The organism is Pseudomonas sp. BF-R-30, from assembly GCF_019956175.1.
GTDB lineage: Bacteria > Pseudomonadota > Gammaproteobacteria > Pseudomonadales > Pseudomonadaceae > Aquipseudomonas > Aquipseudomonas jessenii.
Map to the genome: position 1 here is coordinate 230687 of NZ_JAHBDE010000033.1, position 57210 is coordinate 287896.

Here is a 57210-nt window from a genome sequence, read left to right on the forward strand (position 1 = left end):
GCACCCACCGCCATCACCAACGGTGGACGCACTGCCAAGGCAACCGCCAGCCCCAAAGCCAACACGGAAGCGGCAATCCCGCTCTCCAGTGCCGGCAGGTTCAATCCTTCAAAACCCAACAGCCCGCCAATCAACATAGTGCCGACAAAGGCGCACGGCAGCGCCCAGCGTGCGGCGCCTTGCTGCTGTGCTGCCCACAGGCCGACCGCGAGCATTGCCAGCAAGTGATCGAGACCGCCAAGTGGGTGGCTGATACCGGCGATCAAGCCGTTGTCGCCGTGTCCCGGATGGGCGAAGGCGAGGGCCGGAGTCAGCAGCAGGGCCAGGGCGGCGAGAATGCGTTTGAGTGTCATGGATAAGCTTCCTTGTTGATAAGTCGTGATCAGGCCGCGGTCAGCAAACCCTGGCGTTCGATGAAGGCAATGATCTCTTCCAGGCCCAGGCCGGTTTTCTGATTGCTGAAGACAAAGGGTTTGCCGTTGCGCATGCGTTGGGTGTCGCTGTTCATCATCTCCAGCGAGGCGCCGACCAGAGGTGCCAGGTCGATCTTGTTGATCACTAGCAGGTCGGATTTGCAGATTCCCGGCCCGCCCTTGCGTGGCAGCTTGTCGCCGGCCGAGACGTCGATCACGTAGATGGTCAGGTCGGACAGTTCCGGGCTGAAGGTCGCGGAGAGGTTGTCGCCACCGGACTCCACGAGAATCAGGTCCAGCCCCGGAAAACGGCGGTTGAGCTGATCCACGGCTTCGAGGTTGATCGAGGCGTCTTCGCGGATGGCCGTGTGCGGGCAGCCGCCGGTTTCCACGCCGATGATGCGCTCCGGTGCCAGGGCTTCGTTGCGCACCAGAAAATCTGCGTCTTCGCGGGTGTAGATGTCGTTGGTCACGACGGCCAGGTTGTAACGCTCGCGCAGGGCCAGGCACAGGGCCAGGGTCAGGGCGGTTTTGCCGGAGCCGACCGGGCCGCCGATACCGACGCGCAGGGGTTGTGCGTTCATGTGATTCTCCAAAATAAATGGCCCTAGGAACGGAACAGACGGCTGTACTGGCGCTCGTGGCCCATACACGCCAGGGACAGGCCGAAAGCGGCGCTGCCGTAATGATAGGGATCGATTTGAGTGGCGTTCTGTTGAGCTTGTTGAAGCAGCGGCAACAGTTCGCTGGTCAGGCGTTGGGCGGCTTGCTGACCCAGGGGCAGGGTCTTCATCAGCACCGCCAACTGGTTTTCCAGCCAGCTCCAGAGCCATGCGGCCAGGGCGTCCTGCGGGCTGATCTGCCAGGCGCGCGCGGCCAGCGCCCAACCCAGGGCCAGATGTGGCTCGCTGCGCTGTTCGAGGAAGGCGCGGGCGGGGGCGTCGAGCTCCGGCAAGCCATTGAGCAATTGCTGCAACGAGTAGCCCATCTGCCGGCTCTCCTGATGCAGCTCGCGGGTTTCGCGGCTGGTGCGGTGTTCCTCGCAGCGTTGCAGCAATTCGTCCCAGTTTTCCTCGCTGGCGGCCACGCAATGGGCGAGCAGCAAGGGTGCTTCGAAGCGTGCCAGATTCAGCAGCAACTGATCGCTGATCCAGCGTCGCGCACTGTCGGGGTCGTGAACACGGCCGTTGTCCACAGCCATTTCCAGCCCCTGGGAGTAGCTGTAGCCGCCAATCGGCAATTGCGGACTGGCCAGGCGCAACAGCGCCCAGGCCGGGTTCATGTGCGTACGCCGAACTGGTGCAGTTTCGGCGCGTAGTTGAAGTCTTCATCGCCGTGACGCGAATGATGATGGCCACCACCGTAGGCGCCATGTTCCGGCTGGAATGGCGCCTCGATGTTCACGGCAACGGCACCGAGTTGTTCGAGCATGGCCTTGAGCACGTAATCGTCGAGCAGGCGCAACCAGCCGTCGCCGACCTGCAGGGCGACATGGCGATTGCCCAGGTGATAGGCCGCGCGAGTCAGTTCGAAGGCATTGGCGCAGGTGACGTGCAGCAATTGTTCGGGGCGGGCGCAGACACGCACGATTCGCCCGTCTTCGGCTTGCAGGCATTCGCCGTCACGCAACGGCGGCTGGCCGCGCTCCAAAAACAACCCGACGTCTTCGCCCTCGGCACTGAAACAGCGCAATCGGCTTTTGCTGCGGGCTTCGAACGTCAGGTGCAGTTCGGCGGCCCAAACGGGTTGAGGGTCGACTCTGCGATGAATCACCAGCATCGGAAGGCTTCCAGCAATGGACAATGCTCAGGCTAGAGCAAGGGGCTTGCCAATCGACATGATGTGTAGGAAATGGCTGAAGGAGACGTGAGATTTGTATCGATGGAGTGAGTTTTTTGGTTGAAGTTGGTGCGTTGTTTTTGGTTTGCGCACCAAGTTGAGGCGATACACATCATTGTGGGAGCGGGCTTGCTCGCGAATGCGGCGCCACGGTCTTTCAGGCACACCGCGTTATCGTTCTTCGCGAGCAAGCCCGCTCCCACAGGTTTATTCGGTACTTCCAAGCCCTTGCCAATGCTTGAGGCCGATAAAGATAAACCGCAGCTGCTGGGTGATTTTCGCCTGGGGCGTCAGGTGCTCTGGCAAGGCTTCGGCTGGCGGATCGATGATGTCCGGCAGGGTGGCGAACACGCTCTTGACGATCAGATCCGCCATGACGCTCAGGTCGGCGATGTCCAGATGCTGCAGTTTCGGCATCAGTGACAAATCCGCCGCCAGGTCCGAGCTGATGTTTTCACGCAAACGGCCGATGGCCTGGCGCACCGGCACTGAACCGCCGTACTGCTCACGGGCAAGAAACAGGAACTGCGAACGGTTGGCGCTAACCACGTCGAGAAAGATCCGCACCGAGGCATCGATGATGCCGCCCATCACGAATTCGTTGTGTCGTACCAGACGAATGGTTTCGCGGAATGTCTGGCCGACTTCGCTGACCAGTACCAGGCCTAATTCATCCATGTCGGCAAAATGGCGGTAGAAACCAGTCGGTACGATGCCGGCGGTTTTCGCGACTTCGCGCAGGCTCAGGCTGCCGAATCCTCGGCCGCCATCCATCAGGCGCCGGGCAGCGTCCATCAGGGCGTTACGGGTTTGTTGTTTCTGTTCGGCGCGGGGCAGCATCGCAAGGGCGTTTTCTGGACAGGGACGCGGCGCACTCTAGCAAATCGGCTTTGCTGGCGTCGAACGACTGTGGGGGGATCACGCGGGGAAGTGTGGCATCTATCAAGCGGGCCTATGAAAATTCAAAAGCCCAATCCGGGGATTGGGCTTTTTTTCAAGGCGGCCATGAAGCTTAGCTCACGGCGCTGTTGCGTTCGATCACGCGGTCACCACCGCCTTCAGCAAGGGTTTGACCTTGTGGAGTGCGATCCGAACCGTCGGCGGCAAGGGTCTGGCCTTGTGGAGTACGGTCGGAACCATCAGCAGCCAGGGTTTGACCTTGTGGAGTACGGTCGGAACCATCAGCGGCAAGGGTCTGGCCTTGTGGGGTACGATCGGAACCATCGGCAGCCAGGGTTTGGCCCTGTGGAGTACGGTCCGAGCCATCCTGAGTGATCAGGCCTTTTTCTTTCAGGCGATCATTACCGCCTTCGGCAAGGGTCTGGCCTTGTGGGGTGCGGTCGGAACCATCGGCGGCGACGGTCTGGCTGAACACCGAGTGGTCTTGTTTCACTTGTGGGGTGGCCTGGTCAGCCGCTGGCAGGGCAAAGGCAGTGCTGGCCAGCATCGAAAGTGTAAGGCTAAGCAGTAGTTGGCGTTTCATGATTGTTTTGCTCCGTGGGGGTGCGAATAAGTGGGCACGAGAGCAATGCTACTCTCGATAAATCGATATGAAAGTTCATAAACGCAATGGTAATAATCAACGGAATTGATTGTTTGCTGCGGAGGCCCTAGGCCGGGCGTTTCCGGCGAGTTGTCTTGCACTTTTGTGGGTGTTTTCGACCCACCTGTGTTGTGCAAAAGTGCAGGTCCGGTAACGCAGATCGACCAGCTGGTCAGTATTGGACTGGACGAAATCGGCGAAATCGGTCTTTCGATTAAACCTGCCGGGTTTTTATCAGTCGTAGTTTGCATGGCGAGCCGTTTGCGGCTCACCGTTTCACATGTGCGTCGCAGTCGGGGCGCTCGGTCGTATCAGGAGCCCTGTGCAATGACGCGCACTCAAAAGACGTTGGTCTGGACCCTTTCCACTTTCCTTACCTTGTTGGTGATGCTGGTGCTGATCATCGTGTTCTTCGACTGGAACCGGATCAAAGCGCCGCTCAACGCCAAAGTTTCCGAAGAGCTGCACCGCGCTTTCGCCATCAACGGCAATCTGTCGGTGGTCTGGCAACCCGAGTCCGATGAAGGCGGCTGGCGCGCCTGGGTACCGTGGCCTCATGTGGTGGCCGAAGACTTGAGCCTGGGCAATCCCGACTGGTCGAAACAGCCGCAGATGATCACCCTCAAACGGGTGGAACTGCGTATTTCACCCCTGGCATTGCTGGCGCAGCGGGTGGTGATCCCGCGTATCGATCTCACCGAGCCCAATGCCCACCTGCAACGCCTGGCTGACGGGCGCGCCAACTGGACCTTCAAATTCGACCCAAAGGATCCGGACGCCGAGCCTGCGAGCTGGGTGGTGGATATCGGAGCGATCGGCTTTGACAAGGGGCATGTCACCCTCGACGACCAGAACCTGAAGACCCAACTCGACGTACTGATCGATCCATTGGGCAAGCCGATTCCGTTCAGCGATATCGTCGGCGACAAAGCGGCGAAAGCCGCGCAGGAGAAGGGTTCGTCACCCCAGGACTATGCATTCGCCCTCAAGGTCAACGGCCAGTACCACGGCCAGAAGCTCGCGGGCCAGGGTAAGATTGGCGGGCTGTTGGCGTTGCAGGACGCGGCACGGCCGTTTCCGCTTCAGGCACAGGTAAAAATCGCCGATTCCAGCGTCGAACTGGCCGGCACCCTGACCGATCCGCTGAACCTCGGCGCCCTGGACCTGCGCCTGAAACTGGCCGGTACCAGCCTGGGCAATCTCTACCCGCTGACCGGTGTGATCCTGCCGGATACGCCACCCTATGCCACCGACGGCCATCTGATCGCCAAGTTACACGAGCCGGGTGGCGCGGTATTCCACTATGAAGCATTCAACGGCAAGATCGGTGAAAGTGACATCCATGGCAACCTGACCTACGTGGCCAGCCAGCCACGACCGAAGCTCAGCGGTTCGCTGTTGTCCAATCAATTGCTGTTCGCTGACCTGGCACCGCTGATTGGTGCCGACTCCAACGCCGAGCAGAAGGCCCGAGGCGGTGACAGCAAACAACCGGCGGACAAAGTGCTGCCGGTCGAAGAGTTCAAGACCGATCGCTGGCGCGATATGGACGCCGATGTCGAGTTCACCGGCAAGCGCATCGTGCACAGCGAAAAACTGCCGTTCAACGATCTCTATACCCATCTGGTACTCACCGATGGCGTGCTCAGCCTCGAGCCGCTGCGTTTCGGTGTGGCCGGCGGCAAGCTGGATGCGCAGATTCGCCTGAACGGCCACACCGATCCACTGGAGGGCCATGCCAGACTCACGGCGCGAGGCTTCAAGCTCAAGCAGTTGTTCCCCGGCTTTGAACCGATGAAAACCAGTTTCGGCGAACTCAACGGCGACGGTGATATCAGCGGGCGCGGCAATTCGGTGGCTAAACTGCTGGGCAGCGCCAATGGCAATCTGAAAATGCTGATCAACGATGGCGCTATCAGTCGCGAGTTGATGGAGTTGGCCGGGCTGAACGTCGGCAACTACGTGGTCGGCAAGATCTTTGGCGACAAGGAAGTGAAGATCAACTGCGCCGCCGCCGACTTCGGCATCCAGTCCGGCCTGGCGAGTACCCGCTTGTTTGTGTTCGACACAGAGAATGCCATTGTTTACATCGATGGCACGGCGAACATGGCGACCGAACAACTGGACCTGACCATCACCCCGGAATCAAAGGGCTGGCGTTTGATTTCGTTGCGTTCGCCGCTGTACGTGCGGGGCAAGTTCATCAAGCCCGATGCCGGGGTCAAGGCCGTGCCGTTGATGTTGCGTGGAGCCGGGATGGTCGCGTTGGGCGTGATCGCCGCACCGGCGGCAGGGTTGTTGGCGCTGATAGCGCCGAGTGGCGGCGAGCCGAACCAGTGCGCGCCGTTGCTGGAGCAGATGAAGGCGGGCAAGGCGCCGAAGACGGTGAAAAACTGAAGACCTGCGGCTAGGACCTCTTGAATGCCGGAAAGCGGCATGCCGCAGGCTTTTCAAGGTGGGCTCAGTATGCTGGAGCTGGTTCAAGGATTTGGAACAAGTGAGTCTGAGGCTTGCTGCCAAGTTTGCCGACAACCTGATTTCTGATTTTGGCGTACTTGTCTTCGGACAAATAGGTGGTCCATAAGCTGGTTTCAATATCGCCCTGCATGACCGTTTCAGGGAGCGGCTGCCTAAGAAAGGTGATGTCCACGGGGCGAGTTGTTTCGAAGGACATTTGAAGGGAGATGTTTTTTTTGTTTTCGCAGACGATCGTCAACAATGTGCTCACAGTAAGCGATCCTTCTCCGTGGCTGGTCGCGATTTCTTTTTGAATTCTGTTCAGGAGTGCCTTGCGGGCAGGTGCTTCGCTGGGTAGTTGCGCAATGTTTGAAAGTGCGTTGCCTAGTTGTTGCAGTTGCTCTTTTTGTAATGCGTCAGCCAATGCGGTGGAGGCAATGCTGAAGAGACTGGCCGATTTTTTTGGAAGAGCGTAATTCTTGAAGCCATTAAGTGCCCAGTAGAACTTGTCCAGTACGGTTCTGTACGATGTAAACCACTTGCCTGGAGTGCTGTCAGCGAGTAAATTTCCCAGTAGACTGGAATGCAACACGTCTTTTTTAAATTGCTCGGAGTGCTCGCCTAAAAAAAGTGTGATGTTGCCGTCGACGATGTAAGTCTCGGATGATAATGATTTCATGTTGATCTCAATCGAATAAAGTAAGGTAAGTGTGGCGCTGAGACCGTCAGTAGTGATCGGTCCCAGTTCTAGTATGAAGTTTAGGTGTTACTGAAAACCCGGGATCGTGTCGAGGTAGTCGTCAGCAGCTTTACCCAGTTTCTCAAGCACTTTGTTGCGCACTCGCGCATAGATTTGAGTGTTGAGGTAAACCGGAGTTGCCTGTGATTTTACGGCGGTGGATTTAGTTGTCGATTTCCACCAAAGAATACCGCGAGTACTTTCCCTGACATCCACACTTGTACAGCTAAGGATCATCATCGGAGAGCCTTCCCGGGTTTGCCAGACCGGGGAAATATCAAATGTCGCCTCATAGCCTTTTTGAGCGTTACGATTGTAGATCTGGATCAGACCGTCCTCACCTTTCACTCCCTCCACGGCTTTGCCAGCCAGCGCTGCCAAGCGTGGAGCGTTTGCTCCGACCAGACTCTGAAGTATGTCAAAGGCGACGGCGTCCATCGTAAGGCCGGTTCTTTTAATGATTTTGTCCTGAGCGTGAATCTTGTTGATCGTCCATCCGAGGCTGCGCAGGCCTTCTGTGTAAAAGTTGTACCACTGATGTAACTCTTTAACCATGTCGTATTTTTGTGATGCTGCGTTTTGCATCAGTAGCTTGCAGCTGTCGACATCTTCGCGATTTTGCACTGACACGCCGGCTACATAGATATTCATCATGTCCGGGCCGACGGTGCCGCTTTCCTTATTGGGATCGAGTGGAACGTCTGCGGAGAAGTTTCGAATGGTCGGTAGTACTTGAGAGTCGGTAACACGTCGAGCAGGCAGGGCGGGCAGGCTGTCCAGAAATTCAAGTTGTTGTTCAATGTGCATGGTTGTTCAGTCCTTAATATGTTTTGCAGACCTCTTGTCTGTCAGTTGAATATAAGGTTTTGGAGGGGTTAGTCCATGGTGTAGTTGTAACTTGATGAGTGTCATGCGTTGTTGTTTGGGCGGTGGAGGTTAGTCTGATTTATTTCGTGGTCAGTATGTTGGGTGTCTGGTAACTATTGTTACTGTCGTTATTTACATCGACAGTCGATGAGGGTTCATCGCAACGAATGACCGGATGCCAACGCCTCCTCACGCAACCACCCAAAGAATGCCCGCACCGGTGGATGTCGCTCACGCCCCGGCACGCACAGTGCGCTGTAGCCGGCTCCATCGACCTGGATTTCCCCCCGGTACGGCAACAACAGACCACTGGCCACGCTTTCCGACACCAGAATATTGCTTGCCAGCACCAGGCCTTGGCCGGCAATCGCCGCTTGCAGGGCGTAATGCTCTTCGTCGTATTCGCGCACGGCGGGCCGACCGCTCAGCCAGGTTTCGCCGGAGCGAGCGCACCAGGCCTCCCAGCCGTGGGCATAGAGTTTGGAGTTGTGCCAACGCACGCTGATCAGTGTCGGGGTGCGACTCGACGCCAGGGCCACTTGTTCAGGCGAACCGTAGACACCAAAGGACTCATCGAACAGGCACTGGCCGTACAGGTTGGGGTAATCATCGAGGCTGTAGCGCAGCACCAGGTCGACACTGGCGTCCTGATGCAGATCGATGACTTCGCAGTGGGTATCGAGGCGCACGTTGACATTCGGGTGTCGGGCGTAGAAACGTCCCAACCGTGGCACCAGCCACAGGGCGGCGAAGGCGGCGGTGGTGGAAACCGTCAGGCTGGCGCCACTGCGTTGCGGACGCAGTGTATCGACACTTTGCGCCACTTCCAGAAAAGCCCCATGCAGGCTCTGGAACAGCCGTTCGCCGCATTCGGTCAGGCGCACCTGGCGTGGCAGGCGCTCGAACAACGGCACGCCGAGCCAGCTCTCCAGGGAGCGGATCTGATGGGACACCGCCGTCGGCGTCACCGAGAGTTCTTCGGCAGCAGCCTTGAAGCTCAGCAGGCGTGAGGCGGATTCAAACGCGCGCAGGGCGGTCAGCGGCAACGAGGCGAACATTGAACACTCCATGGATGAAATGGATTCATCCAGACTGATTTCTGCTCATTTGAGCTAGGACGGTAGTGAGCTTCAAGCTGCAAACCACAAGCCGTTTGAGTTTAGCCCTGAGGAGAGACAGATGAGTAAAATTCTTGCCGTTCATGCCAGCCCCCGTGGTGATCGTTCGCACTCCCGGCGTTTGGCCGAAGTGTTTCTGGCGGCCTGGCAGGCCCGTCATCCACACGCGCAGTTGACCCGGCGCGAAGTCGGTCGGGCGCTGATACCGCCGGTCAACGAGGCATTCGTGGCCGCCGCGTTTTACCCCGAGCCCGATGCCCGGCCACTGTCGATGCAGGCCGACCTGGCGTTCAGCGACGAGCTGGTCGGCGAACTGCTGGGCCACGATGTGTTGCTGATTTCCACGCCGATGCACAACTTCAGCGTCCCCAGCGGCTTGAAAGCCTGGATCGATCAGATCGTGCGGGTGGGGGTGACCTTCGATCACACCCTGGACAATGGCGTGGCCCAGTACCAACCTTTGGTGCAGGGCAAAAAAGCCCTGATCATCACCAGCCGTGGCGGCTTCGGTTTTGGCCCGGGCGGCGAGCTGGAAGCCATGAACCATGCCGACACGCTACTGCGTACGGTGCTTGGATTCATTGGCATCACGGACGTCACCGTAGTGGCTGCCGAGGGCGAGGAGTCCGCCGAGCGCAGCTTTCAAATCTCTGCCGCCGAGGCTGAGCAGTGCTTGTTGGCGCTGGCCGGAGAGTTCTAGATGGCCTGGCTGTTTCTGCTGGTCGCCGCCGGGTTCGAAGTCACCTTCGCCATGGGCATGAAGTACGCCGAGGGCTTCACCCGGCTCTGGCCTTCGCTGGTCACCGTAGTGGCCGCTGTGGGCGGGATCTATTTTCTGACCCTGGCCATGCGCGAGCTGCCGGTGAGCATTGCGTACCCGATCTGGACCGCCATCGGTTCGCTGGGCACGGTGTTTCTCGGTTTCGCGCTGCTGGGTGAAAGCCTGACCGTGATCAAGCTGGTCTCGGTCGGGCTGATCGTGGCGGGCGTGGTAGGGTTGAAGTAGGGCGGATGACATAGACTTGTCATCTTCGCTGGTGATGCTTGGCGGATGTCTTGCATCCAGCCTTGCGTCACCGCCCGACTACAAGGATGTCCGCCCATGTCGCAAGGTTCTGCCCCGCGCTACCCGCTGGTGTTGGTCCCGGGAATGCTCGGGTTCATCCGGTTGGTGCTTTATCCGTATTGGTACGGGATCGTCGAGGCGTTGCGCCACGGCGGAGCGGTGGTGTTCGCGGTGCAGGTCTCGCCGCTTCATTCGAACGAAGTGCGCGGCGAGCAATTGCTGGCGCGTATCGAAGAAATCCTGCGGGAAACCGGGGCCGACAAGGTCAACCTGATCGGCCATAGCCAGGGCTCGCTGACCGCCCGTTATGCAGCGGCCAAGCGCCCGGACCTGGTGGCATCGGTGACCTCGGTGGCGGGGCCGAACCACGGTTCGGAGCTCGCCGATTACCTGCACGAACATTATCCCCACGAGAGCGTCCGTGGTCGTCTGCTGTGCTTTTTGCTACGGATCGTCGGCGCGCTGATGGGGTTGTTGGATACCGGTTACCGGGGGCCGAAGCTGCCGGTGGATATCCGTGCGTCCCATCACTCCCTCACCAGCGCTGGCGTCGCGCTGTTCAACCAGCGTTATCCACAGGGGCTGCCCGACACCTGGGGCGGTCATGGGCCGGAGGAGGTCAACGGCGTGCGCTATTACTCCTGGTCCGGCACCTTGCAACCGGGCATTACCGATCGCGGGCGCAACCTGCTGGATGGCACCAACCGCAGCTGTCGGTTATTCGCTAAAACCTTCGTCCGCGAAGCCGGGCATTGCGACGGCATGGTCGGGCGCTACAGCTCGCACCTGGGCACGGTGATTGGCGATGAGTATCCGCTGGATCACTTCGATATCGTCAACCAGTCGCTGGGGCTGGTGGGCAAGGGGGCTGAGCCGATCCGGTTGTTTGTCGAGCATGCGGCGCGGTTAGCTGCGGCCGGGCTCTAGTCCGCATTATCGTTCATCGCGGGCAAGCCACGCTCCCACAGGTTTTCGGTCGTTCGCAACAGACGGGTTCGACACAACACCTGTGGGAGCGAGCTTGCTCGCGATGGCGTCAGATCAGGCAACACTGACCTTGCGCCCCAACACCGTCGTCCAACGCTCGGAAACGATCACCCCACCCAAGGTCAACACCCCGCCCACCAGGTGATACATCGCCAGTTGCTCATGCAGCACCACCGCCGCAATCAATGCGGTAATCAGCGGCAGCAAATTGAAAAACTGCGTGGTCCGGCTCGGTCCCAAACGCACCACGGCCTGCATCCACGCCAGCGGCGCGACCATCGAAGCCAGCAGGCAGGCGTACAGCACCAGTGGAATGTTCTGCAGGGTCGGGCCGACTTTCGGTGAGACGATGAACAGCGGGAACAGCACCACCACGGCCACCAGTACCTGCAGGTACAGAAGCACCAGCGGCGGCAGTTTCAGTTGCCACTTTTTCAACAGGGTGCTGTAGACCGCGTAGGCCAGGGTGGCGATCAGCATCATCGCGTCGCCCAGGTTGACCCCGTGTTCGAGCAATGTGCCAAGGCTGCCGGCCGACACCACCACCAGGACACCTGCAAACGACAGCACCGCACCGGCCAGGGCACCCATGGTCAGGCGCTGGCCGAGGCTGATGATCGCCATGGCGAGCGACATCAGTGGCATCAGCGACAGGATGATGCCCATGTTGGTAGCCGAGGTCAGGCTCGCGGCGAAGTACGCCAGGCTTTGATAGACCGCCATGCCGAGAACACCGAGGACAAAGATCTTGCCTAGTTTCGGGCGGATCTGCGACCAATGGGCGAGCACCGGTTTGAGCATGAAGGGCGTGAACAGCAACCCGGCCAGCAGCCAGCGGTAGAAGCCGATCTCGGCGGGGAAGATCGCCCCGGCCGACATTTTGGTGATCACGGTGTTGCCGGCCCAGATAAAAATGGCCAGCAGGGGATAAGCGTATTGCATCGGGAAAAACCAGAACGTTAATGAAGGGCAATTATCCGCTTGTCTGGATGCAAGCCTATACTTCGATCCAGACAACCGGCCCCTGATGACGGACAGCATGAGCAGTAAACACATCGATCTGCTGGATTTCAGCGAATTGCCTTCGGCGGTGTACTTCCGCTACGCCGATTTCAATACCCACGAATTCGCCGCTGCGCACCGTCATCCCTGGGGCACTCTGGAGTATGCGGCCCACGGGGTGTTGCACATGGACGTCGACGGCAGCCGTTTCCTCTCGCCGCCGCAATACGCGGTGTGGGTGCCCCCCGAAATCGAGCACAGCTTCTACAGCCACCAGCCGATCAACTACCGTGCCGTTTGCCTGGCGCCGGCGGTCTGCGAGGATCTGCCACAACAGGCCTGCACGCTCGCCATCAGTGACATCCTCAAGGCGATCCTCAAGGACTTCGCCGTCCGTGACGTCAAGATTCCCGAGCAGGCCGCGGATAAACGCCTGGCTCAGGTTCTGGTGGATCAGTTGCAACAGGCGCCGGTGCATGAGTGTTACCTGCCCTATGCCAGCACACCGGGACTGCTGGGCATATGCGAGGCCCTGCAAGCCGAACCCGGTGACAACCGGCCCTTGGCGCATTGGGCGGCGCAGGTTCACGTCAGTGAACGGACCCTGGCGCGGCAGTTTGTCCGCGAGTTGGGCATGAGTTTTGGTGAGTGGCGCCAGCGTCTGCGATTCCTGGCCGCGATTGAAGCACTGGACAACCATCGCAGCATTCAGGAAATCGCCTTCGACATGGGCTACAGCACCGGTTCGGCGTTTATCGCGATGTTCCAGCGTCAGGCCGGGTGCACGCCCGACTACTATCGACGCAACAAGAAGTTTTAACGCACTCGTTAAGAATTTTCATACGGCATTATCCGAAACAAACTTCATGGGAACAGAATTGGGACACTGTAGGCTTTGAACCTCTCTCTCTAAGTTTGCGAGTAATAATTGTGAAAGATTTGTTGTTGAAGTCTGCGAGTGGGCCAGACTATCCCGATGTAGAACAAGAGCACAGTATTCACTACAACTTTATCAAAAACGCCATTCCCGACTGGATTGTCGACTCATCTCTTCAGCGGATGGGTGATTTACGCAACACACCCAAAGTTATTCCCGCCTGGAGCAAAACGGCGTCCCACACGCAACATGTGGCAGCGAAAGAAGCCACAAAGCTCAGTTGGCAGGCGCAGAGCAAGGTCGACCGGATGCTCGGGAAGCTGCAAGATGCCGAGTCCTTTGCCCAGCCACTGCTGACCAACGCCCTCAAGAAGCAATTCGGTGTAGTGGTCGATGTTCGTGAAATTTTTCTGCGTTTGTATTTTCCGGCTAAAACATCCGCCTGGGCATTCAATGTCACCGGCGGTGTCGGCAGTCGAACTGTCTCGTTACTTAACGCGTCGCTGCAAAATTTTGCCGAGGGCGAAGTATTTACCAGCGACTCTGCATTTATTACTAAGCCCGACGAAATCGGGCGGTTTGAAATAAAGAAGTTGGGAATAACGATCGAGCAGTTCAAGACACTGTGCCGAACTCTGGATATCGGGTCCCAATATAAAAAATATCTGGAAAGTTATCTGGCTCCCGAAGGTGCCATGGCTCGGGAGGCGGTGCAGCACCGGATCGTCGCCAGTCAGAAAAGCGCCATGAAAGCTGCAGCACATCTGGCATTGATGAAGAAGGACATCGGGGCACCGGCCTACCTGACCGTGTTGAACATGGTCCTGGGTAAAAAGGGACTGGTGTGGGATGGCGCTCCCGTGCGTTTCTACCACTTGAGCATGCTCGACACCCGTCTGACCGGGATTGTACTGATCGCCGCCGATCTCGATATCCCCGGTGCGAATGTCCGGCGCGTCATTGCCTACGTACCGCACGATCCCGAGCATCCGCTGAAAGAGTATGCCTCGACGGCCGAGTTCGCGCTCGAACTGACTCGCCAGTTACGGGGTAACGATCAGGCATCCGGCGCTTCCCGGCGCAGCTATCAGGCGTTTTTCAGTCGATTCGTGGATCAATGCCAGCGTGGTCATTTCTTCGCCGCGCTCAACGCGAAACTGTGGGAAATCACTTACCACGGCACACAACCGGGCTCCAATCTGCCTGCCTGGCGCGAAACTCAAGTCGATCGCCCCGATTTGCGGATAGCCGCGGTATCGTTCGAAAACGATACCGTCAACCGTTATAACGGCGATCCGTGGGTTTATCTCTATCAGCAGCAAGTTGACAAGATTTTTGCCGACGGGCGCGCGCTGGCCGTGATCACCGCCGATGCGGACAGCGCCGCACGTTGGGCGTGGATCGAAAACCTGGAAAAAATGCTCTTCGACATCATGCAGGTTGCCTTGCTCGTCGTGACCCCCTTTGTCCCGGTGCTCGGGGAGCTCATGCTGGGGTATATCGCCTATCAACTAGTAGACGGGGTCGTGGAAGGTGTCGTTGAACTCGCCCAGGGCAAGTACGTTGAAGCGGCGGAGCATCTGGTCGGCGTCGCTGAAAACCTGATTCAGTTGGGCACGTTTGCCGTGGGCGGTGCTATCGCCACTCAAGTGGTGAAGCCCAGGTTGTCGTCCTTCCTCGAAGGCGCCCGTCAAGTCACGCTCAGAAACGGTGAGCAGCGGCTATGGGGGGAAAATCTGCAGCCGTACCGGCAACAAAACCTGCGTCTGGCGACGGATTCCAAACCTGACGTTTACGGTCTGCATCAGCATCAGGGCCGGCAGATTCTGTCGTTGGACGATGATCATTTCGAACTCAAGTTCGATCCGCAAACCGGCAAGCACCGGGTTCAGCATCCGACCCGTCCCGAGGCCTATCAGCCGGTGGCGGAGAGTAACGGCACCGGCGCTTTTGTAATCGAGGGTGAAACACCTCACACCTGGGATGCCGATGCGCTGATCAAGCGACTCGGTCCGTCGGTGGAGGGGTTGACCGACAAGTTCGGCGACATTCGCACAGTCAGCCGTGCCGATATCGGTGCGTTGGTACGCATGTACGCCGATAACGAACGGGCAATCCCTTTGCTGAGCGATACGGTGACCCGGTTCAGGATCGACCGGGATATCCACACCTTCATCCAAAACATCGGCAGCACCCGTGCACAGGACTATTTGCAGGCCGACCCGCTCTGGCAGTTTCAACTGCTGGACGGCTTGTGGCCCGGCAGAGCGATTGAACTCAAGGGGGCCGATGGACGAGTGCTGTACGCCATCGGGGCCGATGACGAACCTGTCTCTTTCTCTACGGACCAATTGGCGGATACCGACCTGATCGACACCTTGCTGTTGCTTCTCGATGATGCCGAGACCCGGCAACTGCTGGGTGACGAGCCTGATGCACCGATCGGCAGCCGCACACAAAATGCCATGCGTTTGAGGGGGCAACTCGCGCAATTGGCAGAGCGGCGCAAGGCCTCGTTGTTCGAAAAACGTTACCGAGATGTCGGGCAAGCCGTCAGTGCCGAGGCAAGGTTCATCCAGGGCGAGGTTCCAGGAATGTCCGGTGTCGTTGCACAAGAGCTGGTCGCGCTGGCGCGCCCGGAGGAGTTGCAGGCGCTTAAGCTGCGCAGGCTTCCCGAGCGACTGCAAGGGTGCGCCGATTGGGCGCTCAGGGACGTACGGATCAGCCGTGCGTATGAGGGTTTTTATCTGGACTCGGTCGAAAATCCGGACTTCGACGCCTTGGCGTTGCATTCCCTGGAAAACCTGCCTGGCTGGAATGCCAATGTGAGGATCGAGCTGCGTCACTACCGTTTCGATGGCCGACAACTGGACAGCATCGGCCCCGAGGATGCCGCCATCCGGCGTACGCTTGTCGTGAGCGACAACGGGGTGTTCCAGGCTTGCGACGAGCAAGGCAATGCCCTGCATTCGGGCGGTGATTTGTTTACCTCGATCTTGCAGGCATTACCCGATGCCGAGCGTGATGCGTTGCAGATTCATATCGGTCAGGGTCCGGTCCTCAAGGCGGCATTGCGCGACCATGCCCTGAAACCCTACAGGCTGTTAAGTGTTCTTTCCGGTTTACCGGAGTTGAAAATTCCGACGTTTGATCCTGCGATCATGCGCCTGCGTGGGGGGGCTCCCACCCTGGCGGGGGAGTTAGCGCAGTTGCAAGTCGTCGAGCAAGACTTCAACGAGTTTGTCAGTTGCGCCTTCCATCCCAGCATCCCTGCGTTTGAACAATACAACTACCTGCGCGGCCTGAAGTTGATGGTTGACAGTATGCCGATCGATTGCCAGGACGCGCTCTGGGATGGATTCGTGAAGGCGAACGCCGAGGGCCACGAGGCCAATCTGCGCACGGTCCAAAGCATTGAGGTGTTGCCCGATCTGAAAAAACTGATGTCGCCTGCACAGTACGACGCGTTGATCCAACGGCTGTTCACTAAGGACGGTTTAGTGGTGCTCACGGACTCCGAGCGCCATCTGGGCGCCAGTGCGCGCAATCTCGAGCAAACCGGGCGTCTCGACGAATATCAGACGCTGCAACGTGCAGTGAGGGAAAATAACATGCCGCCCAGTGAGCCTTGGGCTGCATTACAGCGCTATGCAGGTGATCTGGATTCGGGTGTTTCGGCGGCAGCGCAGCCGACCGTAGTGACGCCCCAGGTCATGGCCAACTTGCGCCAGGCACAGCGCGCCATCTATCGGGCCAAGGAATTGTTGCCGTTATCGGGCAACCAGTTGCCGAGCATCTGGGAAAAGGGTGGTTCGGCGATCGCGAAAATCAAGGGGCTGCGAGGACTGGATCTGCAGGAAGGTCAATTCACTGCACGGATGTCTATCGCCGAACATGCGCGTAAAGCCATTGAAATCAAGGGAGGCAATTGTTCGGAAAACTCCAAGGTGACCTTCGCTCTGCTGGCCAGCCAACCGAGAACCTCGCGGATCCACCTGGTCAAAGCCACCGCATTCGATCATCAGTACGTGGTTATTGGCGATGACTTGACCGATCTCAAGCAACTGGTGGTTGCCGATTCGTGGCCGGAGTTCCCAACCGCCCATACGGCGGACAAGGGCTATTTCAAGTTCGAACTGCCGGCCATTGCAACACTTGAGCCCGGCCCCGCCAGCGCAGACTTTGCCTTTATCAACGACGTGCCGGCGGGACGGGCGGAGTTGCCGGAGGTTTCCCGGGACAACACCTTCAGGCAAATAAAAATGAACAAACTGTACAAGTCGGGGGCTTATGCCCAATTCACCTCATTAAAGCTATTGGGAACACAATTTGGTTTGTCGGGGGAAGTCGGAGTGTCGTTCGAGCGATTGCCCGTATCCGTGATCGAAAAACGGATTTCAGCCTTTGCGGGCTATAAGCAGGCATTCAAGGATGTGTTGGCTGAAGAGTCTGCGGCTGAGTCCCCGGCGCAATGATCGTTTATGTCTGGAGGAAGGTGTAACAAGGCTTGACTACACTCCTCGTGGAGGCCGCATCTCTCGATGCGGCGACACGGAGAAAACTCCATGAAGATAATGCGTGCCCCTTTGTTGATGATCGGTTTGCTGCTCTGTTCCCAAAGCTTCGCCGCCACAGACCAACAGAACAAGATGACCACCTGCAACGCCGAGGCGACTGCAAAAACCCTCAAGGGCGATGAGCGCAAAGCCTTCATGAGCAATTGCCTCAAGGCCACCCCGGCGGCCAACGGTGCCAGCAAAGCCTTGACCCCGCAGCAAGAGAAAATGAAAACCTGCAATGCCGATGCGGCCACCAAAGCCTTGAAGGGTGATGAGCGCAAGGCGTTCATGAGTGATTGCCTGAAGAAGAAATAAGATCGACTCAAGGACAGTGGTGGCTGAGCTGGCCCCATCGCGAGCAGGCTCGCTCCCACATTTGTCCGGTGTACTCAGTTCCACTGTGGGAGCGAGCCTGCTCCGGGCGGCGCTCCGACAATGGGGCCGCAGAAGGTGCTGCAAGAAATCCTGAACCACCACTAAGGTCGCCCCACACAATCCCTAGTGCTCGCACCGGATCGCTGGCAGACTGCCAATCCTTTTTACGCCGTTCGTTTTTGAGGCTGTATGCCAACGTTTTCTCAGCGTCAAGTCTTGCTGGTCATCAGCTGGGTCATCATTTTTGGCGGACTGCTGCTGGTCCTGCCGCTGCGTTTGCTGCCCAGCCTGCTCGCCGGGTTGCTCGTGTTCGAACTGGTCAACATGCTCACCCCGCAACTGCAACGGCTGATCGAAGGCCGGCGTGCGCGCTGGCTGGCGGTGGCGTTGCTGGGGACTCTGATTGTCAGCGTGCTGTCGCTGATCTTTGCCGGTGCCTTCAGCTTCCTGCTGCACGAGGCGGAAAACCCCGGCGCGTCCCTCGACAAATTCATGGGAGTGGTCGACCGCGCGCGTGGGCAATTGCCGCCGTTCATCGACGCCTATCTGCCGGCCAGTGCCGCGGAGTTCCGCGTGGCGATTGGCGAATGGGTCAGCAAACACCTCAGTGATTTGCAACTGGTGGGCAAGGACGCGGCGCACATGTTCGTGACCTTGCTGATCGGCATGGTGCTGGGGGCGATCATTGCCTTGCAGCGCGTGCCGGACCTGACCAAGCGCAAACCGCTGGCCGCGGCGTTGTTCGAACGTCTGCACCTGCTGGTCCAGGCGTTTCGCAACATCGTGTTCGCCCAGATCAAGATTTCCTTGCTCAATACCGTCTTCACCGGGATTTTCCTGGCGGTGATCTTGCCGATGTTCGGTATCAAGCTGCCGCTGACCAAAACCCTGATCGTGCTGACGTTCCTGCTCGGCCTGCTGCCGGTGATCGGCAACCTGATGTCGAACACCCTGATCACCATCGTCGGTTTGTCGTTGTCGATCTGGGTCGCTGTGGCGGCGCTGGGTTACCTGATTGTTATCCACAAGCTCGAATACTTCCTCAACGCGCGCATCGTCGGCGGGCAGATCAGTGCCAAGTCGTGGGAGTTGCTGCTGGCGATGCTGGTGTTCGAGGCCGCGTTCGGCCTGCCGGGGGTGGTGGCGGGGCCGATTTACTACGCGTATCTCAAGAGTGAGTTGAAGCAGGTGGGGATGGTTTGATCCGCTGGATCTTTGTTGACTGAGCTGGCCCCATCGCGAGCAAGCCCGCTCCCACATTCAACCGAGTTCCTCCAGATGGAATACGGTCAAATGTGGGAGCGGGCTTGCTCGCGAAGGGCGCACCAAAGATTTTGGATCAGTCCATCGAACCGTAGCGTTTTGCAGCCTCGATCGCCAGACCGCTACCGATACTGCCAAAGATGTTCCCTTCCACATGCCGCGCCTTCGGCAACATCGCCGAAACACTGTTGCGCAGCGCTGGAATCCCGCTCGAGCCACCGGTGAAAAACACCGTATCGACCTGATCGACCCGCACATCGGCGTCTGCCAGCAGTTGGGTGACGCTGTTGCGCACCCGCTCCAGCAGGCTGTCGATGGCTGACTCGAACAGCGCACGGCTGAGGTCCACGCTCAAGCCCGCTTCAATGCGATCCAGCGGCACGTGGCGATTGTCGGCGTGGGTCAGCTGGATCTTGGTTTCTTCCACTTCCATGGCCAGCCAGTGTCCGGCGCGCTGTTCGATCAACTTGAACAGGCGATCGATGCCGCCGGTGTCCTCGATGTCATAGCGCATGCTGCCCAGGGCCAGTTGCGATTTCTGCGAGTACACCGAGTTGATGGTGTGCCAGGTCGCCAGGTTCATGTGGTGACTGGTCGGCATGTAGGCGCCGCTCTTCATGCGGCTGCCGTAGCCGAACAGCGGCATCAGGCCTTGCAGGCTGAGCTGTTTGTCGAAGTCGGTTCCGCCGATGTGCACACCGCCGGTGGCGAGGATGTCCTCGTGGCGGTTATCCACACCCCGACGTTCCGGCGACAGGCGCACCAGTGAGAAGTCGGAGGTACCACCGCCGATGTCGACGATCAGTACCAGCTCTTCTTTCTCGATGGTTGACTCATAGTCGAACGCGGCGGCAATCGGCTCGTACTGGAACGAGACTTCCTTGAAGCCGATCTTGCGCGCCACGTCTACCAGGGTGTCTTCGGCTTCCTTGTCGGCCATCGGGTCATCGTCGACAAAAAACACCGGGCGGCCCAGTACAACTTCTTCGAACTCCCGACCAGCGGACGCTTCGGCACGGCTCTTGAGCTGGCCGATGAACAGCCCGAGCAGGTCCTTGAACGGCATCGCCGTGCCCAGGACGCTGGTGTCGTGCTTGATCAGCTTGGAACCCAGCAGGCTCTTGAGCGAGCGCATCAGGCGGCCTTCGTAGCCTTCCAGGTACTCGTGCAGCGCCAGCCGGCCGTACACCGGGCGACGTTCTTCGATGTTGAAGAAGACCACCGACGGCAGGGTGATCTTGTCGTCCTCCAGCGCGATCAGCGTTTCCACGCCGGGGCGCAGCCAGCCGACAGTGGAGTTGGACGTGCCAAAGTCGATACCCAAGGCACGGGCTGGAGATGCGTTGTTCATGTCTTTCAGGTTCCGGTTAAAAAACGGCCGCGCAGTGTATGCCAGAGCGCGCCAGATTCGAAGGCCGGTTATCTGCTAATTCTTCGCAGACAATGCCTTGAAAGATGAGGCATCCCCCCCAAACTACCCTGCATCAACCGGACAGCCGCGGGAGTGCTCGCAAGAAGCCCCGCCTGCTGCCGATAAACTTCTGCTGCGCCGCCCGGTCACAAACTTGAGATCGGTCAAACCAATGGCTGCAAACAAGCGCATGCTGTGGCCTGCGGCGCGATTCTGATAACGGATGGTGATTCCCTCGATGGACTTCAAAGACTATTACAAGATTCTCGGTGTGGAGCCGACCGCAGACGACAAGGCGATCAAGGCCGCCTATCGCAAGCTGGCGCGCAAATACCACCCCGACGTCAGCAAGGAAAAGGATGCCGAGTCCAGGTTCAAGGATGCCTCGGAAGCCTATGAAGCGCTGAAAAGCGCCGACAAACGTGCCGAATATGATGACTTGCGGCGCTATGGCCAGCACGGCCAACCGTTCCAGGGACCTCCGGGCTGGCAGAGCCGTGGTGGCTTCGGTGGCGGTGGCCAGGACACGGGCGATTTTTCGGACTTCTTCAGTTCGATCTTCGGTAACCGTGGGCCAGGTTTTGGTGGTGGTGGACAGTCGCGTCGCAGCACCGGACGTCGAGGGCAGGACGTGGAAATGGAGCTTGGGGTTTTTCTCGAAGAAACGCTGTCGACCGAGTCGAAGAAGGTGACCTTCCAGGTACCTCAGTACAACGCGGCCGGCCAGCATGTGAGCAACACCAGCAAAAGCCTGAACGTGAAGATTCCGGCCGGTGTGAGCGACGGCGAGCGCATTCGCCTCAAGGGGCAGGGCGCTCCGGGCGTGGGCGGCGGGGCCAATGGCGACCTGTACCTGACGATCCGTTTTGCACCGCACCCGAAGTTTGACGTCGAAGGCGAGAACCTGATCATCACCTTGCCACTGGCACCGTGGGAGCTGGCGCTGGGCGCTGAAGTCGCCGTGCCGACCCTCACCGGCAAGATCAACCTCAAGGTCCCGGCCGGCAGCCAGAACGGCCAGCGCATGCGCGCCAAGGGCCATGGCCTGATGAACAAGGCCGGTGAGCGCGGTTACCTGTTCGTGCAGTTGAAGGCCGTGATGCCGAAGAAATCCGACGAGGACATCAAGGCCCTGTGGCAGGAGCTGGCGAAAAAAGCCGCTTTCGACCCGCGAGAGCATTTCTGATCCCTTGGAACCGAGGAGTCACTGACTATGAGCAGTCCCCTGATCGTTCAACTGGACATGGCCGAATTCTGTGAGGCGACCGAGTTGTCGGACGTCTACGTGATCGAAATCGTCGAGCACGGCATCCTCGAACCTCAGGGCAGCGTGCCCAAGGACTGGCTCTTCACCGATTACGAACTGACCCTGGCCAAACGCGCCGCCAAGCTGCGGCGCGATCTGGACCTGGAATGGGAAGGGGTGGCCCTGGCGTTGGATCTGCTTGAAGAAGTCCAGCAGTTGCGGGCCGAGAACCGCATGCTCAAGCAGCGATTGGGGCGGTTGGTGGTGGAATGATTTCCAACAAGCACAAACACTGATTTTGTGGCGAGGGGGCTTGTCGGACCGCCGCACCGCCCCGTTGGGTTGCGAAGCAGCCCCAAAAGCCACTCACAGCCAATCGCCTGACACACAACATTCGCCGATTCTGCGACCGCTTCGCGCTCGAACGGGGGCAAGCCCCCTCGTCACAAAAGCATCAGACCTTTCTGGGCAACACCACGGTAAACGTCGTGCCATCAATCTCGCCGGAGCTGACTTCAATCGTCCCCTCATGGGCGTCGACCACTTCCTTGACGATAAACAACCCCAACCCAAGGCTGGTAGTAGGCTCGCCGAGCTCTTCACTGGCGCTGCGCACCAGCGGGTCGAAAATGGTCGGGATCGCATCGGAGGGGATCGGGGCTCCGTCGTTGTGCACTGTCAGTCGGACGCTGTCGGTCTCACCCTTGAGAGTCAACTTCACCTCGCGTTTGCTTGAACCATGCTGCAAGGCATTGCCGATCAGGTTCTGCAGCATCTGATCGAGCCGGCGCAGGTCCCAGGTGCCACGTGTGTCACCCTGTACATCCAGGGTCGGTTCGCATTCCGGTTGACCGGCACTGGCCCGGGCAATCGCTTCGCGCGCCGCTTCGGCCAGGTCCATGGGCGCCGGCTCGATCGGCAGACGCTTGCCCAGGCGGCTGCGCACCAGTTCCAGCAAGTCCCCGACCATCACCGCCAGGTGCCTGGTACTGCGCTGGATATTGACCGCGCACTTGAGCGCATCACCATCGAGCACGGCTTTGCGCAGCAGTAGTTCGGTGGACATGCTCACCGCCTGCAGGGGCGCGCGCAGGTCGTGGCCGAGGATCGCCAGAAAAATGTCCCGAGAGCGATTGACCTGCTCGGCATAAGTGGCCGTGGACTCCGCCAGGGCTTCGTCGATGGCTTCGTTGAAGCGGATCATGTCCTGGAAGTAGGCCAGGTCAGGCGATTGCAGGCTGTTGACCCACAGGCGGATGACACAGGCGCGCAAGTGACGGAACTCACTGGTCATTTGCACCAGATCAAAACCCACGGTATGGCGCAGTTCGCCGTGGCTGGCACCGGCCTCGTCGAGGCTGGGGGTTTTCTCCGGTCCTTCGCCGCGCGCCTTGGCCGCCTGTTCGGCAGGTGTCTGGGGTTTGCACATGTCCCGCGCCGAGGCCAGCAGGATCGACCGGGCATGGTCGCGCAAGGCAGCGCTGTCCATGGTTTCGGCGGCCGGGGTGATGGTTATGGCGAACTGCTCCCACTCATCGACGATGCGATCAACATGTAACACGATGAATTCGGAAAGACGCATGGCGGTTACCTGAGCATGAATCGGGGACAGCGATTCGAATAGTAGTCCCTTTGCCGGAAAAAACACGACCGCTCATGCAGCGGCATAACCGGAGGCATTTCTGGTGGTACATATCTATCGATGGCTCCTTGATTTTCGAACCTTGCGTGCCTTTTTTCAGCCTTGGCCCAACAGTAATTTGGACTTTTGTTTCAGGCGTGGGTGGATAAGTCTGTTAGCTCCAACCCAGCCATCAAGGTGAAAAAACAGTGTCTGATTTGCATGGAAGCAGCTCGCTGGAAACGCCCGCCCCAAACAACGGCGTTCATTACGATCGTGTACTCGGCGCCATACCCGACGCGATAAAAAAGGCGTCGATGTCGAGAATGAAAACCCTCGGAAAACCAAGGCCTGAGATGCCCGAGTGGTACAGCGCGGCACGGGAAGTCGACCGTCAATATCTGAAGGAGTTGATTGAAGAACAAGGACGCTTGCAAGGCGTGCTGGACAAGTCCCTGGGCGATTTGCAACACGACATCAATGCCTTCGCCACACCGCTGCTCAATGCGTCGATGCAGGCGAACTTCAAGGCCGTGGAAAACATCGACGCGCTCAGCGTGCAACTTGAAGTACCCAGTAAAATTGCCTTTGTCATTGATACCGGGGCCAGTCGCGTTCGACAGTCCACGTTGCTGGAAGCGGCGTTGCACAATTTTGAGGAAGCAGAAACTACCGAAGACGCCTGGCGCAGCAGTTCGGGTATCTATCGTAAGGATGAGCGCGGCAGCCTCGCGCTTGAGACCGCGATTCCCTTGCCCAGGTTTGCATCGATGTGCCGCAGCCTCGACATTGGCGGACAGTACCAGCGGCATATCAAATCCATCCTGCTGCCGACCACAACTGAAGCGCGACGCGCCTTGCAGGACGAGTCGGTGGCCAGTGAAAAAGCCGTTTTTCAGGTGGCGTCACTGGTCGCCCGATTGAAAGGCGATATCAGCGACCATGCCTACGGCAAACTCGGGCAGATACGCGAGAGCAAGGCCGATACCACGCTGTACGACCGGCCGCTGCATAGCCACCGATTGTCGCTGATGGGCTTTCGGTTGACGGGCATCGTGCTGTTCAGTGCCGTCAGCGATCCGTCGCAGATCAAGCAGGCGATCGATGCCTTGACCCCCGACTCAGTGAAGTTCTGGAGCGAATGGTCGCAGCGCCTCTCGATATTGCCTGGTGCGGAGTACGAGCGGTTCAAATTGCTGCAGGCGTTTTTCGCCAATGGGCCGCAGGGGCTCAACGATGAGCTTTTGCGCCGCGACGACATCTACCATCAAAGTCGTTTGTCCGGCCACGTGATCGCCTATGTACCGGATGATCCGCAACATCCGCTCAAGGAGTACCCCTCGCTGGCCGCGTTCATGAAAACCCTGATCGGTCAGCTGCGAGACACGCAGTACCAGGCGTTTTTCAGCCGGTTCGTGGCGCAAAAGGACAAGGGGCTGTTTTTCAGCCGGGTCAACGAACGTCTGAAGACGTTTACCTGGCAGCAACGCGAGCCATTGGACATGGGGCCATGGTGGCGTGAAACGGCGGTCGAGAATCCCGATGCAGAGCCCATTACCAATCAGATCACGGGCGACCTGTGGGTGACATTGTTCGTTGAGCGCCGAGACAAGGCCGTCGCCGATGCCCGACGCATCGCGGTGCCGACCGACGATGAAGACGCCAGCGCCCGCTTCAAACGCCTGACCAGTTACCTGAACATTGGCTGGAACCTGTTCAATTTCGCCGCGATGCTGGTGCCCGGTCTGGGCGAAGCGATGCTGGGCATCATGATTGCGCAGATGCTCGCCGAAGTGGCCGAAGGCATCGAAGACTGGAGCAAAGGCGACAAGGAAGAGGCCTCTGCCTACTTCAATGGTGTGCTGATCAACTTTGCGCAGTTGGCGCTGATGGGCGCCGGTCACGGGTTACCAGGCGGTCAGTTGACGCCGATCAAGGTTTCGCCCTTTGTCGAAGGGCTCAAGCCAGTGGAAGTCGCCGGCAAGCAGCGGTTGTGGAATCCGGACCTGACGCCGTATCAACAATCGGTCACCTTGCCCAAGGATGGCGTCGTCGGTGAAAAAGGCTTGTACCGGCACCAGGATCAGGACCTGCTGCGCCTCGACGACAAATGCTACGAAGTCAAACAGGACCCGAACACTGGCGAGCATCGCCTGCAACACCCTTCGCGAGCCGATGCCTATCAGCCCTTGCTGGAGCACAACGGTGCCGGCCTGTGGAAAACCGAACTCGATCAACCGCTGGAATGGGATCGGCGTCAATTGCTCAAGCGTCTGGGCGCTTCGGTGGATGGATTCACCGATGAAACACTGGAGCAGATCCTGACCGTCAGTGGCGTTCACGAAAATGCATTGCGCCGGCTGCATGTGGAGCACGAAACCCCGCCCGCGCTGCTGACCGATACCCTCAAGCGCTTCAAGGCGTACGTCGACGCCGAAGCTTGCGCAGAACAGATCCTGGCCGACCGGGTCGGCCAGGAATGGGCCGATCTTGCCGTGCGCTTCATGACTGAGTTGCCGGGCTGGCCCGAGGGCAAGGCCATCGAAGTGTTCCAGGGGCCGGGCCTGTCGGGGGCGGCGATCAAGGAGGGCTATGCCGACGCGGTGCCCACCGATACCTTGCAGATGACCTGGCAGGATCTACTCGCCGGTGCGCTGCCTGCACGTGTGGTCGGGTTTCTGGATGAACAGGCCCTTCGCGAGATGCTGGGGCAGTGGTTTTCCGGAGACAAAACGGCGCGCACCAAGGCCTTGCGCGATCGCCTGGCCGAGCAGGCGCGGGGCAGCAAAAGGCGTTTGTTCGACAAGTTGTACGAGCGTCGGGAGCGTGCAGACGATCCCCGTGTGAGCTTGCTCCAGGGGCACGAGTCGTCGCTTTCCACCAGCGTGGCGCAAGCGCTTGTGGAGCAAGCACACCCTTCGGACCTGCAACATTGGGCCGAGAAACAGCGCGTGCCCTTGAGGTTGTCCCAACAGGCCTGGGAAGCGGCGCACCAGCTGCGAGTGGCGCGAGCGTATGAAGGCCTGTACCTCGGCGAGCTGCACAACACCGACACCGAGCGCCTGGAGCTGCGCTCTCTGGCAGCCCTGTCGGGCTGGCCCTCGGATCTGCGTCTGGAAATTCGCGAACGTTCTTTTTCAGGGACGTTGCACGACAGCATCGGCCCGGACGACGCGCCGACCCGAAAAGTGTTGATCCGCAGTGAAAATGGCCGATATGAAGCGCGGGACGCAGGCGATCAACACCTGCACGGCGCGGACAATCTATATGCCGCCGTGCTGCACGCATTGCCCGACACCGAGCGCGCCGCCCTGGGTTTTGAAATCCATGACGCGGCAGGCCTTGAGCAGGCGGTAAAGAAAAAGCCACTGGACCGAGCTGTGCTCGAGCCGATCCTGCGCGACAACCCCTTGCTCAAACCGTCCTACGACCCGAGCGTCATGCGCTTGCGCGGCGGTATGCCGGGTTATGCGCAACAGGTCCCGCGCGGCATGGGCTTGCGGCGACGGGCTCGCGCACTGTATCCGGGTTTTACCTCGGAGGAGGTCGAGACGCTGCTGGCGGACTTCGGTCAGGGCGAAGGTGCGGCGCATGAAGGACTGGCGGTGCTTGAGGCCGAGTTCAACCAGTTGAACCACGCCATGCAACGCTGGATGAACTCGCCGACCGAGTCCTTTCGTTTAAGCCCGGCGGGCGTGGCGCAGTGGCATGCGCGAAACAACATCTACAAAGCGCTCAGGCAATGCTGGCAGCGCACCGGGCCGGAGGGCATCGAGGCTTCCGGCATCGTGCGGCCCCAAGCGTTGAAACTGGACAACATTCCCAAGTTGAGCCAGCTGCTGGAAACCTTGCCGAGGCTGGAGGCCAAGTTCGATCATGTCACCGGCCTGAGCTTGCGCGGTGGGCAGTTGCGCTCCGGACACATGTCGTTTCTCGACTCGTTCCATCAGGTGCGCTACCTCAATCTGCAAGACAATCTGCTGACGGCCGTTCCGCAAGCGGTGGGGGACATGCGTCATCTCACCCACCTGTTTCTTGACGGCAATAAAATTGAACTGGATGCAGTGGCGGTAGATCGCCTGAAGAATCTGACGCGCATGACGTCCCTGCGCTTGAGTGGTAACCCCCTGAAGCTCATTCCGAACATCAGCCGAATGCCGCATTTACAGGTGCTTTTGTTGCGCGAAACAGGGCTGGACAGCTGGCCTGTCGGGCTGTTTTCGCAGTCGCGACCGCGCGCTATCTATCTTGATCTGAGCGCTAACCCGATCAACCGGATACCCGACGTCGCGCCCGGTTCATTTCGCGCAGAGTTGCTGGCGCGCACCGTGATCAGCCGGGATCCGCGTTGGATTTCGCCGGAAAATCTCGACATCCTGAAGTCTTACATCGAGTCGGTCGGCATGGACCCGGAGCGTCCTTATCCGCCCCTTGGCGTACTCGACAGTTCAGACTGGGCGACGGGCATGTCTGAGCGGCAATGGCAGGCAAAACAGGAAGTCTGGAACGCGGTCGAGGATGAATTCGATTCAGTGCCGTTCTTCAACGAAATCCGCAGGCTCACCCAATCCGCCGACTTCAAGGCCGGCGGCACCTATCAGGCAGAGCTTACGGCCAAGGTCTGGCGCATGCTTGAGGCCATGGCCAGCGACACTGAACTGCGCATCAAGTTGTTCAACGAAGCCGCAACCCCCACCGAATGCGTGGATGGCGGGACGCAACTGTTCAATGCCATGGGCGTGCAAGTGATGGTTCACGAGGCCTACGCCCTCGTGCGCGTGGATCTGGTCGAGACGCAATTGCTTGAGCTGGCCCTGGGTAAATCCCGGCTCGATGAACTCGGCGCCATCGCCCGTCACCGGGTGTCTGAGCGATTGGCGAAGGGAGAACAGTTCCGTCGGGCCGGTGCCGATGGCGAAGTAACCGGCACTATCGATGAAGTGGAAGTGCACTTGGCCTACATGACCGATCTGGCGCAGCGCCTGGATTTGCCGTGGCAGGCACGGGGCATGCAGTTTCGCAGCATCGCCGAGGTCAGCAAAGAGATGATCGAGGCAGCGCTCCAGCGGATCAAGGCGCTGGAGGAGGGTGATCTGCTGATCGACCGGGTCTTTGAGCAACCGCTCTGGAAGTCCTGGCTGGAATCGACTTACAGCGAGGAATTGAATGGCTTGAAACGCCGGATCGACGCCACCACCGATTTGCAGGATGCGTTGCAGCGCAGGGCCGAAGGTACGCGGCTCACCACCGAGGAAAAGGCTGCAGTGGAGTTGGAAATCAAGGGGCTGTGCAGCGAATTGGACAAACCTGAAACTGACTTTGCGGATGGTCGGCTGATGACTGAAGAGGCGTATGGTCAAGCCATGGATGACATCGACCGACAGATCACGCAGCAGCTGAAAAACCTGACCCGAGAAGCGATGACGCGGGCCAGGCTGGACCGGCTGCGGGTTGGGGCCGATCAATAATCACGGAAAAAACAAAGGCCTCGACACCCTGGGTGCGAGGCCTTTGTGTGTGGTGCAACAAACGGCTCAGAACAGGAAATAACGCTGGGCCATCGGCAAGGTTTGCGCTGGCTCACACCATAGCAACACACCGTCGGCCTTGACCTGATAGGTCTGCGAATCGACGTCGATGTTCGGCAGGTAGTCGTTGTGGATCAGGTCGGTTTTCTGCACGTCGCGACAGCCTTTGACCACCGCGATTTTCTTTTTCAAACCCAGGGCTTCGGGCAAGCCTGCATCCTGCGCCGCCTGGCTGATGAAGGTCAGGCTGGTGGCGTGCAGCGAACCTCCGTAGCTGGCGAACATCGGGCGGTAGTGCACCGGTTGTGGCGTCGGGATCGAGGCATTGGCGTCGCCCATCAGGCTGGCCGCGATGGCACCACCCTTGAGAATCAGCGTCGGTTTCACGCCAAAAAACGCCGGGCGCCAGAGCACCAGGTCTGCCCATTTACCCACTTCGACCGAGCCCACTTCATGGCTGATGCCGTGGGTGATCGCCGGGTTGATGGTGTACTTGGCGATATAGCGTTTGGCGCGGAAGTTGTCGTTGCCTGCACCATCGCCGGGTAGCGGCCCGCGTTGTTTTTTCATCTTGTCGGCAGTCTGCCAGGTGCGGGTGATGACTTCGCCGACCCGCCCCATGGCCTGGCTGTCGGAGCTGATCATCGAGAACGCGCCGAGGTCATGGAGGATGTCTTCGGCGGCAATCGTCTCGCGGCGGATTCGGCTTTCGGCGAAGGCCACGTCTTCGGCAATGCTTGGGTCGAGGTGGTGGCAGACCATCAGCATGTCCAGGTGTTCATCAATGGTGTTGCGGGTGAACGGCCGTGTCGGGTTGGTGGAGCTGGGTAGCACATTGGCAAAGCCGCAGGCCTTGATGATGTCCGGCGCGTGACCGCCACCGGCACCTTCGGTGTGATAGGTGTGAATGGTGCGGCCCTTGAAGGCGGCGAGGGTGGCTTCGACGAAACCGGACTCGTTGAGGGTGTCGGTGTGGATCGCCACCTGCACGTCGAACCGGTCGGCGACGCTCAGGCAGTTGTCGATACTCGCCGGCGTGGTGCCCCAGTCCTCATGCAACTTGAGGCCGATGGCACCGGCCTTGACCTGTTCGATTAACGGCTCGGGCAGGCTGGCGTTGCCTTTGCCGGTGAGGCCGATGTTCATCGGGAAGGCATCGGCGGCCTGGAGCATGCGCGCCAGGTGCCACGGCCCGGAGGTGCATGTGGTCGCATTGGTGCCGGTGGCCGGTCCGGTGCCGCCACCGATCATGGTGGTGACGCCGCTCATCAATGCCTCTTCGATCTGCTGCGGGCAGATGAAGTGGATGTGGGTGTCGATACCGCCGGCGGTGAGGATCATGCCTTCGCCAGCGATGACTTCGGTGCTGGCGCCAATGGCGATGGTCACGTTCGGTTGCACGTCCGGATTGCCCGCCTTGCCGATGCCGGCGACCCGTCCGTCCTTGAGGCCGACGTCAGCTTTGACGATGCCCCAGTGATCGATGATCAGTGCGTTGGTAATCACCGTGTCGACCACTTCGGCGGCGAGCAGCTGGCTTTGGCCCTGGCCGTCGCGGATGACTTTGCCGCCGCCAAATTTCACTTCTTCGCCGTAAGTGGTGAAGTCCTGTTCCACTTCGATCCACAGCTCGGTGTCGGCCAGGCGCACCTTGTCGCCGACGGTGGGACCGAACATGTCGGCGTAGGCTTGACGGGAAATCTTCATTCGTTCGCCCTGGAATTCAATTTAGTTTGAGACTGTTCGCTTCGCTCACAGATTCGCGAGCAAGCCCGCTCCCACATTCGATCGCGTTCCCCTGTGGGAGCGGGCTTGCTCGCGAAGGCGTCAGTGGGGACATCGCATTACTTAGAGGTCACCCATGATGTGCCCGGCAAACCCAAACACCCGACGATGCCCGGCCAGGTCCACCAACTCCACCTCGCGGCTCTGCCCCGGTTCGAAGCGCACGGCGGTGCCGGCGGGGATGTTCAGGCGCATGCCGCGGCTGGCGGCGCGGTCGAAGTTCAGGGCGTCATTGGTTTCGAAAAAGTGGTAATGCGAACCGACCTGGATCGGCCGGTCACCGCTGTTGGCCACCGCCAGGCTGATCGTGCGGCGGCCGACGTTAAGTTCGATGTCGCCGGACTGGATCTGGTATTCACCGGGAATCATCAATGGGCTCCTTGGAGAATCTTGTAATAGAGGGCGGTCGGCTTGTAGCGGCCGCTTGGGTCGCAGGCGTAGTCGGGGATTTCACCGGCGCGGGTATAGCCCAGCGATTGGTAGAAGTCCTCGGCGGGCGAACCGGCTTCGGTGTCGAGGTAAAGCATGCCGCGTTTTTGCTGCAGGGCAGCCGCTTCCAGAGCGCTCATCAGTTGCTGGCCCAGACCGCGACGCCGCGCATGTTCGCGCACCAGCAGCTTCTGCACTTCGGCGCGGTTCAGGCCGTTGGCTTTCTGGCACAGACTCAGTTGCACGCTGGCCTGTACCTGCTCGTCCTTGACCACCACCCACAGCAGCACACTGCCTTTGTTCAGGTTGTCCTGGACTTCATCGAACCAGGCGTGGGCCTGGGCCGCATCAAGGTCAGCCATGAAGCCGACACTGGCGCCATAGCCGACGGCATCGAGCAGCAGGTCGATCAGGCCCTGGCGATAATGCGCAAAGCTTTCGACGTTGACGCGTCGCAGTTGGGCGGCGTTCATCGGGCATTACTCCTGGTTGATGCTGGGCGGCTGCGCGCCGGGGTCGAGGGTCAATTGCATGAAAGTCAGGTCCAGCCAGCGGCCGAACTTGGTGCCGACCTGCGGCATTTGCCCGGTGGTGATAAAGCCGATGCGCTCATGCAAGCGAATGGAGGCGGCGTTACCGCTTTCGATGGCGGCGACCATCACGTGCTTGCCGCAGCCTTTGGCGCGCTCGATCAGTGCTTCCATCAGTTGCGGACCGAGGCCGTTGCCGCGCTGGTCGCTGCGCACGTAGACCGAGTGCTCGACGGTGTGACGGAAACCGTCGAAAGGTCGCCAGTCGCCGAAGGAGGCGTACCCGAGCACTGTGTCGTCGGCATCGACAATCACCAGAATCGGATAAGCCTGGGATTGCCGGGCGCTGAACCAGGCCTGGCGGTTGCCGAGGTCGACCGCCTGCTCGTTCCAGATCGCCGTGGTGTTGAGTACCGCGTCGTTGTAAATGTCACGGATGGCTGGCAGGTCGGCATGCACGGCATCGCGGATGTGGTAGGTCATGGCGCGGCCTCAGGCGATGGGTTGGTGGACGGTGACCAGTTTGGTGCCGTCGGGGAACGTGGCCTCGACCTGGATTTCCGGGATCATTTCCGGGATGCCTTCCATCACTTGTTCGCGGCTCAGCAGGGTGGTGCCCAGGTGCATCAGGTCGGCCACGGTCTGGCCATCGCGGGCGCCTTCAAGCAGCGCAGCGGAAATGTAGGCCATGGCCTCCGGATAATTGAGTTTCACGCCGCGAGCCAAACGTCGCTCGGCCACCAGGCCGGCGGTGAAGATCAGCAACTTGTCTTTTTCGCGTGGGGTCAGGTCCATCGTAGACATCCATCCGGGCAGATTAAAAAGAGTGGGATCTGCTTGCACAGAACCCTGTGGGAGCGGGCTTGCTCGCGAACGCGGACCTTCATTCAACACGTATGTCGCCTGACACACCGCTTTCGCGAGCAAGCCCGCTCCCACATTGAATCGTATTTCACGTGTTCCAAATTCGTGGTGGCGCGGCCTCGCGCCCCAATAACGCCGGTCTCAACAATCGCCATAAGTCGATAAGCCAGCCTCGCGCCAACAGCGCCTCACTGGCCAGACATCGGGCAACCAGCAACCCCGGCAACTGCGTCAGATCCCCGCGCACGTCATGGCTCAGCGAGCGGCAGCGCTCCAGCAGTTCGCTATCAATTTCACCCGTCACCAGCAATGTCGCAAACACCGATTGCCCATCGAGCCCGATGGGCGAGTCCAGCAAACCGTCAGCCCCGACAATGCGCTGGCGTTCGTGCCAGAGCAACTGGCCGTCGTGGCGGATATCCAGTTGCGCCTGGAAGTGCCCAAGGTCGAAGCGTTCGCCACTGGCCGGACGGCCCAGGGCCACGACGTCCCAGTAGAACAAACGGGCATCGCCTTCAAGGTCAATCCCGGTGCTGAGTTCAGCCTGCGCCGCACTGAAAATGATCGTCTCCTGGGGCAACCATTCCAGTGTCGCACCGGCCGCCACCTTCAACTTCAGCTGCTGATGGGCGGGGCCGGCGGCGCGATACCACTTTGCCGCGCCGGGGCTGGTGATTTGTGCCCAGGCATCACGCTCGACGCTGGCCGAAATGTCCAGTCGATCACCGCTGGCAATCCCGCCGGGCGGGTGGACGATGATGTGCTGGCAGACTTCAGGCCCTTCGGCGTAAAGGTGCTTTTGCACCCGCAACGGACCTTTGTGACGGCGCTGGACCGGGCGGGTGGTGTTGTCGAACCGGGCGTAGCCCAGTTCCAGTTCGGCATGCCAACTGGGGGTAAACAAAACGCCGGATGCAGGAAGAGTCATGGTCAGTGCTTATCGAGAGGTCCTCAGGAGGGTTGCAAAGGCTGTGCCGCAGGGCATCACTGGAAGGAGAGCACCGTTGAACGTCGCCGCGCACCAGTTGGGGGCGCGGCGTGGAAGATGGTGCGACAAAATGGTGCTTTGAGCCCGCTGTGGACAGAAGCTCAGATCGTGACCAGCCCGCGCACCCCTTCAGCTTCCATATTCTCGCCGCGACCCTGTTGCACGATTTCGCCCCGGGACATCACCAGGTATTGATCGGCCAGCTCGGCGGCGAAGTCGTAGAACTGCTCAACCAGCAGAATGGCCATGTCGCCACGGGCTGCGAGTTTCTTGATCACCGCGCCGATCTCCTTGATCACCGACGGTTGGATGCCTTCGGTGGGCTCATCGAGGATCAGCAGGCGAGGGCGGCTGACCAGTGCACGACCGATCGCCAGTTGTTGTTGCTGGCCACCGGACAAGTCGCCGCCCCGGCGCTGCTTCATTTGCAGCAGCACCGGGAACAGCTCGTAGATGAACGCCGGCACTTCCTTCGCTTCGCTGCCGGGGAAGCGCGACAGGCCCATCAGCAGGTTCTCTTCCACGGTGAGGCGGCCGAAGATCTCCCGGCCCTGTGGCACGTAGGCGATACCGGCATGCACTCGCTGGTGCGGCTTGAACGTGGTGATTGGCTTGCCTTCCCAATTGACCGCGCCTTCTTTGGCCGGCAGCAGGCCCATCAGGCATTTGAGCAGCGTGGTCTTGCCCACACCGTTGCGCCCGAGCAGGCAGGTGACTTCACCGACCTTCACGTCAAACGTCAGGCCGCGCAGGATGTGGCTCCCGCCGTAGTACTGGTGCAGCTTTTCGACTTGCAGCATTTCCAGACTCTCCTCAGATCCCTTGTGGGAGCGAGCTTGCTCGCGATGGCGTCGGCACACTCAACATTGTTGTTGACTGATACACCGCTATCGCGAGCAAGCTCGCTCCCACAGTTGGATAGGTGTTTGCAAGTTTAGCGACCGAGGTACACCTCGATCACCCGCTCGTTGTCCTGCACCTGCTCCAGCGACCCTTCGGCCAGCACGCTGCCCTGATGCAACACCGTGACGTGGTCGGCAATCGATCCGACGAAGCCCATGTCATGTTCCACCACCATCAGCGAGTGCTTGCCGGCCAGGCTCTTGAACAGCTCGGCGGTGAATTCGGTTTCGGCGTCGGTCATGCCCGCGACCGGTTCGTCGAGCAGCAGCAATTGCGGGTCCTGCATGAGCAACATGCCGATCTCCAGGAACTGCTTCTGGCCGTGGGACAGCAAGCCGGCCGGGCGATTGACCGAGCTGGTCAGGCGAATGGTCTCGAGCACTTCGGCGATGCGGTCTTTCTGCTCGCCGCTCAAGCGCGCCCGCAGGCTGGCCCACACCGACTTGTCGGTGTTCTGCGCCAGCTCAAGGTTTTCAAACACGCTCAAGGCTTCGAACACCGTCGGCTTCTGGAACTTGCGGCCGATACCGGCCTGGGCGATCTGTACTTCGCTCATCTGTGTCAGGTCCAGAGTTTCGCCGAACCAGGCCTTGCCGTGACTGGGGCGGGTCTTGCCGGTGATCACGTCCATCAGTGTGGTCTTGCCCGCGCCGTTGGGGCCGATGATGCAGCGCAGCTCACCAACGCCGATGTACAGGTTCAGATTGTTCAGCGCGCGGAAGCCGTCGAAGCTGACGCTGATGTCTTCAAGGGTCAGGATGGTGCCGTGGCGGGTGTTCAGGCCTTTGCCGGCGCGTTGGCCGAGACCGATGGCATCGCGGCTGCTGCCGGCGTCCTTGTTGGGCTCCACAGGAAAAAACGCTGGTTCGAGCATGAATTCAGCTGTCGCAGTGACTCTCATGATTCACCTCTTTTTTTCAGCAGACCGATCACACCCTTGGGCAGGTACAGGGTCACGACGATGAACAGTGCGCCGAGGAAGAACAGCCAGTACTCGGGGAACGCTACGGTGAACCAGCTTTTCATGCCGTTGACCACACCGGCTCCGAGCAACGGACCGATCAACGTGCCGCGCCCGCCAAGGGCCACCCACACCGCTGCTTCGATAGAGTTGGTCGGCGACATCTCACTCGGGTTGATGATCCCCACTTGCGGCACGTACAGCGCACCGGCCAGGCCACACAACACCGCGCTCAATACCCAGACAAACAACTTGAACCCGCGCGGATCGTAGCCGCAGAACATCAGGCGGTTTTCTGCATCGCGCAGCGCAGTCAGTACTCGTCCGAATTTGCTTTGCGCCAGGCGCCAGCCGATAAACAGGCTCGCCACCAGCAACAGCACCGTGGCGAAAAACAGCACCGCGCGGGTGCCCGGCTCGGTGATGCCGAAGCCGAGAATCGTGCGGAAGTTGGTGAAGCCGTTGTTGCCGCCGAAGCCGGTTTCGTTGCGGAAAAACAGCAGCATCCCGGCGAAGGTCAGGGCCTGGGTCATGATCGAGAAATACACACCCTTGATCCGCGAGCGGAAGGCAAAGAAGCCGAACACCAAGGCCAGCAACCCCGGCGCCAAAACCACCAGGCACAGGGTCCAGAGGAAGCTGCTGGTACCGGTCCAGAACCACGGCATTTCGGTCCACGACAGGAACGTCATGAAGGCCGGCAAGCCATCGCCCGAGGCCTGGCGCATCAGGTACATGCCCATGGCATAGCCGCCGAGGGCGAAGAACAGGCCGTGGCCGAGGGACAGCAGGCCGGCGTAACCCCACACCAGATCGAGCGCCAGTGCGACGATGGCGTAGCAAAGAATCTTGCCCACCAGCGTCAGCGTGTAAGCGGAAACGTGCAGCGTGTTGTCCGGCGATAACAGCGACAGCAGCGGTAACGCCAGCAGCAGAACGAGGATCACCGCGCCGACGGCAATCGTGATTTTCGGGCCGGCCTTTTGTGTGGCCTTGAGCATCAGGGGCTGGTTCATCAGTCGATCACCCGTCCTTTGAGTGCGAAGAGGCCTTGCGGACGTTTCTGGATGAACAGAATGATCAGCGCGAGGATGAGGATCTTGCCGAGCACGGCACCGATCTGCGGTTCGAGAATCTTGTTGGCAACCCCTAAGCCGAATGCGGCCAGCACGCTACCGGCCAACTGGCCGACACCACCGAGCACCACCACCAGAAACGAGTCGATGATGTAGCTCTGGCCGAGGTCCGGGCCGACGTTGCCGATCTGGCTCAGAGCTACGCCGCCGAGACCGGCGATGCCCGAGCCGAGGCCGAAGGCGAGCATGTCCACGCGCCCGGTGGGCACGCCGCAACAGGCGGCCATGTTGCGGTTCTGGGTGACTGCACGCACGTTGAGACCCAGGCGTGTCTTGTTCAGCAGCAGCCACGTGAGCACCACCACGAACAGCGCAAAGGCAATGATGACGATGCGGTTGTACGGCAGCACGAGATTGGGCAGCACCTGAATCCCGCCCGACAGCCACGCGGGGTTGGCGACTTCGACGTTCTGCGCGCCGAACACCAGGCGTACCAGCTGGATCAGCATGAGGCTGATGCCCCAGGTGGCGAGCAGGGTTTCCAGCGGACGGCCGTAGAGGTGGCGAATCACCGTGCGCTCCAGCGCCATGCCGATGGCCGCGGTGACGAAAAACGCCACGGGTAGCGCGATCAGCGGATAGAACTCGATGGCCTGCGGGGCGAAACGCTGGAACATCAGTTGCACCACGTAGGTCGAGTAGGCACCGAGCATCAGCATCTCGCCGTGGGCCATGTTGATCACGCCGAGCAGGCCGAAGGTGATCGCCAGACCGAGTGCGGCGAGCAGCAGTATCGAGCCCAGCGACATACCGCTGAATGCCTGGCCGAGCATCTCGCCTACCAGCAGCTTGCGTTTGACCTGGGCGAGGCTGGTCTCGGCGGCGGTGCGTACGCTGGCGTCAGTTTCGACCCCGGGATCGAGCAGGCCTTCGAGTCGGGTACGGGCCAGTGGATCACCGGTTTCGCCGAGCAGACGCACGGCGGCGAGACGCACGGCCGGATCGGCGTCGACCAGTTGCAGATTGGCCAGGGCCAGGCTGAGGGCTGCGTGGGCGCCTTCATCTTTTTCACCAGCCAGTTGCTGGTCGAGGAATTTCAGCTGCGCGGGTTTGGCGCTTTTCTGCAATTGCTGTGCGGCGGCCAGACGAATTTTGGCGTCGGCCGCGAGCAGCTGATGACTGGCCAGGGCCGTATCGATGAGACCCCGCAGGCGGTTGTTCAGGCGCAGGGTTTTCGGTTGCCCGTCGATGGTCAACTCGCCTTGTTGCAGGGCGTTGATCAATTCGATGCGGGCCGGATCGGGCTGCGCGGCCCAGGCTTCCAGCAGCCTGGCTTGCTGCACGGGATTGGCGGCGACGAAGTCTTCGGCGTCGCCGGCATGGGTGGCCATCGGCAGTAGCAGCGCGAGGGCAAGGATGTAGCGGTAGAGGGCAGTGGGCATGTCATTGGCCTTACGCGATCAATGTGGGAGCGAGCTTGCTCGCGATAGCGGTGGTTCAGTCACAGTGATGCTGAATGTGCCGCCCTCATCGCGAGCAAGCTCGCTCCCACAGGGAATTGTGTCGGCCTCAGGCACCGTGCCTGGAACCGACACCCAGTGACTCAGTTGCTCTTCACCGCATACTCCGGCTTCTTGTCGTTACCCGGGATGAACGGGCTCCACGGCTGGGCGCGGATCGGTCCTTCGGTCTGCCACACCACGTTGAACTGACCGTCAGACTGGATCTCGCCGATCATCACCGGCTTGTGCAGGTGGTGATTGGTCTTGTCCATGGTGAGCGTGTAGCCGGACGGCGCGGCAAAGGTCTGGCCGGCCAGGGCTTCGCGGACTTTGTCGACATCGGTGGACTTGGCTTTTTCCGCCGCTTGCGCCCACATGTGGATGCCGACATAAGTGGCTTCCATCGGGTCGTTGGTCACGGCCTTGTCGGCGCCTGGCAGGTTGTGTTTCTTCGCGTAGGCCTTCCAGTCATCGACGAACTTCTTGTTCACCGGATTCTCGACCGATTCGAAGTAGTTCCACGCCGCGAGGTTGCCCACCAGTGGCTTGGTGTCGATGCCGCGCAATTCTTCTTCGCCGACCGAGAACGCCACGACCGGAACGTCGGTGGCTTTCAGGCCTTGGTTCGCCAGCTCTTTGTAGAACGGCACGTTGGAATCGCCGTTGACGGTGGAGATAACGGCTGTCTTGCCACCCGCCGAGAACTTTTTGATGTTGGCGACGATGGTCTGGTAGTCGCTGTGACCGAACGGGGTGTACACCTCTTCGATGTCCTTGTCGGCCACACCTTTGGAATGCAGGAACGAACGCAGGATCTTGTTGGTGGTGCGCGGGTAGACGTAGTCGGTGCCGAGCAGGAAGTAGCGTTTGGCGCTGCCGCCTTCTTCGCTCATCAGGTATTCAACGGCGGGGATCGCTTGCTGGTTCGGCGCGGCGCCGGTGTAGAACACGTTCGGCGACATCTCTTCGCCTTCGTATTGCACCGGGTAGAACAACAGGCCGTTGAGTTCTTCGAACACCGGCAGCACCGATTTGCGCGACACCGAGGTCCAGCAACCGAACACCACGGCGACCTTGTCCTGGGTCAGCAACTGACGCCCCTTCTCGGCGAACAGTGGCCAGTTAGACGCCGGGTCGACCACCACAGGCTCAAGCATCTTGCCGTTCACGCCGCCCTTGGCGTTGATCTCGTCGATGGTCATCAAGGCCATGTCTTTCAGCGACGTTTCGGAAATCGCCATGGTCCCGGACAACGAATGCAGAATACCGACCTTGATGGTCTCGGCGGCCTGGACAGTCCAGGTTATGCCCATCGCGGCAATGGATGCCGAGAGTGTGAAAGCCTTGATCAAACTGCGACGCTTCATTGTGCGATCTCCATGAACATTGAGTTTTTATGGTTGGCAGATGCGGACGACTGAAGGGTCTTTAGCAAGGGCTGTGCCTAAGGGTGAAAACAGTCAATTCAGAGCGATCTCCGGCGGACGAACCCTGCGCGCCGCACCATGCTCGGGCGCGCAATGCCGAGCAGGGCACGGCTGTGCGCCCAAGTGGTGCCTGGCGATATACATATGTACCACCCCGGGATTTTTGCACTGGATAACCTGAGTGCTCACTTAAGTCTGTTTTCAGGTTGGAGCACTTTCATGGATGAGAACAAAACCCCGAACAATGCCGTGCCTCAGATGAGCCGCGAATTTCTCTCGGCCGATGACGCGGCTCGGTATGCACACGAACAGATCGGCCAACGACGTGACCGCAAGTTTGTCGCGATGATTTTCAAGCGCGGCGCACAGAGATTTGTCGTCACCGAACCGGTCGAGGCCGGGGACCACTTGCTGGAAACTCAGCTGTTTGCGGTGGACGGACGAGGGCGGCCGGTCTATCCGGCCAATCATCAATTAGACAGTTGGTTCTACTCGCATCAGGCGCTGTCGACCCTCGATGCGGCGCAGATACGGCGCCTGAAGTGGTCGCGCATGGACGCGACCGTGAGCTTGCAGATGTTTAGCATTCACGAGTTGTTCCACATCGTCGCGTCAGGTGTCCCGGCCTATTTGTCCGGGGCTGAAGACAGTCTGTTGTGGTTCGAGGAAGACAGTGCAGGCTGGCAGAGCCTGTTGCAACGCCTTGGCACTCCGACTAACCCGGGGGCTCTGGCGCAGGGCCTTGAGCAGGGCAGCATCCTGCCGGTCGAATTCGTTCGGGAGGTGGCGCAGGCAGGCACATTGCGGATCGTCGTCGACAACGCGCCATGGGGATACCGGGGCAAGGTGACCGGTCAGTGGAGTCCGTTACCGACGCTTGGCGAACGGCCGGTGCCGCAACAGGTGGCCTACAGCGCAATTTTTTCCTCGGCGGATGAAGCCGCGCAGGACCGTTTCTCCCGAATGAGGGGGCAGACCGACCAGGAACAGACCTGGTTCGGCTTTATCCTCAAGCAGCAGGGCAAGGAAGAGTACGTCGCGACGGAGCTTGTCGCGGTCAATGGTGTTCGCGACAAGTTGTTTTCTCGTAGCAGTCTTTTTTCCTTGACCCACGACTTCTCGGAACTGGTCGCGCCGGAATCCTTTAAGCGCCACTCCTATTTTTATTCGCGCCAGCGTGTCACCCATACCCGTCCCAATCGTGAGTGGCTGGCCAGGCACTTCATCGTGCCCAGAGATCTGTTCGTTGCGGTGTATGACTCCCGACGACCACTCGTCGTTGAAGGGCCCGGCGTGATCCCGACCTATATCGGCACGCAGGACGGTGCACTGCTCAAGTACGTCATGCGCACGAACAGCAAGCTATTCGATAACGCTACACCGAACATGGGGCTGGATGATGTTCAGTCCAACCTGGCCAGCGGAAAACTGAGCCCCAGCGATTTTGTGAAGGTGGTGGCCAACAGTGGCGCACTGAGCGTCTTGCATACCAATGCTGTGTGGGACAGGGAAGGCCTGGTCGACACCAACTGGCGTCCCGCCCAGAATCTGGAGCGATGCCGGTTGAGCGCGGCCTTCGCGACTGCCAATGATGCGGTGTTGTCCGCGCGCTCCCAAATTCCTGCTGACACCGACAGGGTCTATGGCGGTCTGGTATTGAAGCGTTCGGACGGCTTGTTTGTCGCCACTCAACCAGTGATTGCGCTCCATGAGGATTTCGCTGTGGAGTGGATCTTCCCGGACGTAAGCATCGGCGCGGGGCTTTTTCCTGCCGGTTGTTCCATGGTTGGCCGTTACCGTTCGCGCCAGAGCCGGACTGTGCCGGTGATCCTGGAAGAAAAGCAGAGGCAACTGTACCTCAACATGCTCTCGGTCAAGGTTGTATACACCGCTTTCAAGCGAGGCGGGCGGTATCTGGACGAATACCTGTTCGGGCCGGATGGTTCGGTGATCCGTTACCGTTGCGGGACCTGGAGGCAGTTCCATGCCGATCTGGCCAACGCGCTGAACGGTTTCGGCAACCTGCCCCACGACCTGGATGCGGAGTGGATCAGGAAGCGTATCCATGAAGGGGATTTGAGCCCGGTCGACTGGATTGACTCGCTGGCAAGGAATGGCTATTTGCAGGTAGTGGTCGGCAGTCCGGCCTGGGGGCGGCCACGTATGGTCGATCGGCTCGATGTCGCTCTTGTGGAGCCCGGCACACATTCGTATGCCAAGGCGAGCAGCGAGCCGCGTTACAGTCCGATGTTTGCTCAAGAGTCCGCCGCAGCCCGGTTTGCCCATGAGCAGGCGGGCGAACGTGCGGCCCCCGGTTTCGGGTTCATATTGCACAACGAGCGCCTTGGCACCTATCACAGCACTTTGCCGGTGGCGGTGCAGGACTCGGCACTGGCATATGACCGCGTCTTTCCCGAAGGGCAATTGCCATCGGGTTACATCGTTTCAAGTGTTTATCTATGCGCCGCGCGCCAGGAGAAAGACGCAGGTGATGACGAGTTCGGGAGCTTTTTCTTCTCGCCCATGGCAGTGCATCAGGTATTGGCAAGGGCGAGGATCAGCAATGATTACAGACCGATTTATTTTTCTTGTGCCGATGGTGCTCTGTTGCAATTTGAAAAAGTCTACTACACACCAGGGGTACCACCCGACGCGGCCAGTCAGTCGGCGAGTGCCCAAAGCGCTTTTGGCTCGCTTGAACAGGCGCATGCCGACCTGCGTAATATCCGCCTGCGCACCTTCACTCTGGGCGATTACATCCAGCGCATGGTCAAGGCCGGGAGACTGGAGGTTCTGGTATCCAGTGATTGCTGGGCGAAGGGGTATGTGGCGCGATACTGGCAACCGCGTCATCCGGGCATGTCCGAGCAGGAGCTCTGGAGCTGGAAACCCGAACTGCCCATGGGGCCGATATTCCATCATCCCGACGATGCTGCCAGCTACATTCAGCGGCGCGCGGGAAGTGCCTACACGCAGGTGACCACCTACGAGAGCGCCATAGTGGCCAAACCCGATACCTATTCCTATTGCGGACTGGAGCCATTGCCGCAAACGGATGACAGCCTTGCCGGCCTCGGTCGGATCTTCCGCACGCTCACGGATCCTGATACCAGCCGCAGAAATGAAGTCCCCCGCTTTGCGCCTGGCTATAAACTGATGGCGAGCCATCAGCTCTACCTGTCGGGTGTCTCTCCTCTGGCAGCCGATGAAGAGCAGGTCTACAGCAGCTTCACTTCGCCGATGCTGATGCAGCTTCATACTCATGCCTTGAAGGCTAAAGGCTTCAACATCAGTGCGTACTACTACTCGACGCCCCATGGTGCGCTGATCAAGTACGTACCCGAAAATACACAGGCAGAAAAGCAGTTGCTGCTGACCCGCCAGATCGATTTCGTCGACGGTCGGTGGGTAACGAAATTGTCGATGGCAGACTTCATTTCGAAACTGGCTGAAACCGGCGAGTTGCGGGTATTGCAGGCGGCCCATTTCTGGAATCGCACGGGGCGGTTGGGTCAAGACTGGAAGGTCGTTCGACTCCAGTCGCCACTGGCACCGGTCAGGTTTCAGCGCGACGAGTTGTAACTGCGCACAGTTCGTGCACTACGTCAGCAGCGACGCATCAGGCCGATAAAGAACAGCCCGCCAATCGCCGCGGTAGCAACGCCGATAGGCAAGTCTTCCGGGGCGATCAGCGTGCGGGCAGCGACATCGACCCACATCAGGAATACGCTGCCGAGCAACAGACAAACCGGCAGCAACCGACGATGTTCGGCCCCCACCAGTCGACGCGCAATGTGCGGCACCATCAGCCCGACAAAGCCGATGGAGCCGCTGATCGACACCAGCACTCCGGTCATCAGCGAAGCGATCACGAACACTCGCAGACGCACCGCACGGGCATTCAGGCCCAGGGTGACGGCGGTCTGTTCTCCGGCCATCAATGCGTTCAGCGGTCGTGCCATGCCGAGCAACAGGACCAGTCCGAGCAACACACTCAGTGCCGGCAGCGTGAGCAGCTCCCAGCGTGCCAGGCCGAGGCCGCCGAGCATCCAGAACATCACGGCGGAACTGGCGCGATGGTCGCCCATGAACAGAAGCAGATTGGCGATCGCCATCATCACGAACGAGACCGCCACGCCGCACAGCAGCAACCGGTCACTGTCCAGGCGCCCGTGGCGACTGGCGATCATCAGCACCACCAGCATGCTCAGCAATGCTCCGATGAACGCGGCGATCGGCAACGTCAGCAGGCCGCCGATTTCGCCGACATGCAATATCACAATCACCGCACCGAGTGTGGCGCCGGAGGTGGCGCCGAGCAGGTGCGGATCCGCCAACGGGTTGCGTGTCACTGCTTGCAGCACCGCGCCGATCAGTGCCAGGCCGGCGCCCACCAGAGCGCCGAGCAACATGCGCGGGACGCGGATCAGCCAGACGATGTGATCCTGGCCGGCGCTCCAGTCCTGCGCGCCGATGCCGAACAGCTTGTGCAGCAGGATCCGCCACACCACGTCCACCGGCACCCGGGCCGGGCCGAAGCCCAGCGACACCACGCACGACACCAGCAGCACGGCGCCCAGGGCGATCAGCAGCAGCGCAAAACGACGATTGATCATTCGCCGTGGAAACCTTTGGCGAGGGTTGCCGCTGCCAGCACATTGTCGATACCCGGCGTGGCCTGCACGTAAGGGATGACGATGAAACGCTGGTTCCTGATCGCGTCCACCGATTGCAGCGCCTTGTTATTCAGCAGGAACCGGATCTTCTGCTCTGCGGTGATTTCGCTGTAGTCGACGATCACGATCACCTGCGGATCGCGCTCGACCACGGTCTCCCAATTGACCCGGGTCCAGCTCGCGTCGACATCATCGAGAATGTTGTGCCCGCCAGCGGCATCGATCAGCGCTTGCGGCATGCCGAGGCGCCCGGACGTCATGGCGCGGTCTTCGCCGCTGTCGTAGAGAAAAACCCGCGGCTTTTCTGCCGGCAGGTTCTTGCCGATCTCTGCGATCTGATTCTGCATGTCGGCGATCAGCGCGTTGGCGCGGTCCTGCACATCGAAGATTTTGCCGAGGTTGCGCAGGTCGTTGTAAGTGTCTTCCAGGGTCGCGGCAGGGCGCTTCATCACGAAGGCGCAGGACTCGGTCAGTTCATACACATTGATGCCCAGCGGCTGCAGGGTTTGCGGCGTGAGATCGCCACCGACGCGCATGCCGTAGTCCCAACCGGCGAAGAGAAAATCGACGTTGGCATCGAGCAGGGTTTCCACCGACGGGTACTTGGCCGCCAGTTCCGGCAGGCCGTCGAGAATGGTCTGCATCTCGGGCGTCACGGCCTTCCAGCCACTGATGCCACTGTAACCGGCCATCCGTGGTTTGAGGCCGAGGGCGAGCATCATCTGGGTCATGTTGATGTCGTGGCTGAGCGCATGTTTTGGTGCCTGCTTGAAGGTCACTTCGCGGTTGCAACTTTTGATTGTCAGCGGGTAACGGGTGGCTTCGGCCAATGCCTGGGTGCTGCCCAGCAGCATCGCGAGAGAGAGGCAGGAACGCAGCAGGGAACGCAAAGTCATGGTTGGGTTATCCAGGTGATTCGTGGGTAGCCGTGCAGTGGATGTTCATCGATCAGTGCTTGGACGCCGAACACATTGCGCAGCAGCGCAGCGGTCAGGACTTCTTTCGGCGTGCCGCTGGCGACGATACGACCATGGTTGATCACGTACAGTCGATCACAAAAGGCCGCCGCCAGATTGAGGTCGTGGATGCTCGCCAGGGTGCCGATATTCAAGCGCTTGACCAACTTCAAAAGCTCAAGCTGATAACGCGGGTCGAGGTGGTTGGTCGGCTCGTCAAGGATCAGCAGTTGTGGTTGCTGGGCCAGGGCGCGGGCGAGGATGACCCGCTGTTTTTCACCACCGGAGAGAGTGGCGAACCCGTGGTCTTCGAAGCCCTTGAGGCCGACGGATTCCAGGGCCTGATTGACCAGGTCGCGGTCTTCAAGGGTGTCGCCATCGAACAAGCCTTTGTGCGGCGTGCGGCCCATGGCGACCACTTCCTCGACAGTCAGGCCGAAGGCATCAGGGAACTCCTGCAACACCACGGCGATGCGTTGCGCGCACCAGCGCGAGGAGTGCTTCCAGACGTTCTGGTGATCGAGTCTGACCTCGCCGCTTTCCGGTTGATTGAAGCGCCAGGCACACCGCAACAGGCTGGTCTTGCCACTGCCGTTGGGGCCGATCAGCCCGACGAACTCACCGGCGGCCACGTGTAGCGAGGCGTCACGCAGCTGGAATTGGTGGTGGCAATGGCCGTGACCCAGTGGGGACCAGGCAAGGTTTGTCAGATTCAGCGAGGTCATGCAGTGACTCTTGAGGTGATGCTGATGGCCCCATCGCGGGCAAGCCCGCTCCCACAGGTCTTACGCAATCCCTGTGGGAGCGAGCTTGCTCGCGAAGGGGCTGAGGTGATGCGCGGGGAGTTTACAGTGCCTTTCGCCCGGCGCATCTCGCCTGTTTCAAGATGAAGATGAAGCCGACTCAGTTTGCCGGGTAAAGCGCGACAGCAGCACGCGATCGAGCACCCACACCGCCACCAGAGAAGCACCCACCAACGGGAAGGCCACTGCCAGGGCGAACATGATCACCATCGCGGTTTTCCATTTTGGCAGGTCATGGCGCAGCGGCGGCACGCCGAGTTTTCCTTGCGGACGGCGCTTCCACCAGATCACCACGCCGCTGACCGCGCTGAGCAAAATCATCAGGCAGATCAGCAACACGACGATCTGATTGAACACACCGAACATCTTGCCCTCGTGCAGCATCACGCCGATTTCCGTGGCGCGGGCGACGGTGCCGTACTGCTCGAAGCGTACATCGGCCAGGACCTTGCCGGTGTACTGATCGATGTGCAGCGTGGCGTCATTGCGTGGGTCGTCGGCGAATACGGCGATGGTGAACACGCCGGTCGCGGTGGTCGGCAGGGTGATGCTGTAGCCCGGTTCGACTTTGCGCTCTCTGGCGATGTTTTGTACGTCCTGCAGGCGGATGGTCGGCGATGCCGGACCGGCCGCTGCGCCGTCGTGGGCCATGTGCTCGGCATGGTCGCCGGACATCGGCATCGGGGTGTTTTCCATGGCCCACGGCACGCTCTGGCGGGTGGCGGTGTTGAGGCTGCGTGCCTCGACGTCGGACTTCGGCACGTCATCCCACATGGCCGCCGGGAACACGTTCCACACTTCGGCGTATTGCTTGCCCCAGAAACCGGTCCAGGTCATGCCGCTAAGCAGCATCACCAGCAGCAGGGACGCGCCCCAGAACCCGGTGACTGCGTGCAGGTCGCGCCACAATACGCGACCTCGACTGTTCAGGCGTGGCCACAAAATGCCTGCCGCCTGACCGCGCGGCCACCACAGGAAAATGCCGGACACCACCAGCACCACGCCCCATCCGGCGGCCAGTTCGATCAGCCGATCGCCAACGGTGCCGATCATCAGCTCGCCGTGAATCGACCGGGCGATGGCTTGCAGGTTCTTCTTGGCATCTTGTTCACCGAGGATGTCACCGTGGTACGGATCAACGAAAACGTTCAGCTCCTTTTCATCGTTGAGCACGACAAACTGCGCGCTGCGCTCGGCATTGACCGGCGGCAGGTACTGGGTGACCTGACCTTGTGGGTAAGCCGTTTTCACCCGTGTCAGCAGGTCGTCGGCCGGGACGGTGTGATGACCGGCCGGGACGTTGAGCAGGCTGCTGTACATCAGCGAGTCGAGCTGCGGTTTGAACAGGTAGACGGTGCCGGTCAACGCCAGCATCACCATGAATGGCGCAACGAACAATCCGGCATAGAAATGCCATCGCCAGGCCAGGTTGTAGAAATTCACTTTGGGCTGTTTCATCACGTGTGCTCCGCTTGGCTGGATCTTTTAGTTGTTTGTTTTTGCGGTTGCTGCGCAACCGATCGCGAGCAAGCTCGCTCCTACAGGGGAGCGGGCTTGCCCGCGATGCTCTTAAAAGCTCATGTCCACCTTGGTCCAGAGCGTGCGCCCCGGTTCCTTGATGGCTTGCGGGTCATTGGCCGGGTAGCCGAAACCGGCGTTGCCGGCCAGGTTCAAGTGTTCGGCGTAAGCCTTGCCGAACAGGTTGTCGACGCCGCTGCTGACCTTCCAGTTGCTGTTGATCCGATAGGCACCGTTGAGGGAGAACACGCCGAAGCCCGGCGTCTTGTCGAAGTCCTTGCCGACCACGTTGCCCTTGTTCTGGTCGATACGGTTTTGTGCGGCGACCACTCTCCACAGTGCGCCGGCGCTCCAGTTGTCTTCGCTGTAGGTCAGGCCGAAACGCGCATCCAGCGGCGGCATTTGCGGCAGCGCAGTGCCATCGCTGCTGTTCTTGCCCCAGGCGTAGGCCAGGGTCGCGTCGGCTTTCCAGTTGTCGGTGAAGTTGTAAGCGGCGCCCAGTTCGCCGCCCATGATTCGCGCGTCGATGTTTTCGGCTTGCGAGGTCGTACCCATCATTGTCGGGGTGTAGTTGAACAGGATGTAATCGCGCACCTGCCCGACGTAAGCCGAGGCCCAGGCTTCGAGGTCTTCGGTCTTGTATTGCAGGCCGAAATCGAGCTGGGTGGTTTTTTCCGGTTTGATCGAGTCGAAGGCATTCACCGAACCGGCGGGGCCGGACTTGGGAGAGAAAAGCTCCCAGTAATCCGGGAACCGCTGGGAGTGACCGAGGCCGGCATACAGGGTGGTCGGGCTGTCGGCCAGGTCATGTTCATAGCGGATGAAACCACTCGGCAGGGTGTCGGCGCGGGTGTCGTCGGCGGTCGGGTTCGGGCGGGTCATCATGCCCGAGCCGGTGGTCTGCCGATAATCCTTGGCCGAGACGCGGTCCAGGCGTGCGCCGCTGATCAGGCGGTCACGGTCGGCGGCGTACCAGGTCAATTCGCCGAAGACTCCGTAGTTATGGAAGTCGGCATCCTTGGTGTACGGCAGGTCCTTGTAGGTGTCGACGCCCATGGCGCCGCGCTGGCGATGTTCGTTGGTCTGCGCGTCGATGCCGCTGATCAGTTGCACATCAGTCCAGCGCCAGGTGGCCTTGACCCGGGCGCCGAGGGTGCGGCGGTCGACGTTGGAGGCCATGGGGCCGGCCATCATTCCGGTGCCGGACGGCGTGCGCAGGGTGTAGTTGTCCATCACGTGATCGGCGTAGTTGTAGTAGACCTGCGCCTCGACCTTATCCAGTACCTCGCCGATGTTGGATTGCTCGAAGCGCAGGCCAAGGCTTTCGCGCAGGAACTGCGAGCCGTCCATGCCGCGCCCGGCGTAGCGGGCTTCACCATCGCCACGGCCGGCGGTCAGTTCCAGCAAGGTGTCGGTATTCGGCGTCCAGCCGACGGCCACGTCGCCGTTCCATTTGTCATAGCGCGACGCCACGGTGTCGTTGTTGCCGTCCTGGTAGTCGTCGGAGTGCGCGGTGTTGCCGATGACCCGCACATAACCCGATTGTCCACCGGCGGCAGCGTCCACCAGTTTGTCGAAGCGGCCGTTGGAGCCGGCCAGCACGCTGGCGTTGACCCGTGTGCCGAGTGCGCCGAAGTGCTCCGGCTCGCGGTCGAACAGGATAGTGCCAGCCGAGGAACCCGGTCCCCACAGTACGGTTTGCGGGCCTTTGATCACTGTGAGCTTGTCGTAGGTTTCCGGCGAGATGTAGGAGGTCGGGGCGTCCATCCGGCCCGGGCAGGCACCGAGCATCATGCTGCCGTTGGTGAGGATGTTCAGCCGCGAGCCGAACATGCCGCGCAGCACCGGGTCACCATTGGTGCCGCCATTGCGCACCATGGCAAAGCCGGGGATGGTCTTCAGGTAATCGGCGCCATCGCTGGCCGGCACCGGTTGTCGCGGGTCCTTGGGGTTGGTGACGATGGTCAGGGGCGAGCTGGGCGCAACGGCGGTAATCACCGTCGGGCTCAGTTCTTCGGTGTGACCGGCATGATCATCGGCCAGCGCAGAAGGCGCCAGCAATGCACCGCACAGGATGGCGGTGGCGTGTCTGAAACGAACACCGGATTCGTTCAGGGCATAAGAGGCTTGGGCAGGGCTCAAGCACGGGACAGCGGAAAACCTGGACATGACAATTTCCATCGAACAGTCGTAAACGACACGGCCGGCAGCCTGAGGCTGTCCCTGTGGGAGCGGGCTTGCTCGCGAAAGCGGTGTGCCAGACGACATCAACGTTGACTGACACTTCCTCTTCGCGAGCAAGCTCGCTCCCACAGGTTGCTTTGGCTGTCTTGCGGACCGTGTGAAATCAGAAGTGAGTGTTTACGCGACGACGGGCGGGGCGCGGGTACGGGCGCCGGGGAAGAAGGTTGGCCGAGCATGGCCCTGGCGCGCAGAGGGTGTGGTGAAGGTGTTGACGGGCGGGATGACGAAGTTGGCGAAAGACACGCCACCGGTCAGCGCCGGGCAATTGAACAGCAGGCTGCAATAGCCGCATTTTTCCCACAGCACATGGTGCCCCGGGGCTGGCGGGCAATGCTCGGCGGTGGCTTGCGTGCCATGGTCGGCATGCTCCATCGCCGACATGTCCATGCTCATACCCGTAGGCATGTTCATCGACATGGCGCGCGAATCCATCGGCATCGACTGAGAAATCAGCGGACCGATAAAGATCATCAGCATGGCAAACAGGCTGATCCAGCTGCCACGTGTCAGGCTCAATGCCTGATTGCGTGACCTGGATGACCTGGCGCTAAGCGGGCGCATGGGCGTATACAGCGCGGGTGGTTATTGCGCGTGCTTGTGTTCTTGCATGGCGTCCGGCGCCTGCTTCTGCACCGCGACTTCGACCGTCACGTCACCGGACTTCTCGAAGTGCAGCGTCATGGGGAAGCGCTTGCCGTCAGTGAGCAGGCTGCGGTCCTTGAGGCCCAGCAACATCACGTGATAGGCCATGGGTGCGAAAGTGACCTCGCCACCGGCGGGCACTTCCACGCTCGGTACGTGCTGCATTTTCATCATGTCGCCTTGCATCACGTGCTCATGCAATTGCGCTTCGCCCGCAATGGGGGTGTCGACGCTGAGCAGGCGGTCGGCGGTCTTGCCTTGATTGTTGATCACGAAATACGCCGCAACGGTGGGCGCATTGGGCGGCAACTCCTGGGACCACGGATGAGCGATTTCCAGTGTGCCGACCTTGTATTCGTGGGCATTGGCAAAGCAGGCAGGCAGCAGCAACGCAGCCAGAACGACGAATTTGTTCAACATGGCAATTCTCCGGAACGATTTAAAACGCAGTCAATTGCGAGAAAAAATCACACCAGAGGGGACGCGCGGGGGTTGAGACTCGGCCATTGCTGGCGCGGTGACGGGCTTTCCAGAGAGGTGGCAGGCAGGCTTCGGTTGGACTCGAAGTGCGCGAAATACAGTTGTGGCGTATGCCCCGGCAACGCCACCAATGGCGCGGAACCCGAGCAGCACCAGCAATGCTGCATGTTGGAATGATCGTCGCTTTGCGGGGCTTTCTGTTCAAGGTCGCCGATGGAAATCGCCACCATCCTGGTGCCGCTGGAGCTGCAGAAGCTGCCCCACAACAACTGTTCGGCGGATGACTTCGCCGTTTGCGCCATCGCTCCGGACATCGGCATGGCGAGCATGTTGAACAGCACTGCGAAGCAGGCTATCCAGGCAATTGCGAGCCGGTGTCGGGACATGGGACAAAATCCGTTTGGGTGGGCGATCAGGCGCGGGCTATTTAGCCTGATCAGGGCCGATAAGTAAAAAGGCGGCGTGCGGTGTGGTGTCGCAGCAAAAAGACGTCAGCTCAGTGCGCACGTACCGCATGTACTTGTATTTCTACTCCAAGCGTAGCGCGAATTACGGCGAATATTGCAGCCAGGTTGTCCATGCTTGGGTTGCCTTTGGCGGACAACATTCGATGGAGGCTTTTGCTGGGCTTTGCCGTTTCCTTTGCCAGTTCTTCAAAACCAACGGTGGCGTTGATGAGATCGCGCAGGATGATCCGGGCCATTTCGGGTTCGCCGTTAAGAAACAGAGTAGCAGCCTCATCCAACAGTGCCTGGGCGAACTCGGGATCACGTTGGGCACGCTCGGCAATGGTGTGTTTGTAACTTCGGGTGAGCGCCATGACGTTATCTCCGGTGCCGTTCAGTCTTTTTTCGGGATCGAAACTCGGCTATCAGTACTTTCGCTTGTTTGATGTCAGTTTTTTGTGTGGATTTGTCACCGCCACCAAAAAGGATGATCAGGTGTTTCCCTTCTTGAACGAGATAGATTCTATAGCCCGGGCCCCAATTTATCCGGTACTCGCCGAGCCCGTCGAACCACTTGATGTTTGATGTGTTTCCTAACTCAAGGCGCAGCAGCGCGGTGGATACCTTGAGCGCTGCCTGCGCATTCAAGTTGGAAAACCAGTGACTGAAGGGGCTGGTTTCGTTGTCCTGTACGTATTCTTCGAGTGTGATCACAGGCGGCCCTGATGGTAACAAATAGGTTACTTATCATGCAAGCCAATGATCCTGACCTAATGAACGAAGACCGACAACGCGCCAACTGTTTCCTCAGGCGTCAGGAACTCCCGATCAACCCCCGGCAACACCGGCCGCTTCAAGACAATCACCGGCACCCCACGTTCACGTGCGACTTCCAGTTTCGGTTCGGTCGCCGTGCTGCCGCTGTTCTTGCTGATCAGCACGTCGATGTTTCGCCGTTCGAACAACTCGCGTTCATCGTCGATCAGGAAGGGCCCACGTGCGCCAATCACTTCGCAGCGCTCGTTGCCCGGATACACATCCAGTGCGCGCAGGGTCCAGAATTGTTCCGCTGGAATTTCGTCCAGGTGTTGCAGGGGCTCGCGACCAAGGGTGAACAGCGGTCGACGGAAGGGCTTCAGGGCGTCGATCAGTCCCGCCCAATCGCTGACTTCCCGCCAGTCATCACCCGCCTGGGCTTGCCAGGCCGGACGCCGCAGCGCCCAGCAAGGAATGCCGCTCAAGCGCGCGGCGGTCGCGGCGTTCTGGCTGATTTGGGCGGCGTAGGGGTGAGTGGCATCGAGCAGCAGATCGATGCCTTCTTTGCGAATGAATTGCGCCAGACCCTCGGTGCCGCCGTAGCCGCCGACGCGAACCTGGCATTGCAGATCCGTTGGTATCCGACCTACGCCGGCCAGGCTGTAGATGTGCTGCGGTCCCAGCGTGCGGGCAATGGCCATGGCTTCGGTCACGCCGCCGAGCAACAGGATGCGCTTCATTGAAAGGCTCCCGCATGGCCAACGATCCCGCCCTGGCGATCGATGGCGAAGACTTCCACCTGAACCTGCGCCGGCACCACGCTGCGGGCAAATTCCAGGGCGTGCTGACAGACGGCATCGCCCAGGGCAACCCCGGCTGCGGCGGCCATGGCCAGTGCCTGCTGGCTGGTGTTGGCCTCGCGGATGTTCTGCTGCAACGTCGCATCGGCGCCGACCAGCGCCGCCCATAACGCCAGTTGCGGCAAGTCAATGCTCGAATGACGACTGTGCAAATCCATGTGCCCGGCCGCCAGTTTGCTGATCTTGCCGAAACCACCGCACAGGCTGAGTTTATCCACAGGTACTTTGCGCAGGTGCTTGAGCACGGCGCCAACGAAGTCGCCCATTTCGATCAGGGCGATTTCCGGCAGGTTGTAGACCCGGCGCATGGTGTCTTCGCTGGCGTTGCCAGTGCAGGCGGCGATGTGCAGGTAACCGTTGGTTTTCGCCACGTCGATGCCCTGGTGGATCGAGGCGATGTAGGCCGCACAGGAAAACGGCCGGACGATACCACTGGTGCCGAGGATCGACAGACCGCCAAGAATGCCCAGGCGCGGATTCATGGTTTTCAGTGCCAGTGCCTCGCCGTTCTCGACATTGACCGTGACCTCGAAACCGCCGCTGTAGCCAAGCTCGTCAGCCAGTCGGGCCAGGTGTTCGCTGATCATTTTGCGCGGCACCGGGTTGATCGCGGGCTCGCCGACTCCCAGCACCAGCCCGGGCCGGGTCACGGTGCCGACACCGCGACCGGCCTTGAAGCGCGTCCCCGGTTCGCTGCTCAGGCGCACCTGGGAGTAGAGCAGGGCACCGTGGGTCACGTCCGGATCGTCACCGGCATCCTTGAGGGTTCCCGATTCGGCGCCGTCCTCGGTGAGGCGGCAGAACTCCAGGCGCATCTGCACCTGTTTGCCCTTGGGCAACACGATTTCCACCGCATCGGCCGATGTGCCAGCCAGCAGCAGACGCGCGGCGGCGAGGCTGGTGGCCGTGGCGCAACTGCCGGTGGTCAGGCCGCTGCGCAGAGGGGCGGGGTGTTCGGCGGTTTCGTCACGCATCGAAGGGCTTCGTCACGTCCAGCAAGGTAATCGGCAAGGCCTGGCGCCAGGTGTCGAAGTCGCCCAGCGGTTGGGCCTGGGCGATATGAATTCGCGTCAGCTCCCCGCCGTGTTGCTCGCGCCAAGCCATCAGGGTCATTTCACTTTGCAGTGTGACTGCGTTGGCAATCAGCCGGCCACCGGGTTTGAGTTCGGCCCAGCAGGTATCGAGCACGCCCTCGCGGGTGACGCCGCCGCCGATGAAAATCGCATCCGGCCGCTCCAGCCCGGTCAGTGCCTGCGGCGCGCTGCCGCGAACCAGTTGCAGGCCGGGAACGCCGAGGGCATCGCGGTTGTGTTCGATCAACGCTTGTCGGCCCGCATCTGCCTCGATGGCCAGTGCGCGGCAACCGGGGTGGGCGCGCATCCATTCGATGCCGATCGAACCGCTGCCGGCGCCGACATCCCACAACAGTTCGCCGGGGATCGGGGCCAGGCGCGCGAGGGTGATGGCACGCACATCGCGCTTGGTCAGTTGGCCGTCGTGCCTGAAGGCGGAGTCCGGCAGGCCGGCCAGTCGCGACAGGCGTAGCGTGTTCGGCTCGGCGATGCACTCGATAGCGATCAGGTTCAGGTCGGCGATCACAGGATCGGTCCAGTCATTGGCGATGCCGTCGACACGTCGCTCGGCTTCACCGCCCAAATGTTCGAGCACCGTTATCCGGCTCGGGCCGAAACCACGTTCACGCAGCAGTGCGGCGATGGCGGCGGGGCTGCTACCATCGTTACTCAACACCAGCAAGCGCACACCACTGGACAATTGCGCGTTGAGTGCGGCGACGGGGCGGGCAACCACCGACAACGTGACCACTTCCTGCAAAGGCCAGCCCATTCGCGCCGCGGCGAGCGAGCAGGAAGAGGGAGCGGGCAGAACAAGCATTTCATCGCTGGATAAATGTCGGGAGAGACTGGCACCCACCCCAAAAAACATCGGATCGCCGCTGGCCAGGACGCAAACGGGCTCTCCCTGTTTCGTCAAAACCGGTTCAAGGGCGAAAGGACTGGGCCACAATTGCCGTACGCCGCAGATGCAGGCTGGCAACAAGTCCAGTTGCCGTTGACCGCCAATGATCCGCGTAGCGTTCAGCAGAGCGTGTCGGGCATTTTTGCCAAGCCCCTTGAAGCCTTCTTCTCCAATGCCTACCACTGTCAGCCAGGGGGTCATGCTGTTCCTCTTCTATCAATCGAAGCCAAATCATCACGCTGCCGGTCTGTGTCGACCTGTGCGGTGGTGCATCATAGCGCGGTGTGGATTGAGTTCGCCTGTCGCTGGTGTCTGTAAACGTGATCAGGGCTTATCCAGTTAATGGTTCTTTTTCAGGTCGAATCTCTTCATTCTGATTTCGAGCCGCTTGCGTTCGATGAGCGATCTTTTGCTTTCGAGTATGTTTTTGTCCAGTTTAAGATAAGCACGTTGCTGGATGATTTTTGCAGCGTGATCTTCCATGTTCCAGAATAGAAAACTACTTTTTTTGATCGTGGTAACTAACTCAAGATTAAAGACTGCAATTTCAAGAAACCCCTTTGAGTCGTAGCGTGTGGGTATTACTTGAAAGCGCTCTCCCAGGGAACTTTGTTGGTCCAGTGAATAAAGCGCCGGCTGGTTGGGTTTCAATGCGTCGAGTGTGTCAATCATAGCGTTCCCTTGCCTGCTGTCCGGCATGGTTTGAGCGCTTTGGACCAGAAACTCGGCAATGCTTTTCGAAACGGAGTGTTGAGTGCGGGTGAAGATGGCATCCTGAAAGACAGACCAGCCGAAAAAATTCAACGTCGCAACGTATTCATTCAGCCACGTTGTCGAGTCGGCGAAGCGACTGCCAACCCTGTCTGCGGACTGGGTGGCTATTTGTGTGCAATGGGTGAAGTCGTCGTAATCCTGCAATGAAATTTCTTCGATGCATGAAATAAGGTTGTGGGCAGTCAATATTCCAGTTGTTTTTTCATATATCATTTTTTGTTCCCTTGAAATAGCTGGTTTTTTGCCGTTGTTTTAATTCGGGTTGTGGTGAAAAGTACAAGGGTTGGTGTGTGGTTTAAATATGTCTGGTTGGTTGAATTGATTCTTGCTGTTAGCGTTTTTCACTGAGTGTTCAATCAGAACTTGCGATGGCGATTCAGTCTTGAGGCGAAAAGCCTGGGCTGGGGATCACGCGCTTTTCGTCGTCAACCTGCCAGGGCTTTTCATCAGGCCGGACAAAGCAGGCATAATGCTGTCCTTCGTCTTGTACCGGTCGTCCTGTGAAGTCACGTCAGATACCCAACCGCTTGCGCCCTTCCGCCTGTCCCGGGTTGTTGCGTGTCGTCCAGGCATTGGACGGTGGTATTTGCCGGATCAAACTCGACGGTGGCGCCATCCGTGCGCACCAGGCAATCGCTGTGGCCGATGCCTCCGAGCGATATGCCAGCGGAGCGATCGAGGCGACCAACCGGGCCAACCTGCAGATCCGCGGCATTGGCAACGAGCAAGCGGCATTGATCGACAGCCTGCTGGCCGCCGATCTGGGGCCGCGTACGGCGGCTGGCGACGATGTGCGCAACCTGATGCTCAGCCCCGGTGCCGGGATCGATCGGCGCATGCTGTTCGACACCCGCCCGCTGGCCGGGCAGATCCTCGCCACACTGCAAAACCAGGAAGCGTTCCACGACCTCAGTGCCAAGTTCGCCGTGCAGCTTGATGGCGGTGAAGACCTGACGATGCTCGAGCATCCCCATGACCTGTGGCTCTCGGCGTTTGAACAAGACGGCGAGCGACGGCTGGCGTTCGGTCTGGCGGGATGTCCGACGGACAGCCCCGCCGGTTCGGTTGCACTGGCTGACGGGCACGCGCTGGTAGTCGCGGTCCTTGAGTTGTTCCTTGAACTGGCGCGCCCCGAGCAGACGCGAATGCGCCATTTGCTGGCCGAGTACCCGATCGGGGGCATTGTGCTTCGACTGGCTGAGCGAGTGCCGCTGCAGGCCGTTATCGGTTGGCAACGGGTTTCGGGCTCCAGTGATTTGCACATGGGTGCCCATCCCCAGGCCGAGTCCGGTGTTGTCTATGTGGGAGCCGTCCCGCCGCTGGGGCGACTCGATCCGGCGATGCTGCGGGGTGTGGCACAACTGGCGCGGGAGTTCGGTGACTCCAGTCTGCGCTTCACGCCTTGGCAAAGCCTGCTGTTGCCCAATGTCCGCACGGAAAACGCCGCTGAGGTCATTCGGCAATTGCAATGTCTGGGCTTGCAGTGCGAAGCCGATCTGCCATTGTCCCGGTTGATCGCCTGCACCGGCTCAAACGGCTGCGGTAAAAGCCTGGCCGAGACCAAGGGTGATGCCTTGCAACTGGCGACATTGCTGCAACGTCACGGACAAACGCCGAGTGTCCATTTGAGCGGGTGCGCGCGCTCCTGCGCCGCCGCGCATACGGCGCCCGTCACATTACTGGCCGTCGCCCACGGTCACTA

The 57210-nt window shown here is 60.0% G+C and carries 50 protein-coding genes (2 of these 50 only partly in view); 13 read left to right on the forward strand and 37 right to left on the reverse strand.

The window, feature by feature from the left end; all coding sequences use genetic code 11:
* From KGB20_RS18150 to KGB20_RS18175, 6 genes are all read right to left on the reverse strand, one after another.
* A protein-coding gene (locus tag KGB20_RS18150; protein ID WP_150813599.1) for a HupE/UreJ family protein crosses the window boundary here: on the reverse strand, positions 1-353 show its 5' portion. Its footprint begins 220 nt before the window's first position; 353 of the gene's 573 nt are visible here — the first part of the coding sequence; the start codon lies at positions 351-353; its stop codon lies beyond the left edge, outside the window.
* A 29-nt stretch (positions 354-382) separates the two neighbouring features.
* Positions 383-997, reverse strand: coding sequence for an urease accessory protein UreG (gene ureG, locus KGB20_RS18155; protein ID WP_090452850.1), 615 nt, complete (start codon positions 995-997; stop codon positions 383-385).
* A 23-nt stretch (positions 998-1020) separates the two neighbouring features.
* Positions 1021-1695 (reverse strand): urease accessory protein UreF, encoded by a 675-nt coding sequence (locus KGB20_RS18160; protein WP_154910363.1) that lies wholly within the window; start codon positions 1693-1695, stop codon positions 1021-1023.
* Complete coding sequence (gene ureE / locus KGB20_RS18165) at positions 1692-2192, reverse strand: urease accessory protein UreE (protein WP_154861112.1); 501 nt, start codon at positions 2190-2192, stop codon at positions 1692-1694. The genes KGB20_RS18160 and ureE overlap by 4 nt, the downstream gene beginning before the upstream one ends.
* 267 nt (positions 2193-2459) lie before the next feature.
* Positions 2460-3092 carry a TetR family transcriptional regulator gene (locus KGB20_RS18170; RefSeq protein ID WP_057712212.1) on the reverse strand — a complete coding sequence of 211 codons (633 nt, stop codon included), beginning with the start codon at positions 3090-3092 and terminating at the stop codon, positions 2460-2462.
* Positions 3093-3264: 172 nt separating this feature from the next.
* Complete coding sequence (locus tag KGB20_RS18175) at positions 3265-3735, reverse strand: hypothetical protein (protein ID WP_057712211.1); 471 nt, start codon at positions 3733-3735, stop codon at positions 3265-3267.
* A gap of 387 nt (positions 3736-4122) precedes the next feature.
* Here KGB20_RS18175 and KGB20_RS18180 point away from each other — a divergent pair, with 387 nt between their 5' ends.
* Positions 4123-6192: an AsmA family protein gene (locus KGB20_RS18180; protein WP_154910364.1), complete on the forward strand. Its 2070-nt coding sequence runs from the start codon at positions 4123-4125 to the stop codon at positions 6190-6192.
* Between the two features lie 64 nt (positions 6193-6256).
* Here KGB20_RS18180 and KGB20_RS18185 read toward each other — a convergent pair whose 3' ends face one another.
* The 3 genes from KGB20_RS18185 to KGB20_RS18195 all read right to left on the reverse strand — a co-directional run bounded on the left by KGB20_RS18185 (position 6257) and on the right by KGB20_RS18195 (position 8928).
* A complete protein-coding gene (locus KGB20_RS18185) occupies positions 6257-6931 on the reverse strand; it encodes a hypothetical protein (protein ID WP_154910365.1) in 675 nt (224 codons plus the stop codon).
* A gap of 87 nt (positions 6932-7018) precedes the next feature.
* Positions 7019-7798 carry a hypothetical protein gene (locus tag KGB20_RS18190; RefSeq protein ID WP_150813593.1) on the reverse strand — a complete coding sequence of 260 codons (780 nt, stop codon included), beginning with the start codon at positions 7796-7798 and terminating at the stop codon, positions 7019-7021.
* 215 nt (positions 7799-8013) lie between these two features.
* On the reverse strand, positions 8014-8928 hold the full coding sequence (locus KGB20_RS18195; RefSeq protein WP_174245500.1) for a LysR substrate-binding domain-containing protein: 915 nt from the start codon (positions 8926-8928) through the stop codon (positions 8014-8016).
* A 109-nt stretch (positions 8929-9037) separates the two neighbouring features.
* Between KGB20_RS18195 and KGB20_RS18200 the strand changes: the two genes are divergently transcribed.
* The 3 genes from KGB20_RS18200 (at position 9038) to KGB20_RS18210 (ending at position 10969) form a co-directional block, all read left to right on the forward strand.
* The gene (locus KGB20_RS18200; RefSeq protein ID WP_154861108.1) at positions 9038-9676 is read left to right on the forward strand and encodes an FMN-dependent NADH-azoreductase; all 639 of its coding nucleotides are present in this window, start codon (positions 9038-9040) and stop codon (positions 9674-9676) included.
* Positions 9677-9982, forward strand: coding sequence for a DMT family transporter (locus KGB20_RS18205; RefSeq protein ID WP_046039891.1), 306 nt, complete (start codon positions 9677-9679; stop codon positions 9980-9982).
* A 96-nt stretch (positions 9983-10078) separates the two neighbouring features.
* Entirely contained in the window at positions 10079-10969 is an 891-nt protein-coding gene (locus KGB20_RS18210; RefSeq protein ID WP_154861107.1) for an esterase/lipase family protein, read from the forward strand.
* Positions 10970-11083: 114 nt separating this feature from the next.
* Here the strand turns inward: KGB20_RS18210 and KGB20_RS18215 are convergent, their stop codons facing one another.
* The gene (locus KGB20_RS18215; RefSeq protein WP_150813589.1) at positions 11084-11971 is read right to left on the reverse strand and encodes a DMT family transporter; all 888 of its coding nucleotides are present in this window, start codon (positions 11969-11971) and stop codon (positions 11084-11086) included.
* Between the two features lie 97 nt (positions 11972-12068).
* Between KGB20_RS18215 and KGB20_RS18220 the strand changes: the two genes are divergently transcribed.
* The 4 genes from KGB20_RS18220 (at position 12069) to KGB20_RS18235 (ending at position 19045) form a co-directional block, all read left to right on the forward strand.
* Entirely contained in the window at positions 12069-12851 is a 783-nt protein-coding gene (locus tag KGB20_RS18220; protein ID WP_150813588.1) for an AraC family transcriptional regulator, read from the forward strand.
* Between the two features lie 110 nt (positions 12852-12961).
* Positions 12962-17383: a dermonecrotic toxin domain-containing protein gene (locus KGB20_RS18225; RefSeq protein WP_223508069.1), complete on the forward strand. Its 4422-nt coding sequence runs from the start codon at positions 12962-12964 to the stop codon at positions 17381-17383.
* A 90-nt stretch (positions 17384-17473) separates the two neighbouring features.
* Positions 17474-17782, forward strand: a complete 309-nt coding sequence (locus KGB20_RS18230; RefSeq protein ID WP_150813587.1) for a PsiF family protein — start codon at positions 17474-17476, stop codon at positions 17780-17782.
* Positions 17783-18031: 249 nt separating this feature from the next.
* Positions 18032-19045 (forward strand): AI-2E family transporter, encoded by a 1014-nt coding sequence (locus KGB20_RS18235; protein ID WP_056725372.1) that lies wholly within the window; start codon positions 18032-18034, stop codon positions 19043-19045.
* Between the two features lie 136 nt (positions 19046-19181).
* Here KGB20_RS18235 and KGB20_RS18240 read toward each other — a convergent pair whose 3' ends face one another.
* Complete coding sequence (locus KGB20_RS18240; RefSeq protein ID WP_008001051.1) at positions 19182-20456, reverse strand: Hsp70 family protein; 1275 nt, start codon at positions 20454-20456, stop codon at positions 19182-19184.
* 298 nt (positions 20457-20754) lie between these two features.
* On the opposite strand from KGB20_RS18240, the gene KGB20_RS18245 reads away from it, so the two are divergent.
* Positions 20755-21702, forward strand: coding sequence for a DnaJ C-terminal domain-containing protein (locus KGB20_RS18245; protein ID WP_150813586.1), 948 nt, complete (start codon positions 20755-20757; stop codon positions 21700-21702).
* Positions 21703-21729: 27 nt separating this feature from the next.
* On the forward strand, positions 21730-22035 hold the full coding sequence (locus KGB20_RS18250; RefSeq protein ID WP_154861105.1) for a chaperone modulator CbpM: 306 nt from the start codon (positions 21730-21732) through the stop codon (positions 22033-22035).
* A gap of 181 nt (positions 22036-22216) precedes the next feature.
* Here the strand turns inward: KGB20_RS18250 and KGB20_RS18255 are convergent, their stop codons facing one another.
* A complete protein-coding gene (locus KGB20_RS18255; protein ID WP_150813585.1) occupies positions 22217-23344 on the reverse strand; it encodes a sensor histidine kinase in 1128 nt (375 codons plus the stop codon).
* Between the two features lie 248 nt (positions 23345-23592).
* On the opposite strand from KGB20_RS18255, the gene KGB20_RS18260 reads away from it, so the two are divergent.
* Positions 23593-28851, forward strand: coding sequence for an NEL-type E3 ubiquitin ligase domain-containing protein (locus KGB20_RS18260; RefSeq protein ID WP_154910366.1), 5259 nt, complete (start codon positions 23593-23595; stop codon positions 28849-28851).
* Positions 28852-28917: 66 nt separating this feature from the next.
* Here the strand turns inward: KGB20_RS18260 and ureC are convergent, their stop codons facing one another.
* The 11 genes from ureC to urtA form a co-directional block, all read right to left on the reverse strand.
* Positions 28918-30618 carry an urease subunit alpha gene (gene ureC / locus KGB20_RS18265; RefSeq protein WP_150813583.1) on the reverse strand — a complete coding sequence of 567 codons (1701 nt, stop codon included), beginning with the start codon at positions 30616-30618 and terminating at the stop codon, positions 28918-28920.
* A gap of 141 nt (positions 30619-30759) precedes the next feature.
* Complete coding sequence (locus tag KGB20_RS18270) at positions 30760-31065, reverse strand: urease subunit beta (protein ID WP_150813582.1); 306 nt, start codon at positions 31063-31065, stop codon at positions 30760-30762.
* Complete coding sequence (locus tag KGB20_RS18275) at positions 31065-31598, reverse strand: GNAT family N-acetyltransferase (protein ID WP_150813581.1); 534 nt, start codon at positions 31596-31598, stop codon at positions 31065-31067. The genes KGB20_RS18270 and KGB20_RS18275 overlap by 1 nt, the downstream gene beginning before the upstream one ends.
* A gap of 6 nt (positions 31599-31604) precedes the next feature.
* Positions 31605-32138, reverse strand: a complete 534-nt coding sequence (locus tag KGB20_RS18280; RefSeq protein WP_150813580.1) for a GNAT family N-acetyltransferase — start codon at positions 32136-32138, stop codon at positions 31605-31607.
* Positions 32139-32147: 9 nt separating this feature from the next.
* Positions 32148-32450 (reverse strand): urease subunit gamma, encoded by a 303-nt coding sequence (locus KGB20_RS18285; protein WP_057712192.1) that lies wholly within the window; start codon positions 32448-32450, stop codon positions 32148-32150.
* 157 nt (positions 32451-32607) lie between these two features.
* A complete protein-coding gene (locus KGB20_RS18290) occupies positions 32608-33447 on the reverse strand; it encodes an urease accessory protein UreD (protein ID WP_154910368.1) in 840 nt (279 codons plus the stop codon).
* A gap of 161 nt (positions 33448-33608) precedes the next feature.
* Entirely contained in the window at positions 33609-34307 is a 699-nt protein-coding gene (urtE, locus tag KGB20_RS18295) for an urea ABC transporter ATP-binding subunit UrtE (RefSeq protein WP_154861099.1), read from the reverse strand.
* Between the two features lie 134 nt (positions 34308-34441).
* Positions 34442-35311: an urea ABC transporter ATP-binding protein UrtD gene (gene urtD, locus KGB20_RS18300; protein WP_150813578.1), complete on the reverse strand. Its 870-nt coding sequence runs from the start codon at positions 35309-35311 to the stop codon at positions 34442-34444.
* Positions 35308-36387: an urea ABC transporter permease subunit UrtC gene (gene urtC, locus KGB20_RS18305; protein WP_150813577.1), complete on the reverse strand. Its 1080-nt coding sequence runs from the start codon at positions 36385-36387 to the stop codon at positions 35308-35310. The genes urtD and urtC overlap by 4 nt, the downstream gene beginning before the upstream one ends.
* Positions 36387-37889 carry an urea ABC transporter permease subunit UrtB gene (gene urtB, locus KGB20_RS18310; protein WP_154910370.1) on the reverse strand — a complete coding sequence of 501 codons (1503 nt, stop codon included), beginning with the start codon at positions 37887-37889 and terminating at the stop codon, positions 36387-36389. Before urtB ends, urtC begins: the two co-directional genes overlap by 1 nt.
* A 161-nt stretch (positions 37890-38050) precedes the next feature.
* Complete coding sequence (urtA, locus tag KGB20_RS18315) at positions 38051-39316, reverse strand: urea ABC transporter substrate-binding protein (protein ID WP_154910371.1); 1266 nt, start codon at positions 39314-39316, stop codon at positions 38051-38053.
* Between the two features lie 279 nt (positions 39317-39595).
* Between urtA and KGB20_RS18320 the strand changes: the two genes are divergently transcribed.
* Positions 39596-42958, forward strand: coding sequence for a hypothetical protein (locus KGB20_RS18320; RefSeq protein ID WP_154910372.1), 3363 nt, complete (start codon positions 39596-39598; stop codon positions 42956-42958).
* 23 nt (positions 42959-42981) lie between these two features.
* On the opposite strand, the gene KGB20_RS18325 is transcribed toward KGB20_RS18320, so the two are convergent.
* From KGB20_RS18325 to KGB20_RS18395, 14 genes are all read right to left on the reverse strand, one after another.
* Positions 42982-43992, reverse strand: a complete 1011-nt coding sequence (locus KGB20_RS18325; protein WP_154861095.1) for a FecCD family ABC transporter permease — start codon at positions 43990-43992, stop codon at positions 42982-42984.
* A complete protein-coding gene (locus KGB20_RS18330; RefSeq protein WP_154910373.1) occupies positions 43989-44948 on the reverse strand; it encodes an ABC transporter substrate-binding protein in 960 nt (319 codons plus the stop codon). The genes KGB20_RS18325 and KGB20_RS18330 overlap by 4 nt, the downstream gene beginning before the upstream one ends.
* Positions 44945-45733: an ABC transporter ATP-binding protein gene (locus tag KGB20_RS18335; RefSeq protein WP_154861093.1), complete on the reverse strand. Its 789-nt coding sequence runs from the start codon at positions 45731-45733 to the stop codon at positions 44945-44947. Before KGB20_RS18335 ends, KGB20_RS18330 begins: the two co-directional genes overlap by 4 nt.
* Positions 45734-45889: 156 nt before the next feature.
* A complete protein-coding gene (locus KGB20_RS18340) occupies positions 45890-47269 on the reverse strand; it encodes a PepSY-associated TM helix domain-containing protein (RefSeq protein WP_154910374.1) in 1380 nt (459 codons plus the stop codon).
* 111 nt (positions 47270-47380) lie between these two features.
* Positions 47381-49498 (reverse strand): TonB-dependent copper receptor, encoded by a 2118-nt coding sequence (locus KGB20_RS18345; protein ID WP_154910375.1) that lies wholly within the window; start codon positions 49496-49498, stop codon positions 47381-47383.
* A gap of 192 nt (positions 49499-49690) precedes the next feature.
* Positions 49691-50134 carry a DUF2946 domain-containing protein gene (locus tag KGB20_RS18355; RefSeq protein ID WP_150813569.1) on the reverse strand — a complete coding sequence of 148 codons (444 nt, stop codon included), beginning with the start codon at positions 50132-50134 and terminating at the stop codon, positions 49691-49693.
* A 21-nt stretch (positions 50135-50155) separates the two neighbouring features.
* Positions 50156-50635 (reverse strand): copper chaperone PCu(A)C, encoded by a 480-nt coding sequence (locus tag KGB20_RS18360; RefSeq protein WP_154910376.1) that lies wholly within the window; start codon positions 50633-50635, stop codon positions 50156-50158.
* 47 nt (positions 50636-50682) lie between these two features.
* On the reverse strand, positions 50683-51081 hold the full coding sequence (locus KGB20_RS18365; protein WP_154910377.1) for a DUF2946 domain-containing protein: 399 nt from the start codon (positions 51079-51081) through the stop codon (positions 50683-50685).
* 110 nt (positions 51082-51191) lie between these two features.
* The gene (locus KGB20_RS18370; RefSeq protein ID WP_008016808.1) at positions 51192-51515 is read right to left on the reverse strand and encodes a DNA-binding protein; all 324 of its coding nucleotides are present in this window, start codon (positions 51513-51515) and stop codon (positions 51192-51194) included.
* A gap of 4 nt (positions 51516-51519) precedes the next feature.
* Entirely contained in the window at positions 51520-51855 is a 336-nt protein-coding gene (locus KGB20_RS18375) for a type II toxin-antitoxin system RelE/ParE family toxin (protein WP_057712177.1), read from the reverse strand.
* A gap of 56 nt (positions 51856-51911) precedes the next feature.
* Positions 51912-52637: a cobalt-precorrin-6A reductase gene (locus KGB20_RS18380; RefSeq protein WP_154910378.1), complete on the reverse strand. Its 726-nt coding sequence runs from the start codon at positions 52635-52637 to the stop codon at positions 51912-51914.
* A complete protein-coding gene (locus tag KGB20_RS18385; RefSeq protein WP_154910379.1) occupies positions 52634-53731 on the reverse strand; it encodes a cobalt-precorrin-5B (C(1))-methyltransferase in 1098 nt (365 codons plus the stop codon). Before KGB20_RS18385 ends, KGB20_RS18380 begins: the two co-directional genes overlap by 4 nt.
* The gene (cbiE, locus tag KGB20_RS18390; protein ID WP_154910380.1) at positions 53724-54935 is read right to left on the reverse strand and encodes a precorrin-6y C5,15-methyltransferase (decarboxylating) subunit CbiE; all 1212 of its coding nucleotides are present in this window, start codon (positions 54933-54935) and stop codon (positions 53724-53726) included. Before cbiE ends, KGB20_RS18385 begins: the two co-directional genes overlap by 8 nt.
* 138 nt (positions 54936-55073) lie before the next feature.
* Complete coding sequence (locus KGB20_RS18395) at positions 55074-55721, reverse strand: hypothetical protein (protein ID WP_154861088.1); 648 nt, start codon at positions 55719-55721, stop codon at positions 55074-55076.
* A gap of 302 nt (positions 55722-56023) precedes the next feature.
* Here KGB20_RS18395 and cobG point away from each other — a divergent pair, with 302 nt between their 5' ends.
* Positions 56024-57210, forward strand: partial view of a precorrin-3B synthase gene (gene cobG / locus KGB20_RS18400; protein WP_154910395.1) — the 5' portion only. Its footprint extends 121 nt past the window's final position; the window shows 1187 of its 1308 coding nt (coding positions 1-1187); the start codon lies at positions 56024-56026; its stop codon lies off the right edge, out of view.

What these genes read in the sequence shown, in the direction of transcription:
- urtB (WP_154910370.1), bottom strand. Translation starts at nt 37,889, where the DNA reads ATGCCCACTGCCCTCTACCGCTACATCCTTGCCCTCGCGCTGCTACTG.
- ureC (WP_150813583.1), bottom strand. Translation starts at nt 30,618, where the DNA reads ATGAAGATTTCCCGTCAAGCCTACGCCGACATGTTCGGTCCCACCGTC.
- KGB20_RS18250 (WP_154861105.1), top strand. Translation starts at nt 21,730, where the DNA reads ATGAGCAGTCCCCTGATCGTTCAACTGGACATGGCCGAATTCTGTGAG.
- KGB20_RS18170 (WP_057712212.1), bottom strand. Translation starts at nt 3,092, where the DNA reads ATGCTGCCCCGCGCCGAACAGAAACAACAAACCCGTAACGCCCTGATG.
- urtD (WP_150813578.1), bottom strand. Translation starts at nt 35,311, where the DNA reads ATGAGAGTCACTGCGACAGCTGAATTCATGCTCGAACCAGCGTTTTTT.
- urtE (WP_154861099.1), bottom strand. Translation starts at nt 34,307, where the DNA reads ATGCTGCAAGTCGAAAAGCTGCACCAGTACTACGGCGGGAGCCACATC.
- KGB20_RS18175 (WP_057712211.1), bottom strand. Translation starts at nt 3,735, where the DNA reads ATGAAACGCCAACTACTGCTTAGCCTTACACTTTCGATGCTGGCCAGC.
- KGB20_RS18160 (WP_154910363.1), bottom strand. Translation starts at nt 1,695, where the DNA reads ATGAACCCGGCCTGGGCGCTGTTGCGCCTGGCCAGTCCGCAATTGCCG.
- KGB20_RS18335 (WP_154861093.1), bottom strand. Translation starts at nt 45,733, where the DNA reads ATGACCTCGCTGAATCTGACAAACCTTGCCTGGTCCCCACTGGGTCAC.
- KGB20_RS18180 (WP_154910364.1), top strand. Translation starts at nt 4,123, where the DNA reads ATGACGCGCACTCAAAAGACGTTGGTCTGGACCCTTTCCACTTTCCTT.
- ureE (WP_154861112.1), bottom strand. Translation starts at nt 2,192, where the DNA reads ATGCTGGTGATTCATCGCAGAGTCGACCCTCAACCCGTTTGGGCCGCC.
- KGB20_RS18215 (WP_150813589.1), bottom strand. Translation starts at nt 11,971, where the DNA reads ATGCAATACGCTTATCCCCTGCTGGCCATTTTTATCTGGGCCGGCAAC.
- KGB20_RS18320 (WP_154910372.1), top strand. Translation starts at nt 39,596, where the DNA reads ATGGATGAGAACAAAACCCCGAACAATGCCGTGCCTCAGATGAGCCGC.
- KGB20_RS18195 (WP_174245500.1), bottom strand. Translation starts at nt 8,928, where the DNA reads ATGGAGTGTTCAATGTTCGCCTCGTTGCCGCTGACCGCCCTGCGCGCG.
- cbiE (WP_154910380.1), bottom strand. Translation starts at nt 54,935, where the DNA reads ATGACCCCCTGGCTGACAGTGGTAGGCATTGGAGAAGAAGGCTTCAAG.
- ureG (WP_090452850.1), bottom strand. Translation starts at nt 997, where the DNA reads ATGAACGCACAACCCCTGCGCGTCGGTATCGGCGGCCCGGTCGGCTCC.
- KGB20_RS18385 (WP_154910379.1), bottom strand. Translation starts at nt 53,731, where the DNA reads ATGCGTGACGAAACCGCCGAACACCCCGCCCCTCTGCGCAGCGGCCTG.
- KGB20_RS18280 (WP_150813580.1), bottom strand. Translation starts at nt 32,138, where the DNA reads ATGACCTACCACATCCGCGATGCCGTGCATGCCGACCTGCCAGCCATC.
- urtA (WP_154910371.1), bottom strand. Translation starts at nt 39,316, where the DNA reads ATGAAGCGTCGCAGTTTGATCAAGGCTTTCACACTCTCGGCATCCATT.
- KGB20_RS18395 (WP_154861088.1), bottom strand. Translation starts at nt 55,721, where the DNA reads ATGATATATGAAAAAACAACTGGAATATTGACTGCCCACAACCTTATT.
- KGB20_RS18255 (WP_150813585.1), bottom strand. Translation starts at nt 23,344, where the DNA reads ATGCGTCTTTCCGAATTCATCGTGTTACATGTTGATCGCATCGTCGAT.
- KGB20_RS18235 (WP_056725372.1), top strand. Translation starts at nt 18,032, where the DNA reads ATGCCAACGTTTTCTCAGCGTCAAGTCTTGCTGGTCATCAGCTGGGTC.
- KGB20_RS18355 (WP_150813569.1), bottom strand. Translation starts at nt 50,134, where the DNA reads ATGCGCCCGCTTAGCGCCAGGTCATCCAGGTCACGCAATCAGGCATTG.
- urtC (WP_150813577.1), bottom strand. Translation starts at nt 36,387, where the DNA reads ATGAACCAGCCCCTGATGCTCAAGGCCACACAAAAGGCCGGCCCGAAA.
- KGB20_RS18330 (WP_154910373.1), bottom strand. Translation starts at nt 44,948, where the DNA reads ATGACTTTGCGTTCCCTGCTGCGTTCCTGCCTCTCTCTCGCGATGCTG.
- KGB20_RS18245 (WP_150813586.1), top strand. Translation starts at nt 20,755, where the DNA reads ATGGACTTCAAAGACTATTACAAGATTCTCGGTGTGGAGCCGACCGCA.
- KGB20_RS18190 (WP_150813593.1), bottom strand. Translation starts at nt 7,798, where the DNA reads ATGCACATTGAACAACAACTTGAATTTCTGGACAGCCTGCCCGCCCTG.
- KGB20_RS18200 (WP_154861108.1), top strand. Translation starts at nt 9,038, where the DNA reads ATGAGTAAAATTCTTGCCGTTCATGCCAGCCCCCGTGGTGATCGTTCG.
- KGB20_RS18240 (WP_008001051.1), bottom strand. Translation starts at nt 20,456, where the DNA reads ATGAACAACGCATCTCCAGCCCGTGCCTTGGGTATCGACTTTGGCACG.
- KGB20_RS18220 (WP_150813588.1), top strand. Translation starts at nt 12,069, where the DNA reads ATGAGCAGTAAACACATCGATCTGCTGGATTTCAGCGAATTGCCTTCG.
- KGB20_RS18345 (WP_154910375.1), bottom strand. Translation starts at nt 49,498, where the DNA reads ATGTCCAGGTTTTCCGCTGTCCCGTGCTTGAGCCCTGCCCAAGCCTCT.
- KGB20_RS18210 (WP_154861107.1), top strand. Translation starts at nt 10,079, where the DNA reads ATGTCGCAAGGTTCTGCCCCGCGCTACCCGCTGGTGTTGGTCCCGGGA.
- KGB20_RS18270 (WP_150813582.1), bottom strand. Translation starts at nt 31,065, where the DNA reads ATGATTCCCGGTGAATACCAGATCCAGTCCGGCGACATCGAACTTAAC.
- KGB20_RS18360 (WP_154910376.1), bottom strand. Translation starts at nt 50,635, where the DNA reads ATGTTGAACAAATTCGTCGTTCTGGCTGCGTTGCTGCTGCCTGCCTGC.
- KGB20_RS18275 (WP_150813581.1), bottom strand. Translation starts at nt 31,598, where the DNA reads ATGAACGCCGCCCAACTGCGACGCGTCAACGTCGAAAGCTTTGCGCAT.
- KGB20_RS18205 (WP_046039891.1), top strand. Translation starts at nt 9,677, where the DNA reads ATGGCCTGGCTGTTTCTGCTGGTCGCCGCCGGGTTCGAAGTCACCTTC.
- KGB20_RS18290 (WP_154910368.1), bottom strand. Translation starts at nt 33,447, where the DNA reads ATGACTCTTCCTGCATCCGGCGTTTTGTTTACCCCCAGTTGGCATGCC.
- KGB20_RS18185 (WP_154910365.1), bottom strand. Translation starts at nt 6,931, where the DNA reads ATGAAATCATTATCATCCGAGACTTACATCGTCGACGGCAACATCACA.
- KGB20_RS18370 (WP_008016808.1), bottom strand. Translation starts at nt 51,515, where the DNA reads ATGGCGCTCACCCGAAGTTACAAACACACCATTGCCGAGCGTGCCCAA.
- KGB20_RS18340 (WP_154910374.1), bottom strand. Translation starts at nt 47,269, where the DNA reads ATGAAACAGCCCAAAGTGAATTTCTACAACCTGGCCTGGCGATGGCAT.
- KGB20_RS18365 (WP_154910377.1), bottom strand. Translation starts at nt 51,081, where the DNA reads ATGTCCCGACACCGGCTCGCAATTGCCTGGATAGCCTGCTTCGCAGTG.
- KGB20_RS18325 (WP_154861095.1), bottom strand. Translation starts at nt 43,992, where the DNA reads ATGATCAATCGTCGTTTTGCGCTGCTGCTGATCGCCCTGGGCGCCGTG.
- KGB20_RS18285 (WP_057712192.1), bottom strand. Translation starts at nt 32,450, where the DNA reads ATGGACCTGACCCCACGCGAAAAAGACAAGTTGCTGATCTTCACCGCC.
- KGB20_RS18230 (WP_150813587.1), top strand. Translation starts at nt 17,474, where the DNA reads ATGAAGATAATGCGTGCCCCTTTGTTGATGATCGGTTTGCTGCTCTGT.
- KGB20_RS18380 (WP_154910378.1), bottom strand. Translation starts at nt 52,637, where the DNA reads ATGAAGCGCATCCTGTTGCTCGGCGGCGTGACCGAAGCCATGGCCATT.